Annotated in this window: 39 protein-coding genes (1 of these 39 running past the window's edge); 34 read left to right on the forward strand and 5 right to left on the reverse strand. The window is 62.2% G+C overall.

All coding sequences use genetic code 11. From position 1 onward, the window contains the following. The 8 genes from VFV96_12195 to VFV96_12230 form a co-directional block, all read left to right on the forward strand. On the forward strand, nucleotides 1-659 hold a 659-nt coding region (locus VFV96_12195), incomplete at its 5' end, for a hypothetical protein (GenBank protein ID HEU5071157.1). 86 nt (nucleotides 660-745) lie between these two features. After that, on the forward strand, nucleotides 746-1,591 hold the full coding sequence (locus VFV96_12200) for a prepilin-type N-terminal cleavage/methylation domain-containing protein (GenBank protein ID HEU5071158.1): 846 nt from the start codon (nucleotides 746-748) through the stop codon (nucleotides 1,589-1,591). A 104-nt stretch (nucleotides 1,592-1,695) separates the two neighbouring features. Next, on the forward strand, nucleotides 1,696-6,036 hold the full coding sequence (locus VFV96_12205; GenBank protein HEU5071159.1) for a family 78 glycoside hydrolase catalytic domain: 4,341 nt from the start codon (nucleotides 1,696-1,698) through the stop codon (nucleotides 6,034-6,036). A 31-nt stretch (nucleotides 6,037-6,067) separates the two neighbouring features. Then, entirely contained in the window at nucleotides 6,068-7,786 is a 1,719-nt protein-coding gene (locus VFV96_12210; GenBank protein ID HEU5071160.1) for a hypothetical protein, read from the forward strand. Between the two features lie 5 nt (nucleotides 7,787-7,791). Further along, on the forward strand, nucleotides 7,792-10,980 hold the full coding sequence (locus tag VFV96_12215) for a glycosyl hydrolase (GenBank protein ID HEU5071161.1): 3,189 nt from the start codon (nucleotides 7,792-7,794) through the stop codon (nucleotides 10,978-10,980). Nucleotides 10,981-11,002: 22 nt separating this feature from the next. Continuing rightward, the gene (locus tag VFV96_12220; GenBank protein HEU5071162.1) at nucleotides 11,003-14,614 is read left to right on the forward strand and encodes a glycosyl hydrolase; all 3,612 of its coding nucleotides are present in this window, start codon (nucleotides 11,003-11,005) and stop codon (nucleotides 14,612-14,614) included. Then, entirely contained in the window at nucleotides 14,611-16,107 is a 1,497-nt protein-coding gene (locus VFV96_12225) for an ATP-binding protein (GenBank protein HEU5071163.1), read from the forward strand. Before VFV96_12220 ends, VFV96_12225 begins: the two co-directional genes overlap by 4 nt. Further along, nucleotides 16,070-16,804 carry a response regulator transcription factor gene (locus VFV96_12230; protein HEU5071164.1) on the forward strand — a complete coding sequence of 245 codons (735 nt, stop codon included), beginning with the start codon at nucleotides 16,070-16,072 and terminating at the stop codon, nucleotides 16,802-16,804. The genes VFV96_12225 and VFV96_12230 overlap by 38 nt, the downstream gene beginning before the upstream one ends. On the opposite strand, the gene VFV96_12235 is transcribed toward VFV96_12230, so the two are convergent. Both VFV96_12235 and VFV96_12240 read right to left on the reverse strand, forming a co-directional pair. Next, on the reverse strand, nucleotides 16,767-19,607 hold the full coding sequence (locus VFV96_12235) for a glucosidase (protein ID HEU5071165.1): 2,841 nt from the start codon (nucleotides 19,605-19,607) through the stop codon (nucleotides 16,767-16,769). The genes VFV96_12230 and VFV96_12235 overlap by 38 nt on opposite strands. Nucleotides 19,608-19,707: 100 nt before the next feature. Further along, nucleotides 19,708-20,526, reverse strand: coding sequence for an SDR family oxidoreductase (locus tag VFV96_12240; GenBank protein ID HEU5071166.1), 819 nt, complete (start codon nucleotides 20,524-20,526; stop codon nucleotides 19,708-19,710). A gap of 395 nt (nucleotides 20,527-20,921) precedes the next feature. Between VFV96_12240 and VFV96_12245 the strand changes: the two genes are divergently transcribed. From VFV96_12245 to VFV96_12295, 11 genes are all read left to right on the forward strand, one after another. Beyond that, nucleotides 20,922-21,611, forward strand: coding sequence for a sigma-70 family RNA polymerase sigma factor (locus VFV96_12245; protein ID HEU5071167.1), 690 nt, complete (start codon nucleotides 20,922-20,924; stop codon nucleotides 21,609-21,611). After that, nucleotides 21,608-21,904: a zf-HC2 domain-containing protein gene (locus tag VFV96_12250; protein ID HEU5071168.1), complete on the forward strand. Its 297-nt coding sequence runs from the start codon at nucleotides 21,608-21,610 to the stop codon at nucleotides 21,902-21,904. The genes VFV96_12245 and VFV96_12250 overlap by 4 nt, the downstream gene beginning before the upstream one ends. A gap of 136 nt (nucleotides 21,905-22,040) precedes the next feature. Further along, complete coding sequence (locus tag VFV96_12255) at nucleotides 22,041-22,346, forward strand: hypothetical protein (GenBank protein ID HEU5071169.1); 306 nt, start codon at nucleotides 22,041-22,043, stop codon at nucleotides 22,344-22,346. 396 nt (nucleotides 22,347-22,742) lie between these two features. After that, nucleotides 22,743-23,129, forward strand: a complete 387-nt coding sequence (locus VFV96_12260) for a hypothetical protein (protein HEU5071170.1) — start codon at nucleotides 22,743-22,745, stop codon at nucleotides 23,127-23,129. An 87-nt stretch (nucleotides 23,130-23,216) separates the two neighbouring features. Beyond that, nucleotides 23,217-23,675, forward strand: a complete 459-nt coding sequence (locus tag VFV96_12265; GenBank protein HEU5071171.1) for a 1-acyl-sn-glycerol-3-phosphate acyltransferase — start codon at nucleotides 23,217-23,219, stop codon at nucleotides 23,673-23,675. Then, nucleotides 23,672-24,367, forward strand: a complete 696-nt coding sequence (locus VFV96_12270; GenBank protein HEU5071172.1) for a phosphopantothenoylcysteine decarboxylase — start codon at nucleotides 23,672-23,674, stop codon at nucleotides 24,365-24,367. The genes VFV96_12265 and VFV96_12270 overlap by 4 nt, the downstream gene beginning before the upstream one ends. 208 nt (nucleotides 24,368-24,575) lie before the next feature. After that, nucleotides 24,576-24,986 carry a hypothetical protein gene (locus VFV96_12275; protein HEU5071173.1) on the forward strand — a complete coding sequence of 137 codons (411 nt, stop codon included), beginning with the start codon at nucleotides 24,576-24,578 and terminating at the stop codon, nucleotides 24,984-24,986. 237 nt (nucleotides 24,987-25,223) lie between these two features. Beyond that, nucleotides 25,224-26,120, forward strand: a complete 897-nt coding sequence (locus VFV96_12280) for a DUF6600 domain-containing protein (GenBank protein HEU5071174.1) — start codon at nucleotides 25,224-25,226, stop codon at nucleotides 26,118-26,120. 256 nt (nucleotides 26,121-26,376) lie between these two features. After that, a complete protein-coding gene (locus VFV96_12285; protein HEU5071175.1) occupies nucleotides 26,377-26,820 on the forward strand; it encodes a hypothetical protein in 444 nt (147 codons plus the stop codon). Between the two features lie 199 nt (nucleotides 26,821-27,019). Next, nucleotides 27,020-28,360: a sigma-54 dependent transcriptional regulator gene (locus tag VFV96_12290; protein HEU5071176.1), complete on the forward strand. Its 1,341-nt coding sequence runs from the start codon at nucleotides 27,020-27,022 to the stop codon at nucleotides 28,358-28,360. A 24-nt stretch (nucleotides 28,361-28,384) separates the two neighbouring features. Continuing rightward, nucleotides 28,385-30,235 (forward strand): ATP-binding protein, encoded by a 1,851-nt coding sequence (locus tag VFV96_12295; protein HEU5071177.1) that lies wholly within the window; start codon nucleotides 28,385-28,387, stop codon nucleotides 30,233-30,235. On the opposite strand, the gene VFV96_12300 is transcribed toward VFV96_12295, so the two are convergent. Continuing rightward, entirely contained in the window at nucleotides 30,207-30,686 is a 480-nt protein-coding gene (locus tag VFV96_12300) for a PH domain-containing protein (protein ID HEU5071178.1), read from the reverse strand. The genes VFV96_12295 and VFV96_12300 overlap by 29 nt on opposite strands. A 54-nt stretch (nucleotides 30,687-30,740) precedes the next feature. Then, nucleotides 30,741-32,135, reverse strand: coding sequence for a UDP-N-acetylmuramate:L-alanyl-gamma-D-glutamyl-meso-diaminopimelate ligase (mpl, locus tag VFV96_12305; protein ID HEU5071179.1), 1,395 nt, complete (start codon nucleotides 32,133-32,135; stop codon nucleotides 30,741-30,743). Between the two features lie 123 nt (nucleotides 32,136-32,258). Here mpl and VFV96_12310 point away from each other — a divergent pair, with 123 nt between their 5' ends. The 8 genes from VFV96_12310 to VFV96_12345 all read left to right on the forward strand — a co-directional run bounded on the left by VFV96_12310 (nucleotide 32,259) and on the right by VFV96_12345 (nucleotide 38,854). Continuing rightward, the gene (locus VFV96_12310) at nucleotides 32,259-33,368 is read left to right on the forward strand and encodes a glycosyltransferase (GenBank protein ID HEU5071180.1); all 1,110 of its coding nucleotides are present in this window, start codon (nucleotides 32,259-32,261) and stop codon (nucleotides 33,366-33,368) included. Next, a complete protein-coding gene (locus tag VFV96_12315) occupies nucleotides 33,365-33,532 on the forward strand; it encodes a hypothetical protein (GenBank protein ID HEU5071181.1) in 168 nt (55 codons plus the stop codon). Before VFV96_12310 ends, VFV96_12315 begins: the two co-directional genes overlap by 4 nt. Then, nucleotides 33,529-34,179, forward strand: coding sequence for an acetyltransferase (locus VFV96_12320; protein ID HEU5071182.1), 651 nt, complete (start codon nucleotides 33,529-33,531; stop codon nucleotides 34,177-34,179). Before VFV96_12315 ends, VFV96_12320 begins: the two co-directional genes overlap by 4 nt. 8 nt (nucleotides 34,180-34,187) lie before the next feature. Next, on the forward strand, nucleotides 34,188-35,081 hold the full coding sequence (locus VFV96_12325; GenBank protein HEU5071183.1) for a 3-keto-5-aminohexanoate cleavage protein: 894 nt from the start codon (nucleotides 34,188-34,190) through the stop codon (nucleotides 35,079-35,081). A gap of 9 nt (nucleotides 35,082-35,090) precedes the next feature. After that, nucleotides 35,091-36,623 (forward strand): xylulokinase, encoded by a 1,533-nt coding sequence (gene xylB / locus VFV96_12330; GenBank protein ID HEU5071184.1) that lies wholly within the window; start codon nucleotides 35,091-35,093, stop codon nucleotides 36,621-36,623. Continuing rightward, a complete protein-coding gene (locus VFV96_12335) occupies nucleotides 36,620-36,829 on the forward strand; it encodes a SlyX family protein (GenBank protein ID HEU5071185.1) in 210 nt (69 codons plus the stop codon). The genes xylB and VFV96_12335 overlap by 4 nt, the downstream gene beginning before the upstream one ends. 268 nt (nucleotides 36,830-37,097) lie before the next feature. Then, on the forward strand, nucleotides 37,098-37,475 hold the full coding sequence (locus tag VFV96_12340) for a hypothetical protein (GenBank protein HEU5071186.1): 378 nt from the start codon (nucleotides 37,098-37,100) through the stop codon (nucleotides 37,473-37,475). Between the two features lie 194 nt (nucleotides 37,476-37,669). Continuing rightward, nucleotides 37,670-38,854 carry a chitobiase/beta-hexosaminidase C-terminal domain-containing protein gene (locus VFV96_12345; protein HEU5071187.1) on the forward strand — a complete coding sequence of 395 codons (1,185 nt, stop codon included), beginning with the start codon at nucleotides 37,670-37,672 and terminating at the stop codon, nucleotides 38,852-38,854. Here VFV96_12345 and VFV96_12350 read toward each other — a convergent pair. Next, nucleotides 38,841-39,944 (reverse strand): beta-propeller fold lactonase family protein, encoded by a 1,104-nt coding sequence (locus VFV96_12350; GenBank protein ID HEU5071188.1) that lies wholly within the window; start codon nucleotides 39,942-39,944, stop codon nucleotides 38,841-38,843. The two genes, VFV96_12345 and VFV96_12350, sit on opposite strands and share 14 nt — an antisense overlap. A 197-nt stretch (nucleotides 39,945-40,141) precedes the next feature. Between VFV96_12350 and VFV96_12355 the strand changes: the two genes are divergently transcribed. The 7 genes from VFV96_12355 to VFV96_12385 all read left to right on the forward strand — a co-directional run. Further along, nucleotides 40,142-46,528, forward strand: coding sequence for a PA14 domain-containing protein (locus VFV96_12355; GenBank protein HEU5071189.1), 6,387 nt, complete (start codon nucleotides 40,142-40,144; stop codon nucleotides 46,526-46,528). A gap of 434 nt (nucleotides 46,529-46,962) precedes the next feature. After that, nucleotides 46,963-48,135 (forward strand): hypothetical protein, encoded by a 1,173-nt coding sequence (locus VFV96_12360; GenBank protein HEU5071190.1) that lies wholly within the window; start codon nucleotides 46,963-46,965, stop codon nucleotides 48,133-48,135. Between the two features lie 47 nt (nucleotides 48,136-48,182). Next, nucleotides 48,183-52,505 carry a hypothetical protein gene (locus VFV96_12365; GenBank protein HEU5071191.1) on the forward strand — a complete coding sequence of 1,441 codons (4,323 nt, stop codon included), beginning with the start codon at nucleotides 48,183-48,185 and terminating at the stop codon, nucleotides 52,503-52,505. Nucleotides 52,506-53,374: 869 nt separating this feature from the next. Continuing rightward, nucleotides 53,375-54,373, forward strand: a complete 999-nt coding sequence (corA, locus tag VFV96_12370; protein ID HEU5071192.1) for a magnesium/cobalt transporter CorA — start codon at nucleotides 53,375-53,377, stop codon at nucleotides 54,371-54,373. Nucleotides 54,374-54,377: 4 nt separating this feature from the next. Next, nucleotides 54,378-55,601 (forward strand): ATP-binding protein, encoded by a 1,224-nt coding sequence (locus VFV96_12375; protein HEU5071193.1) that lies wholly within the window; start codon nucleotides 54,378-54,380, stop codon nucleotides 55,599-55,601. Between the two features lie 13 nt (nucleotides 55,602-55,614). Further along, nucleotides 55,615-56,982 (forward strand): sigma-54 dependent transcriptional regulator, encoded by a 1,368-nt coding sequence (locus VFV96_12380; GenBank protein HEU5071194.1) that lies wholly within the window; start codon nucleotides 55,615-55,617, stop codon nucleotides 56,980-56,982. A gap of 3 nt (nucleotides 56,983-56,985) precedes the next feature. Further along, nucleotides 56,986-57,671 carry the 5' end (the start) of a glycosyltransferase family 39 protein gene (locus VFV96_12385; protein ID HEU5071195.1) on the forward strand. The gene runs 1,153 nt beyond the window's last position, so only the first 686 of its 1,839 coding nucleotides appear in the window; the start codon lies at nucleotides 56,986-56,988; its stop codon lies off the right edge, out of view.

Raw genomic sequence — 57,671 nt, forward strand, 5'->3', positions numbered from 1 at the left:
CGGCGCTCACGGATGGCACGCTCGGGCCGACCGGGCTGGGCACGACCAACTTCGCCACCTGCGGCGGCGCTTTCGGGGCCGGGTCTTCCGTGATTTACGCAGCGGCGAGCGGCTGGGATTTGACGAACATCGTTGTTTACAGCGGTTGGGGGAATTACGACCGCGACGGCCAGTTCTACGACATCACCTATTCGACCCTGGCGGCGCCGACCACCTTCGTCCCGCTGGTGAGCGTGGATTACAACCCGCTGGCCGGTTTCGGGCCGTCGGTGAATCGCGTGGCTATTTCGCCCACCAACGGCGCGACCACGCTGGCCACGAACGTGTATGCGGTGAAGTTCGACTTCACGCGCCAGGGCACGCAGGACAACGGCTATTCCGGCTACAGCGAAATCGTCTTGCAGGGAACGAGCCTGGCGCCGGCCCAGCCGCCAACCCTCAGCAGCACCGCGCCGGGTGACGGCACGCTGGTGTTGACGGGTGCGGGCGGCACACCGGGACGCGCCTATTCGGTGTTGAGCACGACCAACCTGCTGGCGCCGCTCGACAGTTGGACGGTCAGCACGACGGGCGTGCTGGACGGCACCGGTTCCTTTTCCAACACCATCCCGGTCAACGCCGGTGAGCCGGAGCGATTCTTCCGCATTCGCGTTCCGTGAGGGGAGGTGGGGCACAGTTGGATTCAGTCGGGCTGCCGCCCGTCCCGGACCGGGGTTCCGGGGCGGGCGGCGTTTGTGGATGGCTTATGAAATGCAGACCGGTTTGTTCCCGCGCGTTTACCTTGATTGAGTTGCTGGTGGTCATCGCCATCATCGCCATCCTGGCGGCGTTGCTGTTGCCGGCGTTGTCCCGGGCCAAGGAGCGCGCCACCGGCATCAACTGCCTCAGCAATCTGCGGCAACTGACGCTGGCGGCCTTGCTCTATGGCGGGGATTTCAGCGACGCGATTCCGCCCAACCGCGGGCAGACGCTGGATTCCTGGGTGCCCGGGGGCAATGCGACCTATGATGTCGATTCGCTGCCCGGCGCCACCAATGTCGCGAACCTCCGTGCCGCGTTGCTCTATCCCTACAACCGCTCCGATGGCATCTACCGTTGTCCGGGTGACAAGAATCTGGTCGAAGGCACCAGCCTGCCGCGCGTGCGGGATTACTCGCTGAATGGCATGATGGGCGACAACGCCGGATTCGGCGTGGATGTGCATCCCAATATTTCCGAACACAAACGGTTCACGGACGTCGTCATTCCCAGCCCGGCGGGCGCTTCGTTCTTCATCGACGAGCAGGCCAGTGCGAGCACGTTGAAATCCAAAACGAGCGTGGACGATGGCTACTTTGCCGTGGATTCGGGCAGCGGTTCCAAAACGACCTACAACAGCCAGATCTGGCGCAACGTCCCGGCCAGCCGGCATGGCGACTGCGGGCAATTGTCCTACGCCGACGGGCACGCCGCCAAAATGAGGTGGCTCGTGCCAGGCACGCACGCCTTGCAAGGCCAGGACGCCAGTTCCGCCGTGTTCAACAACGCGGACCGCAAGCAACTTTGGCTGAGCACCTATGCCTCCGGATCGGTGCCGGGGGTGCCATGGTGACGGCCGCCCACAGGGGCCTGGCGTTGGTGGGGCGTGGCGGCCGTCGGCGGGCCGGCGAAGTCCTGCGTTCTTCGTTCAATTCATTTTTCGGACCATCTCGTTTCATGAAATTGGCAATACATCGCGTCCGGGCGGTGGCAATGGGGGTTGCGCTGACGGTCGGCGTGGGTGGCGGGCTGGCGCAAGGCGCGTTGCTCCCCGTGAACCTGCGGTGCGCGGACCGCGTGAATCCGCTGGGCATTGGCGACGCGGCACCGCGGCTGTCGTGGCAGTTGCAGGGCGATGACGCGGCGCGCGGCGAGGTGCAGAGCGCGTATCAAATCCAGGTTGGCTCGACGCCCGGCGCGGCGGATTTGTGGGACAGCGGCAAGGTGCTCAGCCGTCAAACGGTGGACGTCGGGTATGCGGGGCTGCCATTGACGAGCGGCCAGGCCTGTTACTGGCGGGTGCGAACCTACGACGGCGGCGACCAGGTTTCGGCATGGAGCGCGCCCGCGCAGTGGTCGATGGGATTGTTGCAACGCACCGACTGGAGCGCGCAGTGGATCGGTTACGACGCGGCCTACAACCTCACGCCGGCGCAGGCCACGAACAACGCCCTGTTCAACACCGCCGGGCTCGGCTGGATTCGCTGTCCCGGACAGGTGGCCCAGGGTGGAATTCACCAGTCGGCCTTGCGCCGGCCAGTGGTAATGCCGGCCGGCCAGAGCATCACCAACGCCGTCCTGGCGCTGTATGCGGACAACGAGTGCCGGGCGTTTGTGAACGGGGTGGCGGCCACGAATGAGGCGCTGCGCTGGGAAGCCACCGCGCGGATCAATGTGACGTCACTGCTGCACACGGGCACCAACCTGCTTGCGCTTTCCACCACCAACAGCGACGCCCAGCAGCCGGCCAGCGTGATTGGCCGGCTTGTCGTGCAGTTCGCGTCCGGCAGTGTGACCAACCTCCCGGTGGACACGTCGTGGAAGGCCGCCCAGTGGCCGGCGGGGAACTGGACGCAGCCGGGCTACGACGACGCCAGCTGGGTCACGCCCGAAAGCACCGGCACGCCATGGGGCCTGCCGGCGTTGAATGACCTGGCCCGCGTGCCCGCGCCGTATCTGCGGAAGGAATTCACAGTTGGCCCGGCCGTCCGGCGCGCGATGGTTTATGTCACCGCGCTCGGCACCTACGAATTGCATCTCAACGGCCAGAAAGTGGGCAACGACGTGCTGACGCCGGGTTGGACGCAGTTCTCGAAGCGGGTTTACTACCAGACCTACGATGTCACCACGATGGTTGGTGCGGGCACGAATGTCATCGGCGCCATTCTCGGCGACGGCTGGTATGCGGGCGATGTGGGTTACAAGGGCAGCCGGCTCAATTACGGCGGCCTGCCCCGGCTGCTGGTGCAACTCGTCATCGAACTGGCGGACGGCACGACGCAAACGGTGGTCAGCGACGGCTCGTGGAAGGCGCGTTACGGGCCGATACAATTTGCCGACCTGTTGATCGGTTCGGATTACGACGCGCGGCGCGAGCTGCCCGGCTGGGACGCGGCGCCGTTCGATGACCACGACTGGGCGCCGGTGTTGACCGGGCTCAAAGCCACCACCGGCGGCTATGCGGACGTGACCACCAACGTCGCCGGCCTGGTGGTGAACAACCAGCTCAACTTCGTGGTTGGCAACGACGCGCTCGGCGGCGATCCGGCTTACGGCATCGTCAAGACGTTGGAAATGGATTTCTCGCTGGGTGGCACGAATCAGACGGCGTTCTTCGGCGAAAACGAAACGGTGAACCTGGGCGGCGCTGGCCTGCCATTGACGATTGGGCGGGCGTTCTATGGCAACCCCGCGGCTTTTCCGGGGCTGGGCGGGATGCGGTTGCAGGCGGCGGTCACCGAGCCGGCCCGGGTGATGGAAACGCTGCCGGCCATTCAACTCACCGAACCCAAGCCGGGTCGTTACACCTTCGATTTGGGCCAGAACATGGTGGGCTGGGTGCGGTTGAACATGAGCGGTCTGCCAGGCGACCGAATCACGGTGCGCCACGGCGAAATGCTGAATCCCGACGGCACGGTTTACACGGCCAACCTGCGCGGCGCCAACGCGACGGATTGCTACACCTTCGGCACAAATGGCGCCGTGGTTTACGAGCCGCGTTTCACGTTCCACGGCTTTCGCTACGTGGAAGTGCGCGGCCTCTCCGTCCCGCCCCAGTTCAACACCGTGACCGGCGTGGTGGTGCATTCGGACCTGCCGCGGACGGGGCACTTCCAATGTTCAGACCCCCTGGTGAATCAACTCTTCAGCAACATCATCTGGGGGCAGAAGGGCAATTACCTCGAAGTGCCCACGGATTGTCCGCAACGGGATGAACGCCTTGGCTGGAGCGGCGATACGGAATTTTTCGTGCCCACCGCGGCCTACAACTTCGACGTGCAGTCGTTTTTCCGCCGGCACATGACGACGTTCTGCGAGGATTCCCAGCAGGCGGACGGCTCCTTCGCCAACGTGGCGCCGGACGTCGGTGCGGGCAGCGGCGCGGCGGCGTGGGGCGACGCCGCGTGGATTTGCCCCTACGTTATGTATCAGGACTACGGCGACACCAACATCATCGCGGATCACTACGCAGCCTGGCAGAAATACGGCGCGTTCTTGGCCGCGCACGCCACGAACCACGTAATTGCGAGCCTGCCCGGCGACTTCGGGGACTGGGTGAATCTCGGCGGCGGCGCGTCGAGCCGGGTGATTGACACGGCGTTTTACGCCTACTACGCGCAGGCGATGTCCGAGATGGCTGCTGTTCTCGGTCGGAACGCGGACGCGGCCAGCTACGCGACGCTGCACAGCAACATCGCCGCGGCATTCGCGGACTTCTTCAAGGCGGATGGTTCGTTCACGGACGACAGCAGCCAGACCGGCTACGCGCTCGCCTTCACGCTCGGGCTGGTGCCGGGCAATTTGCGCAGCGCGGCGGCGCAACGATTCGCGGACAGCATCGCGCAATTCGACGGTCATCTCGCCACCGGTTTCATTGGCACACCGCGCCTGCTGCCGGCGTTGCACGCTGCGGGCCGCGACGACCTTGCCTATCAATTGCTGCTCCAGAAAACCTATCCCTCGTGGCTGTATCAGGTGACGCTGGGCGCGACCACCATGTGGGAACGGTGGGACGGGTGGACCCCGGGCGGCGGGTTTCAAACCGTCGGGATGAATTCATTCAACCACTATGCCTTCGGCGCTGTGGGCGAGTATTTATACGGCGTTGTGGGTGGCATCAAACCGGCCCGGCCCGGTTATGAATCCATCCGCATTCAACCCGTGCCGGGCGTGGGATTGACGTGGGCGGACGCCCGTTACGATTCGATCCGCGGTCCGATTGCCACCACGTGGACCAATCGCGACGACCGCTTTGACCTCGCCGTGTCCATCCCGCCGAACACCACGGCGGAGGTCTGGGTGCCCACGACCAATGCCGCCGCAATCACCGAGAGCGGCGGGCCGGCGGCGAGTGCGCCGGGCGTGACGTTTACGGGCGTCTCCAACAATTGCGCCGTGTTTCAGGTCGGCTCCGGTCATTACCTGTGGTCTTCGCCGCTGCCCACCGCGCAACCGACGGGACCGGAGATTCTCATTGCCACCACCAATCAGACGGGCAGCGGCACGGGCACGTTTTACCCGAACTGGGGCTGGGTGACCAACGGCAGTCTGATTGCCGGACAGGCGCCGGCGACGGCGCAGGGCAATTTCAGCGAGGAAGCGAACGGGCGGAGTGTCAATGCGCTCACCGCGGGCGGCAGCCTGGCGTTGACGCAGATCACCGGCAATCCCGGCTATCCCATCACGACCAGCACGAACTACGTGACCTGCGGCAACGGGAACGGCGCCGGCTCCGTGCTCATCTACGCGCTCACGAATGCGCCGGCGGGTTATGACGTGACCAACATCACGGTCTATGGCGGTTGGGCGGATGCCGGGCGCGACCAGCAGGCTTACGGCGTTTACTGCTCGACGGTCGCGGCGCCGGCCACGTTCACCAAGCTGACGAGCGTCAACTTCAACCCGCCCAATCCGGCCAACGTGCAATCGGCCACGCGGGTCAGCATTTCGTCCGCCGCGGGTGTGCTGGCCACCAACGTGGCGGCGGTGAAGTTTGATTTCACCAGTCCCGCCTCCGAGAACGGCTTTTGCGGCTACGGCGCCATTGCCATCTTTGGCAAACCCAGCGTGATTCCGCGCCCGGCCATGAGCGCATCAGTGCCGGGGGAGTTGAACCGCTTCGTCATGGATGTCACCGGCCTCTTTCCAGGCTGGAGCTACACGCTCCAGAGCACGACCAATCTGATCGCGCCCGCGTGGCTGGCGGAAACCAACTTCATTGCCACGCAGCCTGCGGTCAGCTTTACCTTTTCCACGCTGAATCCCGCGCAAAAGTTTTTTCGCGTTGTGGGAAATTGATGGAAAAGCATTCTTGGTGCGTCTTTCAACCGTGAGCAACAACCCGCATCACCACCCGACCCGACCGGTGGTCATCCGTCCGTGCGTCCGGTGGGCGTTTGCCTTGCTGGCGGGGATTTGCGGATCCCTGGTCGCCGTCCACCCGGCCCCGGCGAACGCGGCCGAACCGCGCATCGTCAATATTTACAACTTCATTCGCAATTCGGACTTTCGTCTGCCTGACTCCGAGGCGGTGCTCTTCGACTGCACGCGGCGCCAGATCGAGCTGTTGAAACGTTCCGGATTGCCGGCGACGTGGGCGTTGCAATACGACGCCTTGATGAACCCCCGCTACCAGCAGTTGCTCAAGACGGAACTGGGCACCAATGATGAGATCGCCGCCTGGTGGGAAATTCCGCAAGCGCTGGCCGAGAAGGCCGGCCTGCCCTGGCGCGGGCAGCACGCGTGGGATCCGGTGGCGAACGTGGGATTCTCGCCGGGTTACCCGCCGGAAGCACGGCGCCGGCTCGTGGATGTTTACATGGCGGACTTCAAAGCCGTCTTCGGCTGCTATCCCCGCACGGTGGGCTCGTGGTATATCGACGAAATCACCCTGGCTTACCTGGCCGAACGCTACGGCATCGTGGCGTCGTGCAACTGCAAGGATCAAATCGGCACCGACTTTTACACGCTGTGGGGCGGCTATTGGAACCAGGCTTACTATCCCAGCCGGCTCAACGCCTACATGCCGGCCCAGACCCGGGCGGGGCAGATCAATGTGCCCATCTTTCGGATGCTGGGCAGTGATCCGATTTATCAGCACGGCACCACGCCTGGTTTGCAATCGTTGGAACCGGTTTACCCCGAATCCGGCGGCTCGCCCCGCTGGGTGGCCTGGTTCATGAACAACCTCGTGCATCAACCATCGCTCGCGTTCGGCTACGCCCAAGCCGGTCAGGAGAACTCGTTTGGCTGGGACGCGATGAAGACGGGGTTGACCCATCAGGTGGAAATGTTCGCGGCGGCGGCCAGGGCTGGCAGCATTCGGGTGGAAACCCTCGCGCAAACCGGGCGCTGGTTCCGCGAACATTATCCGCTCACGCCGGCGACGTCCGTGGTGGCCCTGGACGATTGGAAAAACCAAAACCGCAGGACGGTCTGGTATGACAGCCGGTTTTATCGGCTGAACCTCCTCTGGGAGAGCAACGCGTTTTTCATCCGCGACCTGCATTGCTTCGACGAATCGGTCGTTTCGCCCACGCACCGAACGGCGCTCATGGCGACGTCGCTGGCTTACGAGACGTTGCCGGTCATGGATTGGGCCGTCTGGTCCCGGCAGAGCCCGAAGCCGGTCGGCGCGTGGCCGGTTTTTTTGTCGGCCGATGAGGTTGTTACGCCGATGACGCCCGTGGGCGAGCCGGTCGTCAAGGAACGCGGCGCAACCACGTTGAGCCTCGAGCAACCTCTGGCCGGCGGTGGAACGTTGTCCATCGTCTGCGCCGAAACCAGCCTCACGTTCGACGCGGTGAGCGGGTCGGGCCGGCCGGCGCGCTGGGCGTTGCAACTCGTCGGCGGAGAGGGGTTGAAATCCGTGGTGAAACAGGTCACAACGAACGCGGTCACCTGCGACTTTGCCGGAACGAATTATCGGATCGGGTTGGCGCCGGGGATGGGCAGCTGCCGTTCGCTCGACGATGGCGTCCTCCGGATGGCCGCAAACCCGGCGGGCAAACTGGTCATCAACCTCAACGTCCACGAGCCTCAACGCTGATAAGAATGATAACAAAAGCCTTGCTGGTCTTGCTCCTGTCGCTCGGCGTCGGGCTTTCGCGGGCGGCCGATCTCGCCAAACCCTTTGCCCATCCGCCCGCCTCCGCCCGGCCGTGGGTGTATTGGTTTTGGAACAATGGCAACATTACCAAGGCCGGCATCACCGCCGACCTGGAGGCCATGCAGCGCGTGGGCATCGGCGGGGTCATCATCATGGACGTGGTGGAACGCTTTGCGCCGCCGCCCGGCCCGGCGGATTACCTGAACGCCGAGTGGCAGGAGTTGTTCTGCTTTGCCGTTGCCGAGGCGCACCGGCTGGGCCTGGAAATCAACCTTACCAACGGGCCGGGCTGGTGCGGCAGCAGCGGACCGTGGATCACGCCTGAGCTGTCCATGCAGATGCTCGTCGTTACGAATGTCGCGGTGACGGGGCCATTGCGATTTGCCACCGTCCTGCCGCGTCCAGCCATGGGCAGCGTCCGGCCGCACGATGGTTTCAACAGCACGGTGAAATATGATGATTATTATCGCGACATTGCCGTGCTGGCGTATCCCGCGACCACGAATGCGTTCCTGCCTCCGGAAGCGGTTTTGAACCTGACCACGAACCTGGACCGCGAGGGCAACTTGAACTGGGAGGTGCCGGCCGGGGCATGGGTCATCGCGCGGATCGGGCACACCACGACGGGCTCCTCCACCCGCCCACCGGTCAAGGGTGGCAATGGCCTCGAATGCGACAAACTAAGCCGCGCGGCGATGGATGTCCATTTCACGAACCTGCTGGGAAAGCTCATCACGGAAATCGGCCCGCTGGCCGGGCGGACGTTGGTGGCGACACACATTGACAGTTGGGAGGTGGGCGCGCAGAACTGGACGGCCCAATTGCGGGAGGAGTTTTTGAAGCGGCGCGGCTATGATCCGCTTCCCTATTTGCCGGATGTGATTCACGCCAATGATCACGTCGTGATCGGCGCCCCGGCCATCGCCCGGCGTTTTCGCTGGGACTACGACCAGACGATTGCGGAATTGCTCGCGGAAAATTATGTCGGCCGGCTGGCCGAACTGGCGCACCAGCATGGCCTGCGGCTCAGCATCGAGGGCTACGATTTGCCCTTTGGTGACGAAGCAACCTACACGGCCGCGGCCGATGAACCGATGAGCGAGTTCTGGGCGACCGGCGGAAATCAGAACGAGGCCAAGGCGCGGCAGATGGCGTCGGTCGCGCACATCATGGGAGAAAAGATCGTCGGCGCGGAGGCGTTTACCTCGGGCGACAACGAGCAGTGGAAGTTTCATCCGGCGACCGTCAAGGCCCTTGGCGATTACGAGTTTTCCCAGGGCATCAACCGGTTTGTCATCCATCGCTACGCGTTTCAGCCGTATCTCGACCGTTACCCTGGTTCCACGATGGGGCCGTGGGGACTGCACTACGAACGCACCCAGACCTGGTGGGAAATGTCCGGGCCCTGGCACGAATACCTGGCCCGCTGCCAGTTCATGTTGCGGCAGGGATGGTTCGTCGCTGATCTGTGCTACCTGCGTCCGCAGTTGCCCAACCAGACTTATTTCACTCCCAATCCGGCCGTTCCGGACGGTTACAAATACGATGAATGCAGCGCCGCGGCGTTGTTGTCCAGGATGCGCGTGAAGGCCGGACGGCTGGTGTTGCCGGACGGCATGAGCTATCGCCTGCTGGTGCTGCCCGCCGGAGTGCGGTCGATGACGCCGGAGCTCGTCAAAAAAATCAAACAACTGGTCGCCGACGGAGCCACTGTGTTCGGTCCGCGTCCGCTCGCTTCGCCCAGCCTTGCCGATTATCCCAAGTGCGATGACGAAGTGACGCAACTGGCGGCGCAGGTCTGGGGTGATTGTGACGGCGAGACCGTGACGGAACATGCCTTTGGCAAAGGCCGGGTCATTTGGGGGCAGCCGTTGAAAACCGTCCTGGAAAAATTGCCGACGCCGGCGGATTTCACGGCGAGCACGAAGCTGAACTGGATTCATCGCGAGGTGGGCGGGCAGCAGGTTTACTTTGTGGCCAATGAACGGGCCATTCCGGTGGAAGCGCGTTGCACGTTCCGGGTAAAGAATCTGCGGCCCGAGTTGTGGGATCCGAAAACCGGAACGATTTCGCCCTTGCCCCTGTTTGCGGAAACGAATGGGACGATTGCCGCAACCTTGCGCTTGGGCGGCAGTGGTTCGACGTTTGTGGTCTTTCGCCAGCGCAGCCGGCCGGCCGATTCCGTGATCGATTTCACCCGCGCCGGGCAGCCTGTGGTGCCGTTGACCCGGGCGTCGGTCATTCGGATTCAGCGCGCCATTTACGGGGTGCCGGGCGACGCGTCACGCACGCGGGATGTGGCGGCCAAATTGCAGGCGCTGGTGGACGGCGGGCAAACGGATTTCCGGGTCACCCAAATGGCCGCGGGCGACGATCCGGCTTACGGCATTGTCAAAACCCTCGAGGCGGATTACACCGTTGACGGCGGCGCGCATCACCTCAGCGCGAAAGATCCCGACGCAATCAGCCTCGCAGCGGTCCAGGCCGTGCCCGAACGGCCGGCGGAACTCGAATCCGATGCCAATGGCACCTTGCGTTTGGCAGCGCGCGAGCCCGGTCAATATGAATGGAAGACTGCGGCCGGAACGGTGCGACGGGTGGACATTGCTGCGGTGCCTGCGCCGCAGGAAATCACCGGACCGTGGGAGGTTCATTTTCCGCCCAAGTGGGGAGCGCCGTCACAAATCACCCTGGAGCGCCTGAGTTCATTGAGCGATTCGCCGATCGCCGGTGTTAAGTATTTTTCCGGCACGGCGACCTACGTGACGACGTTTGACTGGAATCCGGTTGCCGGTCCGGGCCAATCGAAGCCTGAATACTGGCTGGATCTGGGCGGGGTGCAGGTGATGGCGGCATTGCGACTGAATGGGCACGACCTGGGTGTTTTATGGAAACCACCGTTCCGCCGGAACATCACGGATGTGCTGAAACCCGGCCGTAATTCTTTGGAAATCCGGGTGGCGAATCTCTGGCCCAACCGGATGATCGGCGACGCGGCCTTGCCGGCAGCGGAGCGCTTTACGTGGAGTTCGTATGAGCCCTTCACCAAGGATTCGCCGCTGCCGGAGTCCGGTCTGCTCGGCCCGGTAACCATTCACACGATTGAAACCAGCCTGCCGTCCTCGAAGAATTGAACCCGGTTGTCCCCGCATGAATATGAAACGCACCCAACCTCTCCACTTTTCCCTTTTCGTCGCCTCCTTCGGGAGCGTAACGCTCCTTGGCGCATGGCTGCTGGCGCTCGGGGCCAGCTCGTTGTCGGCTGCGCCAGCCGATCCGCTGGAAGCCGGCTTTCGCAATCCGCCCGATGCGGCGAAGCCCCAGACGTGGTGGCATTGGATGAACGGCAATATCACCCGGGCCGGCATCACCGCCGACCTCGAAGCGATGAAGGCCATCGGCCTCGGCGGCGCGACGATTGTGAACGTGGACTGCGGGATTCCGTCCGGGCAGGTGAAATTCATGAGTCCTGAATGGCGCGCAGACTTCAAATTTGCGGTGCAGGAGGCGGACCGGCTTGGGCTCAAGCTGTCCGTGGAAAACTGCGCCGGCTGGTCCAGCAGCGGCGGTCCGTGGAACACGGTGACCAACGCCATGCAGCGCCTGACGGCCAGCGAAACCAATGTCAGCGGGCCCGGCGAGTTCGCCGCCGTGCTCCCGCAACCGCCGGTGACGCTGGGCTATTATCGCGACATCACGGTGCTCGCGTTCAAGACGCCGCCGGAAGTGCCGGCCGAGCCCGCGAATGCCGCGCCTGCGGGCGAGCGGATTGTCATCCAGCGCGCCGTGTTTGAGACGAAGGCCGGCGGGGCGGCGGCGGACGTGACGGCGAAGATCAACCGCCTGATTCAACGTGGCCAAAGGTCGGTGGTCGTCGGCCCGGATGAATTCGGCGATCCGGCCTACGGACAGGTCAAGCAACTGCGCCTCGAATTCACGCACAACGGCCAGCCCGGCACGTTGACCGTGGACGAAGGCGAGACGCTGCGGTTGCCGGTTCAAGGGGCGGCGCTGGCGGCGGTGCGATCGGGGGCCAAGACGGATGTGGACCGCACCTTTGCCAAGCCACCGCCCGCATCCGCCGCCACCGCGGGTGCAATCATTCCGCGTGACGGCATCTTGGATTTGACGGCGAACCTGGGCGCGGACGGCCGTCTGCAATGGCGCGTTCCGGCCGGGCAGTGGACGATTCTGCGCCTCGGGCATACGCCGACCGGCAAGAACAATCACCCGGCGCCCGCGGAGGGCACGGGTTTGGAATGCGACAAGTTCAGCCAGGCGGCGTTGGACGCGCATTGGGCCGGCTTCATGGAGAAGATTCTCAGTGACGTCGGCCCGCTGGCCGGCCGGACGCTCGACACCTCGTTGATCGACAGCTACGAAGTCGGCGACCAGGACTGGACCGGAACGTTTCGCGAGGAATTCATCCGGCGGCGCGGCTACGATCCCTTGAAGTTCCTGCCCGTGTTTACCCGGCGCGTGGTGGACAATCCGGCCGTGACGGCGCGGTTTCTCTGGGACATGCGCCGCACCATCGCCGATTTGTTTGCGGAGAATTACTTTGGGCACTTTGCCGAACTCTGCCGCCAGCACGGGCTGCTGAATGCCGTCGAGCCTTACACGGGGCCGTTCGAGTCGTTGCAATGCGGCGCGCCGGCGGACGTGGTGATGGGTGAATTCTGGAGCGGCTCGTCGGGGCATCCGTCGGTCAAACTGGCCGCCTCCATCGCGCACATTTACGGCAAAACCATCGTCGGCGCCGAATCGTTCACGGCCAGCCCCGAGCACGGGCGCTGGCAAAATGATCCGTATGGGCTCAAGCCGCTCGGCGATTTGATGTTCTGCCAGGGCCTGAACCGCTACATCTTTCATCGCTACGCGCATCAGCCGTGGCTGGACCGCTGGCCCGGCATGACAATGGGGCAGTGGGGCTTTCACTTCGAGCGCACCGAAACGTGGTGGAACCAGGGCAAGCCGTGGATCGATTACATCTCGCACTGCCAGTTTCTCCTGCAACAGGGCCGCGCGGTCGCCGACGTGGCGTATTTCACCGGTGAAAGCGCACCGGTCGAAATGCGGGAAGGCAAGCCGCCGCTGCCCGCGGGCTACGATTATGACGCCGTGAACGCGGCGGTGTTGCAACAGGGCGCCACCGTCCGCAAAGGCCGTGTCACGCTTGCGAGCGGCGCCAGCCATGCCGTGCTCGTCCTGCCGCCTGACGACATCAACCTGACGCCGCAAATGCTGGCGTGTCTCCGCAAACTCGTGCGCGCCGGGGCGACCGTGGTGGGCCCGCGGCCGCAACATTCACCGAGTCTCGCCGGCTATCCGCAATGTGATGCGGAGGTGAAGCAACTCGTCAATGAGTTGTGGGGCGCGTGCGACGGCACCAAGGTGCAGGAGAACCGTTGTGGCAAAGGACGCGTCATTTGGGGCCAATCGCTCGACCAGATCCTGGCGGCACAAAAGCTGGGCCCGGATTTTAGTCACGGCCCGGGCGAGCCCGCCGCACGACTGGCTTACGCGCATCGGACCACGGGCAAGGCCGACATTTATTTTGTCTCCAATCAGCAGCGGCGATTTGCGACGGTCGAGTGCTCATTCCGTGTGAGCGGCCGGACACCGGAGCTCTGGCATCCGGACACCGCTGTGATTGAACCCGCGCCAGTCTGGACGAGCCACGACGGACGCACCTCGGTCCGGTTGGACCTGGATCCGGCCGGGTCGGTGTTCGTGGTGTTCCGGTCCGCGGCGAAGAAAAGTCCGCATCTGATTGCCGCGCAGGGCGAGTTCGCGGACCACCCCGGCGCCCGGCCGGTTCTGAAAATCCAGCGCGCGATTTATGGCGCAACGGACGGTGCGGGCGAAATGGACGTCACAGCCAAATTCAACGGTCATTTGGTGGACGGCCAGGTGGAACTCGCCGTGGGCAACGACACCTTTGGCCGTGATCCGGCCAAGGATCACCGGAAGGAACTGCGCGTGGATTATACGCTGGATCAGCAGCCGGGTCACGCGACCGTGGCTGAAGGCGAAACGCTCACGCTGCCGCCGGGTGCGGTCATTGATCCGGCGCCGCGCTGGACCATTCGCACCCGGGCGGACGGCTCGGCGGCAATCACCGCGTGGAGCAACGGCCGGGTGAAGTTGCAGCCGGCGCGCGGTCGCGAGCGCACCGTGGAGGTCGGCGGTTTGCCGGACGCGCAACCAGTCGCCGGTGAATGGCAACTGAGCTTCCCGCCGCATTGGGGCGCGCCGCCGTCCCTGACCCTGGAGAAGTTGATGTCGTGGACGGATTCCACGAACGCCGGCGTGCGTTATTTCTCCGGCACGGCGACCTACGAAAAGGAGCTGACGATTGCCGCCGATCAGTTTGGTGCGAACCGCGAATTGTGGCTCGACCTGGGTGCGGTGAAAAACTTTGCCGAAGTTTCGCTCAACGGACAGGACCTGGGGGTGTTGTGGAAGCCACCGTTCCGGGTGAACCTTACGTCCGTCGCCAAGCCGGGCCGGAACACGCTGGTCGTCAAGGTAACCAATCTCTGGCCAAACCGGATCATCGGCGATGAGCAGTTGCCCGCGGACTGCGAATGGGATGGCAAACAACTCAAGGCCTGGCCGCAGTGGCTGCTCGACGGCAAGCCCAGTCCGACGGGCCGGCTCACCTTCACCACGTGGCATCACTACACCAAGGATTCGCCGTTGCTCGAATCGGGGCTGCTCGGCCCCGTCACCTTGCAGTCGGCCGAGACGGTGGCGCTGCCTTGAAATCGCAAACGCCAGTCGAAGGCTGCCGCCGCGCGGCGCGGGAACGCATGCCGGCAGGCCTGGCTGTGTGGCTCGCGCTGATGCTGGGGCTGGCTGCCGTGCACGGACAGGACCACGGTTTGACCAACGTCCCGGCGACGCTGATGTCCTCCGAAACCTTCAGCAACACACTGGGCTCGTGGATTTGGGCGGACACCCGCGCCGACGGCCAGGTGTGCCGGTTTTGGCGGACCTTCACCGTTCCGGAGGGAACCCGTGTTCGCAAGGCCCGCCTGCGCATGACCGCGGACAATGAATTCATCCTGAGCCTCGACGGACGGGAGATGGGTCGCGGGGCCGAGTGGCGCGAGATTTATGACTTCGATCTCACGCCGCTGATTTCGCCGGGACGGCATGTGCTGGCCGTGCGGGCGCGGAATTCCTTCTCGTTCGCCGGGATGATCTTTGGACTGCGCGTTGACCTCGCGGATGGGCGGGTGATCGAGGTCAAATCGGATCCGACGTGGCGCATTGTGCCGGACGACTCGCGGCATTGGGAAACCGCGATCAGTGCCTTGCCGGACTGGCCCGCGGCCAGGGTGGTGGCGGCGTTCGGCGGTGATCCGTGGTCGCAAATGCCCGTCAACGTGAACGTCATGCCGGTGCTGCAACCCATTCATTTGTCCTTCTGGCAGACGGGCTGGTTTCAGGTCACGCTGCTGGCGGTTTGCGGCCTGGTCATGTTGCTCAGCCTCTGGTTGATGACGCAGCTCGCGTTGCACAAGCAGGAGCAGCTGCTCTTGCGCCGCGAACGTGCCCGCATCGCCCGCGACATTCACGATGATCTCGGTTCGCGGATGACGCAACTGGTGCTGCATGGGGAGGTGGCGTTGAGTGAACTGACGCCCGAAACCGCGGCCGGCGGGCAGTTGGAACGCATCTGCCAAGACGCGCGCGGCGTGCTTTCGACGCTCGATGAAATCCTCTGGGCCGTGAATCCGCGCCGCGACACGTTGAACGATTTCACCGCCTACGTGTGCAGCTACGCGGAGGAATTCCTCCGGCCGACGGCGATCCAGTGCCGGTTCGACGTGGACTCGGAAACGACGTCCGTGGTGCTGGACCTGCCGGTTCGTCGGGCGCTGCTCATGGCCATCAAGGAAACCCTGAACAATGCCGTAAAGCATTCGGGCGCCACGGAATTGCAGCTGCAGATCCAGCGGCGCGGGCGGAAGCTCGCGGTCGTGGTGACGGACAACGGCCAGGGCTTTGATCCGACGGCGGTCACGGCCCGGCGCAATGGCCTGACGAACATGGCCCAGCGGCTGCGCGAACTGGGCGGCACGTGTGTCGTCACCAGCCGGCCGGGGCAGGGTTGCCGCGTCGAGTTTGCCCTTGCCCTGAAACCCTCGCGTTGGCGACCGTTCACGAACTGGTGGCCGGCGAAATCCCCGGCCATAACCCGGTCATCCGCCCATGAAACCACGCAAACCAACGAATCCGCCGGGCACTAACGGCGCCACGGCTCCGGCTCCGCCTGCGGTGGGCCGGACCGCATTGAAGGTCGCGCTGGTCGAGGACCAGCCGAAGGTGCGCGAAAGCTGGAGCCGGCTCATCAATTCCTTTCCGGATTTCGCCTGCATCTGCACGTGCGCCACCGGCGAGGAAGCGTTGCGGGTGGTGCCCGAGACGCGGCCGGACGTGATTCTCATGGATATTTTTCTGCCGCGCATGTCGGGCATTGAATGCACCGTGCGGATGAAGGAGCTGCTGCCTGACACGCAAATCGTGATTTTGACGGCGATGGACGACCAGGAACTGGTTTTCATGGCGCTGGAGGCCGGGGCGGATGGCTACCTGTTGAAGCGCACGCGGCCGGCGGGTTTGCGGGCCGCGCTGCTCGATGTGCTGGGCGGCGGCGCACCGATGACCAGCCAGATTGCGCGGCGCGTCATCGAATCGTTTCGCCGCAAGTCCAAGGAGCCGGATGAGGGCACGCATTTGTCGGTGCGCGAGGAGCAAATCCTGCGGCTGCTGGCGCAGGGCTATTCGAACAAGCTGATTGCCGACAAGCTGGAGATCAGCGTCGATACGGTGTGCAGCCATCTCAAGCACGTCTTCGACAAGCTGCATGTGAACTCGCGCACCGAGGCGGTGGTGCGCTACATGGCGTTCAAGAACTCGCGCCAGAGTTCCGAAGGGGGCGGCTGACGCCGGGACCGGCCGGCTGATTTCCCACGGGCGGCTTCTTTCCGCGACGCACCGCGCCCGCATCAACCCGGCGCGGTTGCAGCAGCTTGGCAACGAGACCGGTCCAGCCCGTCTGGTGGGAGGCACCCAAACCACACCCTGTATCGCCGTGGAAATACTCGTGGAACAGCACGTAGTCGCGGAAATGCGGATCGGTGGCGAGTTTGGGATGTTGTTTCAACACGGGCCGCTGGCCGTCTGCGCCTTTCAAGAACAGTTTTGTCAACCGCTGCGTCAGTTCCACCGCAACTTCATTGATGGTGATGAACCGGCCGGAACCAGTCGGGCACTCGACCTTGAAATCATCGCCATAGTAGTGGTGGAATTTTTGCAGCGATTCGATGATGAGAAAGTTCATCGGCATCCAGACCGGGCCGCGCCAGTTGGAATTGCCGCCGAAGAGGCCGGACCGGGCTTCGGCCGGCCAGTAGCTGACGCTCAAGGTGTGTCCATCCGTGCGGAATTCATAGGGCTGCTCCAGATGCACGCGGGAGAGCGCCCGCGCGCCGTGGTCCGACAGGAATTCCGTCTCGTCCAGCAGGCGGCGCAGCAGGCATTTCATGCGGTGGCCGCGCAGGAGTGAAAGCAGTTTGCGGTCGCAGTCGCCGCATTCGTGCCAGCGCGAAACGAGTTTTGCGAGCTCGGGGCGATGGTTGAGATACCAGTCCATCCGGGCCGCAAATGCGGGCACCTGCCGCATTTGCGCGGGCTCGAGCGTCTCGACGGCGAAGAGGGGAATCAGCCCGACCAGCGAGCGCACTTTCAGCGGGATCTCCCGGCCGTCGGGCAGGCGCAGTTCGTCGTAGTAGAACTCATCCTGCTCGTCCCACAAGCCCAGGCCGTCCTCCTCCGTGTTGATGGCCGCGGCAATGCCCAGGAAGTGCTCGAAAAACTTCGTGGCGATGTCTTCGTAGGTCTTGTTGTGCTGGGCCAGTTCAAGTGCGATGCGCAGCAGGTTCAGGCAATACATCGCCATCCACGCGGTGCCGTCGGCCTGGTTGATGAACCCGCCGGTGGGCACGGGCGCGCTGCGGTCGAACACGCCGATGTTGTCGAGCCCGAGGAAGCCGCCCTGAAAAATGTTGCGGCCCTGCGCGTCCTTGCGGTTCACCCACCACGTGAAATTGAGCAGGAGCTTGTGATAGACACGCTCGAGAAAATGCAGGTCGCCCGGATCGGCGGGATTCGTGGCGCGCCGTTGTTTGCGGTCGATCTGAAACACGCGCCAGGTGGCCCACGCATGCACCGGCGGATTCACATCGCTGAAGGACCATTCGTAGGCGGGGAACTGGCCGTTCGGGTGCATATACCATTCGCGCGTCAGCAGCACGAGCTGGTGCTTGGCAAACCCGGCATCAACGAGCGCAAGCGAAATGGTGTGGAACGCGAGATCCCACGCCGCATACCACGGATACTCCCACTTGTCCGGCATGGAAATGATGTCGGCGTTGTTGAGGTGGGTCCATTCGTGGTTGCGGCCGAGCTTGCGTTCGGGCGGCGGCGGCGGCTCGGTCGGGTCGCCGCGCAGCCACTCGGGCACGTCGTAGTAATAGAACTGCTTCGACCAGATCATGCCGGCAAAGGCCTGGCGCTGCACGTTGCGGGCGTCGGCGTCGGTGATTTCGTGCTGGAGCGCGGCATAGAATTCATCGGCTTCGCTGCGGCGCTGGGTGAAGATGGCGTCAAAGTCGGCAAATGCTTTGGTGGCCGCCGCCATGAGTCGGCTCCGACTGGATGGAGCGGACTCATGTCCGTTGCTGCGGGTTAAACGCAGTCGCACGCTGACGGAACCACTGGCCGGAGCGGTGAGTTGATAATGTGCGGCGGCTTTCGTTCCTGATTGCTGCGGGTTCACGGCGGCTCTGTTGCCGTGGACGACGTAGTCGTGAAAAGCGTCCTTGAAGAAACCCGGTGCGTCCGGCCGGCCATAATGCCGGCGCGGGTTGGTTTCGTTTTCGGTGAAGAGCAAAGTCGGTGAACACCCGTCCTCGCCCGGGCCCTCTCCTCCGGGAAGAGGGAGGCCGTTACTCACTCTGTCGGCGAAAAACTGATGCTCTCCGAGTTCAGGGTGCTGGGCGACGATGACGCCGTCCTTGGCCTGCAATGACGGCCTGGCGCTGTTATTCTGCCACGACCAGGTGTTACGGAACCAGAGTTGCGGCAGGAGATGAATTGTCGCGGTTTCGGGTCCGCGATTCTGGATGGTCGCGCGCATCAGGATGTCGTCCGGCCCCGCCTTGGCGTATTCAACGAACACGTCGAAGTAGCGGTCGTCGTCAAAGAGGCCGGTGTCGAGCAGTTCGAATTCCGGCAGGCGGGGGTCGCTTTTGCGGCGATGGTTCTCCTCGACCAGCCGACGGTAGGGAAATTCCCGCTGGGGATACTTGTAGAGCAGCTTCAGGTGGGAATGCGTGGGCGTGGCGTCGAGGTAATAATACAACTCCTTCACGTCCTCTCCGTGGTTGCCTTCGTGGTTGGTCAGGCCGAACAGGCGTTCCTTGAGAATCGGGTCCTTCTCATTCCACAAGGCAAGCGAGAGACAGAGGCGGGCCTGCTTGTCGCTGAAGCCTGCCAGACCATCCTCACCCCAGCGGTAAGCGCGACTGCGGGCGTGATCATGTGGGAAATAGTCCCACGCTTCGCCGTTGGCAGAATAATCCTCCCGCACGGTGCCCCATTGGCGTTCGGCAAGGTAGGGCCCCCAGAGGCGCCAGGCTTCGGCGCCGTTTTGGGCGGCCGCGAGACGAAGTTGTTCGGCAGTCATGGTGGTGTGGAATCGTCAGCGCATTGAACCGTTGCAGGGTTGCATCGTTTGGATGCGAGTCAATCCGGAGGCGGATTGAATGGGGCCGCGAAGGGCCCGCTCAGCCGCCCGTCTCAAAGCCGGGATACAGTGTCATCCCGCCGTCCACGAAGATGCTCGCGCCGTGGATGTAGTCGGAATCGTCGCTGGCGAGCCAGACGCAGGCCCGGCCGATGTCATCGGGCTCGCCAATGCGCTTGTAGGGAATCAGTTTCATCAACTCGCGATACGCCTCGGGCGTGCCCCAGGCCTCCATGTTGATGGGGGTGCGCACGGCGCCGGGGCAGACACTGTTCACGCGGATACGGTGCGGGGCGACTTCCTGCGCGATGCTTTTCATCATGAGCATCACGCCACCTTTGCTCGCGGCGTAATTCACATGGCCGGCCCACGGAATGACTTCGTGAACGCTCGACATGCAGATGATTTTACCGGCGGCGCAACTGACTTCCTTGCGGATGCCCCGGCGCTTGAACTCGCGCACGGCCTCGCGGGCGCACAGAAACTGCCCGGTGAGATTCACGTCAAGCACGAGCTGCCAGTCCGCGAGCGTCATCTGGTCGATGGGCGCGTCCTTTTGCAGACCGGCGTTGTTGACGAGGATGTCAATCGTGCCGAATTCCTGGATCATCTTCTTGAACATCGCCTGAACCTGATCCTCCCGGCGCACGTCCGCCTGGTGGGCGAAGGCCGTGCCGCCGTGCCGCTTGATTTCGTCCACCACTGCGGCGGCGGCTTCCGGACGTGACACGAAATTCACGACGACGTCGGCGCCAGCGTGGGCGAGGGCGAGGGCAACCGCCTGGCCGATGCCGGAATTGGCGCCGGTGACCAGAGCCTTCTGGCCGCGCAGCACCTTGTTGATCGGTGTGGCGGGCATGACGGCTTCGGGCAGTTTTGCCGCCCGCAGATGTTCCTGCATCAGCTCCAAGTGTGCGGGCGACAGGGGATTGGTGACGCTGGTTGCGGTTTTTGAGTCGGTGGAATGGGTGTTCATGAGTTCATTTTACTTCGTTTTTATGAACGGCCAAGGTTGGTCGCCCCGGCCGCCGGAGCCGATGAGACGCGGAACCGCATGCGGGAGAAGGCATGGCGGTCATCCCCTTGGGCGGCGTGCCGCCACAGAAATCCAGACCGTCGGGCGGCGGCGGTGTTCAATTTTTGCGATTTTGCCTGCGCAAATGAAAAAAGCTGTAAGGTTTCTCCGGGTTCACCGACTCAGGCACGCGGGTGCACTGGCAATGGTCCGTGCGGTTCGTTCATCAAAATTTGTTTATGTCCAACCATGAACTGGCGGCTGCGACCGGCGGCGATACGGAGTCCGCGGCCGAATCACAGGCATCGCCCGTGCGGGCGGAAGCGGCGGAGACCGGGGCGAGCCCGTCGGATCCAGAACAATGGGTTGAGGCTTACGGTGACTACCTGTTCCGTTATGCTCTGGCGCGTTTGCGCGACCCGGCGCGGGCGGAGGATGTGGTGCAGGAAACTTTTCTCGCGGCGTGGAAGGGCCGGAAGAAGTTTGCGGGCCGCGCCGCGGAGAAGAGCTGGCTGGTGGGCATCCTGAAGAACAAGATTTTCGACCACTACCGCAAGGCCAGCCGCGAAACGTCTTTCACCGACCTCGAATTCTACCACGACGAGGAGGGCGACCGCTTCATTCCGGACGGGTTGTTCAAGGATGGCTGGGTGCACGAGCTCGGTCCGTTGGAGTGGTCCACGGAACCCGGTGCGACGCTCGACCGCGAAGTGTTTTGGCAGACGTTTCATGATTGCGCGAACAAGCTGCCTAAGAATGTCGCCACGGTGTTCAGCCTGCGCGAAGTGGATGGCGTGGAAAGCCGGGAAATCTGCGAGCTGCTCAACATCTCGGAGGGCAACCTCTGGGTCATGCTGCACCGGGCGCGCATGGCCTTGCGCCGCTGTCTGGAAATGAACTGGTTTGGCAAATCGGCGCCACGCAAATGAAACTCGGATCATCAATCAAGGAGCGCTGCATCCTGTGGGTCTGGCGGCACACGCCCAACTGTGCGGAGATGTCCCGCCTGGCCTCGCAGCGGCTCGACCGGCCGCTGCCGTGGCGAACACGGTTGCAGATGAGGTTGCATTTTGTGATTTGCGTGTGGTGCCGGCGCTACTTCAAGCAACTGGACTTCCTGCACCGGCAGGCGCCCCGGTCGGAGGCGTATCTCGTGGTGGCGACGCGCCGCGGCCTCAGCCCCGCAGCCAAACAGCGCATCGTGCAGCAACTGCGGAAATAGGTGGCGGTTGTGTAAGGCCGGTCCCGATTCACGCGACGAATCCGAACGGGCCGCTGTCGTGGCCGAATCCGCGCTGCCGTTGACCGCATTTGATCCGAATGATAACTGAATCATGCCCAAGCGGGGCTTGCCAATTGTGAAGCATTGGATTCGCTCGTGGGTGGGGAACCTGTCCCTGAGCTGCCGCCGGGCGGTCCACCTGCAATCCGAGGCGATGGATCATTCGCTGGCGTGGCGCCAGCGGCTCGGCTTGTGGCTGCATTTGCGCCTGTGCCGCTGGTGTCGCCGGTATGGCGCGCAGCTGCGATTCATCCGCGAAACGAGCCGCGCGCCGGCGAAGGCAAATCGGAACGCGTTTGCGCCGCACGCGCGGCTGTCTCCCGAAGCCCGCGAACGCCTGCACCGCCGGCTGACGGAGGCCCAAAAGGCCGATGACCAGTAAGGTTTGCCTGGGGCCGGCGACTTGCTCACACTCCGGGCGGCGGTCGCCTTCCGGGCCCGCGGACGGGGTGGCAGACAGGGGTTGCATGAATAATCCTTTGGATACAGTGCGCTTGCTGGTGAGCCTGCCGGCGCATTATCAAGCCCGGCTGGCGCGGGACATGGATGACATCCGGACGGCGCAGGCCTTGCGCAATCAGGTTTCTAACGTGGATAACGTGGAACTCAGCGAGGGGTTGGCGGCCTCGCACTTGACGGTCGGGATGAGGACCCGTTCGATGCGGTGTGCGACCCCTGATCGGTGAATACGTTCCCATGGGCGAGGTCGTGGGCACTTATCGTTTACAGACCGGCATCAGTGCGGCGCGGCAGCGGGGCTACTACTGCGAACAGGAATTTGTTTGAGCCAATGCGGGCGGAGATCGTCGAGTTGGGCCGGGCGTGCGTGCACAAGCATCATCGAAACTTGCTCGTCTTGGGCGCCCTCTGGAAAGGGATTGCCGATTACGCGCGGCGGGCGGGCGCCCGTTATCTGATGGGGTGCAGTTCACTGACGCCCCAGGATCCGGCGGTGGGGGCGTCCGCCTGCGCGGAGCTTTGCCGCCGTCATCTGGCGCCGCCGCCGTGGCGCACCGCACCCTTGGCCGATTGCGAATGTCCGCTGCACCAGCTGGCGGCCAATGCGCCCAAGGTTCCTAAGTTGCTGCGGGCCTACCTGAGTTTGGGCGCCAAGATTTGCGGTCCCCCGGCCCTGGACCGGCATTTCAAAACCATCGATTTTTGACGCTGCTGGACCTTGCGCAACTGCCGGAAGCGGCCCGGCTCCGGTTTCTAGGCTAGAGCGAGCGGCACATGAAATCATTGTGGGCGCATCCGTTGCGGGTGGCGGGCCGGTTGTTGTGGCTGGTTCGTCCGGCTGGCCGGCACTGTGTTTGTGCACCGTGAAAGCCGCACTCACGTGGGCCAAGTGGCGGATGCCATGCAGGCCGCCGTGGTTCAAGGGACGTTGGTGGTCCTGTTTCCCGAGGGCACCAGTTCCAACGGCCAAACCGTCCTGCCTTTTCGCTCCTCTTTGCTGGAGCCGGCCACGCGGCTTGCCCAACCGGTGACGGCGGCGTGGATTGGTTATGAACTGGCCGATGGCGACGTCGGCGAAGAAGTGTGTTATTGGAAGGACATGACGCTCCTGCCGCACTTGATCAATCTGCTCGGCAAACACCAGGTGCGGGCGCGGTTGCGCTTTCGGCGCGTGCCGGCGCCGGCGGTGGAGCGCAAGGAACTCGCGCGCCAGTTGCACGCCGAAGTCGTCCGGCTGAAGGAATCCCCATGAAAGTGATTGTCACGTGCGGCCCCAGTTACGAGCCCATTGATGAGGTGCGGCGGCTGACCAATTTTTCCAGCGGCGAACTGGGCGTGTTGTTGAGCCGCGAACTGGCCCGCGCTGGTTGTGAGGTGCTCTGTTTCAAAGGCAGCGGCGCCACCGCCACCGGGCCGGAATCTCCGTGCCGGGTGAGCGCCTTCAACACCAACGATGATCTGCTCGCACTTCTGTCACAAGCCGCGGCGGGCGGCGACATCGCAGCTGTGTTTCAGGCAGCCGCGCTGTGCGATTACCGGGTCAAGCAGGTGCTGGACGAGCAGGGGACGGATTGCGCCGCGCCGAAGATCGCCAGCCGTGCCGGGGCGTTGACGCTGCAACTCGAGCCCTCCACGAAAGTGATCGCGCAGTTGCGCCGGTTGTTTCCGCAGAGCCTGCTCGTCGGATGGAAATATGAACTGGCGGGCACCCGGGAGGAGGCTCTTGCGCGGGCGCACCGCCAGATCGCCGAGGCGCGCGTGGATGCCTGCGTGGTGAACGGCCGCGCCTTCGGCCCCGGTTTCGGTATCTGCCGTCCGGGCCGCCCGCTCGCCGTGTGCGCGGATAAATCGCAACTGGTCGTGCACCTGGCGGACTGGTTGCTCGCCGTGTTCTCCCGCGCGGCTACCGAAGCGGGAACGACGGGCCGTGCGGCCGGGGGTTAAAGGCTCCCACACCCAACGGCGGGACTCCGCAGCAATCAATGGCCGGCCGCGCCGTTTTCCGGGGACCGTGCTGGCAACTCCTTCCGGCCCGGCCTTGCCTGCCGTTGGTCCAATGTCGGGCCAACAAAAAACAGTTGCCATCAGGATGGGATTATCAGATAGTTCTGTCGTGACAGAAATAGCTGTCATAAATAGAGAAAGGCTGATTATGACCCTGATTGTATGGACTCACCTGGCGTATTTGAGCATCAGCGTTGCGTTGACCGTCTGGGTGGCGCGGACGCTGCATCGGAACGGGCGCGTGTTCCTCGTGGAATGCTTCCGGGGTAACACCGAGCTCGCCGATTCGGTCAATCATCTCCTGCTCGTCGGCTTCTATCTGATCAACGTGGGCTACGTGACGCTGGCGTTGAAATACGGCGTGCGGGCGGCCGATGCGCAGGAGGCGTTGGAAACGCTGAGCACTAAGGTCGGGCTGGTCCTGCTGGTGCTCGGTGGGATGCATTTCTTTAATCTGGCCCTCTTCGCGCGGTTGCGTCGGCGTGGGACCGCGCACGCGGGCGTGCCCGGCGGAATCACGCCGCCCTATCTGCCGGTGAACAAAATGACCGGCGTCTAAAAATTGCCAGCTTGGACTAATGCGCCGCGCGGAGGGACTCCGCGCGGCGCATTGAGTTTTGGAATACTGCACCGTGCAAGCCGGGCGATTGGGGGTTCGTGCATTTTGCACGCCAGCATGTGCGGGCCAATTTACCGACAAGATGGAATTTACTGATTTGCAATCACTTGTTCTTCGACCCCCGAACTGGCCCCGATTTAGCTATGAACTATTTCAACCAAACGGAAAGGGAGCCTCATGAAAGTGATTTCCCGGAATTTGCTGGTGGCCGCATGTGGATTGCTGATGGGTGGAGCGCCCATGGCGCGGGCCGAACTCGAAGTTTCCGCCAATGTCAGCATTCACGCGGTCGCTGATTTTGACGCGCCACTGACGGCACGCGGCACGTGGATCACCGTCGGCACCTACGGTCGGTGCTGGCGCCCGGCGGGTGTGGCAGTTTCCTGGCGCCCCTACTGTGAGGGGCACTGGGTATGGACGGATTGCGGCTGGTATTGGGAAAGCGATGAGCCCTGGGCGTGGGCCTGTTACCACTATGGCTACTGGGTTTACGATTCGGCCCATGGCTGGGTTTGGCTGCCGGGCGTGGAGTGGGGGCCGGCCTGGGTTTCCTGGCGGGTGGGCGGCGGCTACATCGGCTGGGCGCCGCTGCCGCCGCCGCGGGTTAAAGTGGTTGATGCGCGCTTCGTATTCGTCAAGGGCGCGCACTTCGCCGAACCCATTCGGTCCACCACCATCGTTGTGAGCAGTCCGCAAATCATTCGCGAAACCCGCGTCATCAACAATATCAAGCATCAGGAAAAGGTCATTGGCGATCGCGGGGCCCGGCGCGTGGTGGTGAACGAAGGTCCGGGACTGTCCGTGGTGGAAAAGGCCACCGGCCGGAAGTTTGAACGGGTGGCCATTCAGGAGGCGGCGCGACAAACGCCCGTGCCGTCGGCCGTTTCCCATGCGCCGCACGCACAGCCACCAAGGCAGCCAGAGCGAACCGGAAAGCCCGAGGCGCCACATCAATCCGATGTCGCCGCACCGGACCATCCGCCGGCTGCGCCGCATCGTCACGAACCGTCCAACGCCGGTCAGCGCGGCCATGTCTGGGGTCCCAGCCATGATCATGGGAAAGGGCGGAAATGAATTCGCGCAGCCGACGGGAGGGCGCCGTTCGTCTGACCCTGCCCGTTGCATGGCGGCACGAAGCCCGTGTGGCCATTGCCATTCGCCGTTCGTCCGTCGCCAGCCCGTCGTGGGCGGCGTGGCGGGGGCTGGATTTCCGGGAGCGGCAGCACGAAGAGCACGGATGCGATGCGTCCGCGGGAATTGACGGACTTTGGCGCAAAACGATTCAGGAAACAGCGGTGATTCAACTCAAACCCATACAGGAAAGGAAAACATGAAAACGAGATACACGGTTCTGTTTTGTTCGGCGATGATTGCCCTGGTCGGCTGCAATTCCAGCGAGACCACGGGAGAGACGCCAACCACCAACGCGCCGGCGGCGACCAATGCGCAGCCGGACAAACCCGCCGCGGGTGCGGCTGCGGCCATCATGGAGGGTAAGACCGAATTTGTGGCCAGCGCCGAGGCGCAGCTCAATACGCTGCGCGGCCAGATCGACGACCTGGCCCAGCGGTCGCAAAGTTTGACGGGCGAAGTCAAGGCGCAGGCGGATGCGGCGCTGGCCACCTTGAAAACGCAACAGTCCGCGGCCCAGGCAAAGTTTGACGCGCTCAAGCAGGCCGGTGCCGGGAGCTGGGCGGATTTGAAGGCCGGGTTGGCGACGGCCCTCGCTGACTTGCAAAAGGCCTGCGACAACGCGAAGGCCAAGTTCAGTTGAGCCATTCGGTGGCGAACGGCGCGAACCGGATGGCCGGTTGGTTGGGTTGGTTGGGGAAGGACACTTGGGCCGCGCCGGCAATGGCGCGGCCCAAGTCGTTGTCGGCCACTTATTCCAGCGTCACGTCCATTGGAGTCTGGCGTGTCCCTTGTTCGTTCGCTACCATGGTGGAATGGAATCGTCCAAAGCGAACCGCCCCATGCGCGTGTTGATCATCGATGACGAAGGCAACATTCGTCGCACGACAGCCGTCGTGTTTGAAGCGATGGGACATGAGGTCGTGGGTGTCGCGCGCGGCGCGGCGGCGCTGGATCAGCTGGATGCCGGCTCGTTTAACATCGCCTTTCTGGATCTCAAACTCGGTGCCGAGAACGGCCTGGACCTGCTGCCGGAATTGCTCAAACGTGATCCCAGCCTGGACGTCGTCGTGTTCACGGCTTACGCCTCGATCGAGACGGCGGTCGAGGCCATGCGGCGCGGCGCGGCTGATTACATTCCCAAGCCGTTCACGCCGGAGCAGATTCGGCGCGTCTTCGAACGCATCACCAAGGCGCGCAAGCTCGCGAGCCGCGTGGCCGAACTGGAATCCCGCCTGTCGGTGGAGGCGCCGACCATCCTGCTGAACACGGCCGTGCCGGCAGTGCAAAAGGCACAGGAACTGGTGTTCAAGGCCGCGCCCACCCCGGCGACGATTCTGCTCCTCGGCGAGAGCGGCACCGGCAAATCCGTGCTCGCCCGGGCGATTCACGAGCGCAGTCCGCAAAAGGAAAACGCCTTCGTGACGGTCAACTGTCCGAGCCTGTCGCGTGATCTGCTCGAAAGTGAGTTGTTTGGCCACATCAAGGGTGCGTTTACTGGCGCCACGGCGGATGCGGCGGGCAAGGTGGCGGCGGCCGATGGCGGCACGCTTTTCCTCGACGAGATCGGCGACCTCCCGTTGGAAATCCAGCCCAAGCTGCTCCGGTTGTTGCAGGAAAAGGAATACGAACGCGTGGGCGAGGCGAAAACACGACGGGCCAACGTGCGTGTGGTGGCGGCGACGAATCACGATTTGGAGCAGTCGGTCAAGGAAGGCCGGTTTCGCGAGGACCTGTATTACCGGCTGAACGTCATCGCGGTGGTGATGCCGCCGTTGCGTGAGCGCCTGCTGGATTTGCAGGGCATTGCCGACAATTACCTCCAGTTCTTTGCCCGGCAGTGCGGGAAAAATCTCCAGGGCTTTTCCGGCGATGCCCAGCGCGCCTTGCTCCACTACCACTGGCCGGGAAACCTGCGTGAACTCCGCAATGTTGTCGAGCGGGCGGTCATTCTGGCCGGCGGCAACCGGGTTGAGCGGGACGATTTGCCCGACAAACTCGAACAGCCGCGGGCCGGGGCGGGCCGTGAGGTGCATGTGGGCGAACGGGTGTCACTGGAGGAACTCGAACAGGAGCACATCAACCGCGTGTTGCAGCAGGCGTCCACCATGGAGGAGGCCGCCCAGATTCTCGGCATCAATCCGGCCACCCTTTACCGGAAGCGGAAGAAGCTCGTTCAGTAAGCCGGCGCGCCGGCGGCCTGGGTTATGTTGCGCACGCGCTTGTTTTTGGGTCTTGTGCCGTTCGTGGTGCTGCTGCTCGCCACGGGCGTGTATGCCATCATCCTGTTCTCGCGCCTCGTGCACCGGGTGGACGCCACCGTCAGCGGCAACTACCGCAGCATCCTGGTGGCGCAGTCGATGCGCCTCGAATTGACGGCCATCGAGCGGGAGGCCTGGACGTCGAACACCGGCACCAACGCCGCCACGCCCGCCTTTTTGCAGTTGCAGAAGCAGTTTGAGGACAACCTGTCCCTTCTGACGAACGGCATGAGCCAGCCTGCGGAGCAGGAACTCACTCAAAGGCTGGCCACCAACTATGCCGCCTTCAGGCGGGCGATGATTGTGTTCAATGCCGCGGGCGGTGCGGAGAACCGCCAGCGCACCTACCAGACGGGCGTCACGCCCAGCGTGCTCGCGCTGGACCACACGCTGGAAAAAATCCGCGACCTCAACGATCAGGCCATTCTTGCCACGCGGGAGAGCATTCAGCAGATCATGCGGGACATCACGCGGCCGATGTTGATCGGCATGGTGGTCACGCTGGCCATCGCGCTCTATGCCTACTATCGCCTGAGCCGGTCCCTGCTGCTGCCGATCGAATCGTTGACCCGCGCCACCCGGGAACTGAGCCAGGGAAACTGGCACCAGCCCGTGCCGGTCGAATCCCGCGATGAACTGGGCCAGCTGGCCATTGCCTTCAACACCATGGCCGCCCAGCTTCAGGAATACCGTCAGAGCACCAGCGCGGAAATCGTCCGCCTGCACCGCACCATGGAGACGACGCTGGCCTCGTTTCCCGATCCCATTTTCGTGCTCAACCACAAGGCGCGCATCGAGCTGAAGAACCCGGCGGCGGATGAATTTGCCGCCGGTTTGGGTCTCACGGAACGGCTTCCGGGTGAGTTGCAGCGGATTGCCGCAACCGCGCTGGCCCGTGGCGAAAACTTCCTCCCGCACACCTTCGACGACGTGGTCAGTTATCACCCGCCGGCCGGCGAAAAGTTTTACCTGCCCCGCGTGCTCGTCATGCGGGACAAGAACAATGCGACCTTTGGTGTTGCTGTGGTGTTGTATGACGTGACGCGTTTCCGCCTCCTGGATGCGGCCAAGACCAATCTCGTGGCCACCGTCAGCCACGAACTGAAGACCCCGCTCACCAGCCTGCGCATGGCCCTGCACATTCTCCTCGAAAAAACCATCGGCCGCATCAACGCCCGGCAGGACGAGATGTTGCGCGGCGCCCGCGACGATGCCGAGCGGCTGCTGAACATTTTGAACGACCTGCTGGACCTGGCACGATTGGAGGCGGGCAACGCGGAGCTGCGCAAGGAACCGGTCATGCCGGGCGAACTGCTGGAACACGTTGCGCGGGAGGCGGCGGATCAGGCGGCGGGCGGCCGCGTGCGGGTCCACTGGTCGGCCGAATCGAACCTGCCGGCCGTGCATGTGGACCGGCAGCGCATCAGCCACGTCTTTGGCAACCTGGTCAACAACGCCATCAAACACTCGCCGGCCGGGGCGGACGTGAGGCTCCACGCGGCGTCCGGCGAAGAGGGCGGCGTGCAATTCACCGTGACCGACCGTGGCCCTGGCGTGCCCGAGGAATTTCAGAGCCGCATCTTTGACCGCTTTTTCCGTGTGCCCGGTCAGGACAAAACCGGAGCCGGTCTCGGATTGTCCATCGCCCGGGAAATCACGGTGGCCCACGGCGGTCGTATTGGTGTGCGCAGCGAGCCGGGGCAGGGGAGCCAGTTCTTCGTCATTCTACCCGCTGCGAATGCGGCCGAAGCTGCGGCGGGCAACCACCTCATTGATGGCCCCGCTGGGCCAGGATGAGTTCGCGCAACGCGTGCGGATTCGGCACCCCTTCGATGCGCTCCGCGGCATCCACGGTTGCGGATGTGGAAATGGTGAGGTCACCCATGCCCACGAGCCGCGCGAGAAATCCCTGGTCAATGTCAATCGCCCGAATGTCCCGCACGAGGAATTCGCGGTAGCACTTTGTAATCAAGCCGCGCTCCACCGTCACGCGCCCCGGATAAATGCGCAGCACCACGGACGCCCGGCGGGCCCACGCCACCAGCGGCGGCACAATCAGCCAGAAAAAGAACAGGTGCCAGAAGAAGCGCCACCACGACGGCTGCGCCTGCGCGAGCAGTTCATGGCCGGCGGCGGCCTTCGAGGTGCCGGCTCCAGTCTGGGCCGCCACCGGGTAACCGCACGCGGGGCACATCGGCGCAAGGGAGGAAACCGGATTCGTGCATTCCGGACATTTGATCAGAGCCATGAGGGCATCCTTGCGCCACGGCGACCGCTTGGCAAGCGGCGGGTTCCCGCGCGCTCACCGGCGGCCAAGCGTGGCGAGCAGCTTTTCGTGGATGTTCCCGAACCCGCCGTTGCTGAAGACACACACGACTTCACCGCCCTGCGCGTGGCGCGCGAGGTGTGCCACGATGGCGTCCGCGTCCGGCAGATAGCTGGCATCCTTGCCGCCCGTGCGCAGGTCTTCCATCAGGCGCTCGGGGTCCAGGCGTTCTGCGACGGGCAACTGCTCCAGGCGCGCGACCTGGGCGACCACCACGGCATTCGCATCCACAAAGGAGCCGGCCAGCTCCGTTTGGAACACATTCCGGCGCGTGGTGTTGCTGCGTGGTTCGAAAACGGCCCAGATTTTCTCGTGCGGATACTTGATGCGCAACGCCCGCAACGTTTCGCGAATGGCGGTCGGATGATGTCCGAAGTCGTCAATCACAGTCACGCCGCCCGCGACGCCACGCACTTCGAGCCGGCGGCGGATGCCCTTGAACGTGTCGAAGCCCGCCTGAATCTGTTTGTTGGTCAGCCCGCAGTGCTTGGCGGCGGCGACCACGGCGAGGGCGTTGCGCACGTTCAGTTCGCCGACGAGGTTGAGGTGGAACTTGAAACCCGGGATTTCGAACTCGCTCGCCGTGGGCCCGAGCCGGAGGTTGAACGCCTGAATCGCATTCGGTTCGCCGAGGCCGAAGCGTTTGATCGGGCAGAAGGTGATGTTCAACAGCGGCGCCAGTTGCGGGTCGTCCCCGTTCGCCAGCAGCAGACCGTTGCGCGGCACGAGCCGGATGAACTGGCTAAATGCGTGCTGCACCGCGGCGACATCCGAGAAAATGTCCGCGTGATCGAATTCAAGGTTGTTCAGGATGGCGACTTCGGGCAGGTAATGCACAAACTTGCTGCGCTTGTCGAAGAACGCGGTGTCGTATTCGTCCCCCTCGATGATGAACCATTCGCTGTCGGTGAACCGCGCGCCCTGGCCCAGGTTGGTCGGGATGCCGCCGATCAGGTAGCTCGGGTTCAGGCCGGCGTGCTCGAAGACCCACGTCAACAGGCTGGTGGTCGTGGTTTTGCCGTGCGTGCCGGCGACCACCAGGGAGCGTTTGCCGCGGATGAAATACTCCTTCAGCAGCTCGGGCAACGAGCAGTAACGCAGCCGCTGCGCGAGCACCGCCTCGGCTTCGGGATTGCCGCGTGAAATGGCGTTGCCGACGACGACGAGGTCGGGTTTGTGCGCGAGATTCGCCTCGGTGTAGCCGTTGAACACTTCGATCTGCCGTTGGGCCAGAAAGGTGGACATCGGGGGATACACGTTCTGGTCCGAGCCGGTGACGACGTAGCCTTTTTCCTGCAAGGCGGCTGCGGCGGATGCCATTGCGGTGCCGCAAATGCCGATGAAATGAACTGAGCGAATCTCCGAAATCATGTGGGGCGAAGATAGGGCAACGCGGCAGGCGGAAAAGCAGGAAGTGGGCAAAACAGGTGGTGCGGGCGTGGAATTTCATTTGACCGGCGTTCGTCCCGCGCCTAGTCAAGGCGCTCGCAAATCATGAGTCGCCAGGTGTGCATTCTGCTGCCGCGGACGGGGCTGTATCCCGGTTTGGGAAAAATGCTCGCGGACGCCTTTGGAGAACTGGGCTGGCAGCCCACCGTGCGCCACCGCGCCGACGCGGAGGTGCTGCGCCACGATCTCCTGCTGCTGGCGGGTTTTTGCCGCTACATTGAGGGCTTGCCCGCGGTGCTCGCGCAGCGGCGGGGCCGGTCGCCCGTCACGCTGCTCTGGCAGTTGGAACCGCTGCCGCCGGAGCAGTTGAGCCTGCTCGGCGAACAGGTCGGCCGGCGCCTTGCCGCGCTGGACTGGGGCCGGTTGCCGCGCCCGGCACGGAAGCTCCTCGGCAACCTCATTCCCTTCCGCACGCAGTTGCTGCGGACCCTGCGCCGGTGGCAGGCCCGGGAATACACGCGCGCTGTCCGGCAGGCGCCGGACCAGGAGGGCTGGATCCAATACGACGTGGAAAATTTTTTCAACGCGGCGGGCGATTGGGAATGGATCCGGCGGGCGCAGGCGCAGGGCTGGCTGGACCATTGTTTTGCCACCGTGCAGCCACGGGTGCGTTTTCTCCGGAGCCGCGGAGTGCCGGCCGGGCTGGCACCGTTTGGCTATCATCCGGATTGGGGTCGCGACCAGCAGTTGCCCCGGGACATTGACGTGTTGTTTCTGGGCGCGCTGGGGCGAGGGCCGCGCCACGAGAAGCTGCGTCATTTGCGGGATGCGCTGGCGGCGCGGGGCCGCACCCTGACGTTTGTGTCCGGGGTCCAGGGCGCCGTCCGGGAAGCGTGGTTGAACCGCGCGCGGATCGTGCTGTGCCTGCTGCGGACGCCGCACGACCTGCCGGCGATGCGCGTGATGCTCGGCCTTGCGTGCGGCGCGCTGGTCGTGTGCGAACCGTGCGCGGACACGGGGGCGTTCGTGGCGGGGGAGCACTTCGTGATGACGTCCTTGGAGGAAATGCCCGCCGTGATAGACCGTTATCTGACGCACGAAGCGGAGCGGCGGGCCGTTGCCGCGGCGGGTCACCGTTTCGTGACCACGGAATTGACCCTGCCGCAAGTTCTCCGCAGGATGCTGGCCGTGGCGAATCTCAGAAGTTCCCCATGATACCAACATTTCGTCCCAGTCTGGGCGCCGAAGAACAGCGCGCCGTCGAGTCCGTGTTTGCCAGCCGCTGGCTGGGCATGGGACCGGTGACGGAGCGATTGGCAGCCGTCGTGTTCCGAACCTCATCGGACAACGTCGCCGTTTCCACGCTCACCCCCGCATGATGAATACCGGAAAACCCCTGCTCATTCTTGGCACCGGCCCGTTTGCCGTGGAAATTGCCGACCTCGCCTCCGAAATCCCCGGCGTGACGGTTGCCGGTTTCGTGGAAAACCTGGATCGTGCCCGTTGCGCGCAGCCGCTGGATGGCCGGCCGGTGTATTGGATCGATGAACTTGGTCCGCGCGTGGTCACGCACCAGTTTGTGTGCGGGCTGGGCACCACGCACCGCGGCCGGTTTACCGCGCAGGTGGCCGCGCTCGGCGGCGAATTCGCCACCCTGGTGCATCCCAGCGCCCGGGTCTCCACGCGCAGCACGCTGGGCCCGGGAACGATTCTCAACGTCGGCGTCATCATTGCGTCGCACACCCGGTTGGGCGCGCACGTTTCGGTGAACCGCGGCGCCACCATCGGCCACCACACGCAGATTGATGATTTTGTCACCGTCGGCCCGGGTGTGAATCTGGCGGGCAGTTGTCACGTCGGCCGGGCGGTGTATGTGGGCATCGGCGCCACCATCATCGACCACAAGGTCATCGGCGCGCAGTCCGTCGTGGGGGCCGGCGCGGTGGTGACCGAGGACGTGCCGGAACGCGTGCTCGTGGTGGGCGTGCCGGCCAAAATTGTGAAGCGAGACATCGCAGGCAAATAATCCGCGCCATGAAACTGGACAAGCTCATCATCAACGCCGCGCTCACCGGCATGGTGCCGCAGAAGCGGGACAACCCGCACACGCCCATTGCCCCCGCGGAAATCATCGCCGATGCCCGGCGCTGTCACGCCGCGGGCGCGAGCATCATTCACGTCCACGCCCGCGACGCCTCGGGCCGGCCCGACTGGCACAAGGAGGCGTATGCCGAAATCATCACCGGCATTCGTGCCGCGTGCCCGGGCCTCCTGATTTCCGCCACCACGAGCGGGCGCACGGACAATTCGTTTGCCTGCCGGTCGGACGTGCTCGACCTGACGGGCGACGCGAAGCCGGACTTTGCCTCGCTGACCCTCGGCTCGCTGAACTTTCCGAACCAGGCATCGGTCAATGAGCCCAGGATGATTCAGGCCCTGGCTGAAAAAATGCAGCAGCGCGGCATTATTCCCGAACTCGAGCTGTTCGAGCTGGGCATGGCCGACTACGCGCGCCGGCTGATTCAACTTGGGCGGTTGCAGCCGCCGTTCTACGCCAACGTGCTGCTTGGCTCCCTGGGCACGCTGGCGGCCACGCCGGACAATCTTGTCACGCTCGTGCGCGCGCTGCCGACCGGCACCACGTGGTCCGCCGCGGGCATCGGCCGCTTCCAATTTTACGTCAACAGCATGGCCATCACCATGGGCGGTCACGTGCGGGTCGGGCTGGAGGACAACCTCTGGTTTGACGCCGCCCGCACGGAGCTGGCGACGAATGTGAAGTTGATCGAGCGCCTGGTGAAGCTGGCCCAATGCGCGGGGCGCGACATCGCCTCGCCGGCGGAGGCCCGCGCGTTGATTGGCCTGCCGGCCCCGGCGGAAGCCACCACCCTTCGCTTCGACGTGACAACTCCGCCCGTCCGCTGCTAATCAATCGCCATGCGCGAACTCCTCATCGGCATTGACAGCGGCACGCAGTCCACCAAGGCCCTGGTCGTGGACGCGAACACAGGCAGGGTGCTCGGCGCGGGCGCGGCGAAATACGATTTACTGCCCGGCCTCCCGCCCGGCGCGAAGGAACAGCACCCGGAGACGTGGCGCCGCGCCACGGCCGCCGCAGTCAAGGCTGCGTTAAAGGCGGCCAAAGCCCGCCCCGCCGAAGTCAAGGCCATGGGTGTCAGCGGCCAGCAGCACGGCTTTGTGCCGCTCGATGCCGCGGGCGAAGTCATCCGCCCGGCCAAACTCTGGTGCGACACCGCCACGAGCGCCGAGTGCGATGCAATCACCGCGCGGCTCGGCGGGCCGAAGAAAACCATCGCGGCGCTGGGCAACGTCGTGTTGCCCGGTTTCACCGCCTCGAAAATTCTCTGGCTGAAACGGCGCGAGCCGAAAAACTTCACCCGGCTCGCCACCGTGCTCCTGCCGCATGACTACCTGAACTTCTGGCTGACCGGCGAACGCGTGATGGAGTATGGCGACGCCAGCGGCACCGCGCTGTTCGATGTGCGCCGCCGCCAATGGTGCGCCGCCGCGCTGCAGGCAATTGACGCAAGCCTCGTTGATAAACTGCCACCCTTGATTTCCAGCGATCAGCCCGCGGGCCTGCTGCGTCCGGCCACGGCGCGCGAACTGGGGCTGAACCCCGGCGTGCTGGTCAGCGCCGGGGGCGGCGACAACATGATGGGCGCCATCGGCACCGGCAACACCCGGCCCGGCATCGTCACCGCCAGCTTCGGCACGAGCGGAACGATTTACGCCTGCGCGGACCGGCCGGTGGTCGATCCGGCCGGGGAAATCGCGGCGTTTTGCGATTCCACGAACCGCTGGCTGCCGTTGCTGTGCACCATGAACGTGACCGTGGCGACGGAGATGGTGCGGAAGGATTTTGGGCTCGACCACGCGGCGTTGGAGAAAATGGCGGCGAAAGCGCCGGCCGGCTGCGACGGCTTGTTCCTCCTGCCGTATCTCGAAGGCGAGCGCACGCCGAACGTGCCCGACGGCACAGGCGTGTATCTCGGTGTCAACCCGCGCACCTTCACGGCGCCTCACTTCGCCCGGGCCACGATGGAAGGCGTAACACTGGGGATGAATTACGGCCTGCGCCGGCTGGCGCAACTCGGCGTCAAGGCGAAGCAAATTCGCGCCACGGGCGGCGGTGCGAACTCCCGGTTCTGGCGCCAGATCATGGCGGACGTCTTCAACGCGCCGGTCGTCACCTTGAAAGTTGGCGAAGGCGCGGCCTACGGGGCGGCGTTGCAGGCGTTGTGGTGCTGGAAACTCCAATCCGGCGAACGCGTGCAGATCGAGGAGATTACGGATGCGTTCGTCACGTTGAACCGCGCGGAAACAACGCAACCGAAGGCGGCGAATGTCCGGTGCTACGCGGCCTTGCAGGCGCTGCAGGATGAAGCGTCGCTCTCCCTGCGGGGTGTGTTTGGGCGGCAGCGGCAGTTTACCTGGAAGCGCGCATGAACGACGAAACCGCCGAACGCTTTGCCCGCCTCGAATCGCACCTTGCCCACCTGGAACATCAGGTGGAGCAGTTGAACGAGGTGGTGATTGAACAGGGCAAGACCCTCGACCGCCTGGTGAAGCAGATGCAGGTGCAATCGCGGGCGTTGGAGACGGCTGAGCTCGAACGCGCCAAGGCGAACAATCCCAAGCCGCCGCATTACTAGCGTAGGCAAGTCATGGTAAGGGCCGACGTTTTCGTAGCCAAGACCCGGCACAGAATCTATCTTGCGGTCAGATTGCATGAACCTGGCTGGACTCACGTTAATCTTCGCATTGGCCTTGCCGGCGTTGGCGCAGACCAACTCGGCGGTGGAAACGGATTCCTCCCACGCCGCCGCGCCGACACATCAAACGCATGACGCTGCGGTCCTTCGCGCGGAGCAAATCCGGGCGGATTGCATTGCCGGTCGTCGTTGCATCTGCGGCAAGATTATGAAAATTCTACCCGAAGGACTGGTGGTGGAGAGTGGTTACACCAATCTTTTGCGTGAGCCGTTGACGCGTTCCTGGCTCGTGCCGGGCACGGTGACCACCAGCCGCCCGGAAAAGTTGGTGGAAAGCGGCATTCCCGGAACGCCCTGCGTCGGCACGGTGTTGCTGACGGACTATCCCAAATCACGAAAGCTGAAGCCGAAGGCATACGATTACGTGATTATTGAAGGTTACCCCACCGGGCAGCATACCTATCATTCCGTGGGCACGGTGCAGAAGACGGTGCGGCGATTTTCCGCGCAACTTGCCACGGCGGTTGCCTGGCATCTGGCCGAAGGCAGCACCAACGCTTCGCCCTCGAGTGCAGGATCAAAGTGACGCGCGCCTTTCGAATTGTTGGAGCAAAGTTTCTGCCCCGTCTGGCTACCATTGCGGGAATGGGCGTGCTCGCAACTCGCGCCGTCCACCCATGTCTGGCTGACGCCGTTGCCCCCCGCTCGTGGGAGGTTCAACCCCGGTCACGCCCGTTTCTCGCCATGCCGGCCACGGCCGCCTCAACCTTGCCGGCACTGTTGTCTCAAACTGGAGCGTTCAAGGATGTCCGGCATCTTGTCCCGGCCGATGGATTACTCCCGTATGAGCTCATCGTCCCATTCTGGTCGGACGGTGCGGAGAAAGCGCGCTGGGTTTCCGTGCCTGCCGGCGCGACGATAAAATTTTCGCCGACGGGCGAATGGAGCTTTCCGAAAGGAACGGTCTTTGTAAAGACGTTCACTTTCATTACCAACGAACTGCAGCCCGAGTCGATTCGCCGGCTGGAGACGCGGTTGCTGGTGTGCGATGCGGATGGCGGCGTTTACGGGGCCGTTTACAAATGGCGCCCCGACAACAGTGACGCTGAGTTGCTGGAAACGAATTTGATGGAAACGATCACCATTATAACCGCGACCGGCGTGCGAACCCAGTCGTGGTATTACCCCAGCCGCAAGGATTGCCTGACCTGCCACACGGACAACGCCGGGCATGTCCTGGGGGTAAAAACCCGGCAGTTGAACCGGGAGTATGCCTACCCTGCCGGGGTCACTGAAAATGAACTGCTGAGGTGGAGCCGGCTTGGCCTGTTCGATACCAACCTGCACAAAGCCGACGTAAAAGCGTTGCCGACGCTGGCCCGTCCCGATGACCTGGCCCGCAGCCTGGAAGATCGCGCGCGTTCCTACCTCGATGCGAATTGCGCCAATTGCCATCGGCCGAAGGGCACCGTTGCCTATTTCGACGCGCGCTACGACACGCCATTGGCAAAGCAGGGCCTGATTGACGGTCCGGTGCTGATTGACGAACGCATCGACAGCGCGCGGGTCATGGCGCCGAACGACATCTGGCGTTCCATTCTTTACCTGCGGGCGAACACGACCGAAGCCTTCAAGATGCCGCCGCTGGCCCGCAACGCGATCGATGAAAAGGGCATGGCCTTGCTGCGACAATGGATCGAAAGCCTTCCGGGGCCGCCGGTGCTGCCGCCGCCGGAAATCTCGCCGGCCGGCGGCAGTCTGACGAACGCCGTGGAGGTCACATTGAGCAGCGTGCCGGGTGCGACCATCCGTTACACAATCGACGGCACGGTGCCGACGAAGTCGGATTTGCTCTATGACAAACCCATTCGCCTGACCGGGCCAACCATTCTGCGCGCCCGGGCGTTCAAGACGGGCTTCACCAAGAGCATTACCACCCAGCAGTTCTTTCTCACCGGCCAGTAGCCGTTTGACTCACTTCGCGCCCGGCAACCACGACGATACCCCACGGACTGCCGGGTGATTTGACGCGCGTAATTTCCTGGTCAGTTGAAAGGTCCACCACCGAGACATCGTCCGATGGGCCGTTGGCGGCGAACAAATATTTGTTGTCCGGTGACAGGGCGATGCCCCACGGACGCTTTCCAACGGGGATCGTGTGCAGCACCTCGAACGTATTGGCATCAACCACACACACCGTGCCGCCCCGCCCGGTGCTGACATAAATCTTCTTCCCATCGGATGAAACCACGACGCATTGCGGACGCGCGTGCGGCGGCAAGGTGATTACCCGGGCGAGTTTTTGCGCCGCGGTGTCGATGACGTTCAACTCGCCTACGGATTCAGATGGAATGAACGCGCGCGAGCCGTCCGGCAGGAACGCCACGCTGCGGGGACGTGGATGAACGTTGAGGTGACCGATGACCTTGAACGTCTGCGCGTCGATGGCGAACACATCGCCCGCCGTCTCGCAGGTGACGTAGAAAAATTTCCCGTCCGGACTGGCGCCGACGCCTTCCGGCTCACGGCTCACCGGGATGAACGTGACCACCTTGCCGGTGGCGGCATCAAGCACGGTGGCGGCACTCACGTCTTCGTTGGCAATGTAGATGCGCGAACCGTCCGGGCTGAGACAGAATTGTTCGGGGTCGGAGCCGGCGGGAATTTTACGCAGGAATTTTTTCTGCCCGGCGTCCACGAGGGCGATGCCGTCGGCTGATTTGTCCGCCTTGGCCTCCTTGTCATCATCATCGTGGCCTTTTTCGAAAATGGGGTTGCCATTCGCATCCAATTTCGGCGGGGGTTCGATGGGAGTGCCGCTTAACGCGACATAAACCGTCTTTCCATCCGGACTGGCATGGATGCCCCGTGGCCGCTTGCCCACGGGAATGGTGGTGGCGACCTTGAAATCCGCTCCGTCGATGACCGTCAGAGTGCCGGCCTTTTCATTGGAAACAAAAACCGAATAGGCGCCGGCACAGTGCGCGGATGGGCTCCAGAAAAACGCGCTGCCGGCCAGCGCGGCGATCCATGCTGAGTAAAGGGAAATTCTCATGTTGGAAATCGAAGTCAGTTTTTGCGCGAACGTGATAATGCCGGGGCATTTGAAACGAGAGTGAAAACAGGAAAAATTGGGGTGTCCATGGTTCGCGCTTAAGCATAAAGTAAGAACACATCATTTCCGCCGCAAGCTGTTCGTGGATAAACGACCGTGGCTGGACAAAAGTGATGGGAGACCTTGCTCAACAGTAAATGAAAAACCATTTGGGCTTCATCATCAGGGGGTTCGCGGTCATCAGCGTCGTTCTCGCAACCCTGTCCCAGCTTTGCCCTGAAGCCAAAGCCCAGACGCTGCGGTTGCGTTTTGCCTTCGAAGACAGCGGCTCGACCACGACCGATTCCGCGGCGGGAGTTACGTTGAAGCTGGTCAACGGCAGCACGGCGACGGATTTGCACGGGACTGCCGGATCCGGCGTGGCCGGGATTGGCAAAGCCTTGGACTTTTTCTCCGGGACTTACAACAACGCAGCGTCGCCGATCGCTTTTGCGACCAACAACGGAGCACTGAACTTTGGGCCGATTTCCAATTTTACCCTGACCCAGTGGATCAAACCTGGCGTGGTTTCCCAGTATCCGCGCTTCTTTGAAATTGGACCCAATACGTTCACGGTCGAGACGGCGGCGAATTCGTTTGCCTACCTGCTGAACAATGGACCCGGCTTTCAAGTCTTCCTGAACGGGGTTCAGCAGTTGACCACGGGAACGGTTCCCGGCTTGTCCGCGGGAAGTTGGAGCTTTATTGCGATTACTTACGATGGCAGCACGCTGAATCTGTATGCTGGTTCGGAGACCAGTCCCGTGGCGCTTGTCACGAGCGCATCGGTTTCAGGGCAGACCATCAATCTGGGCAGCTCCGGCACCGTTTTTTTGGGCAATCGGTTGAGTGACCAGCTTCGGGCATTCCAAGGATTGCTGGATGACACACGGTTTTATACGGATGCGGCGGATGTGAACTTTCTGGAAAGCGTGCGGCTGTCTGCTTTGAGCGACCCGTATGCGGGGCCGACGACAATTTCACCATCGGCAACAGCCATTCTTGGCAGCAATGTAACCATCAGTGCCATCGCCGATGGCACTCCGCCGATTACTTTTCGGTGGTTCTTCACCAACACGAACGGCGTCACCAGCCTGGTTTCCGGCGCCACCACGAGCACGTTTACGCTCACCAATGTGCAATATGCCAATGCCGGAAATTATTTTTTGGTGGTCTCCAACAACCCGGGCGGCACCCCAAAGGTCTTCACCAACACACCTGCTGCCTTGACGGTGACGGCGGAGGTGCCGCCGGTCGTGCTGGTGGATTTCGGCATCAATGCGCCGACGCCGGGGATTAACGACGCTTTTCAGTTCAGCACGGCCGGCCAGGCAAACCAGCCGGATGGACTTAATTACTATACCGACAACCAGGTCAGTTACGGCTCGGGCGAACCCGGACAGACATTTTTTACGCCCGACGGCTCGGCCGGTTTCCTTTTGACCTCGCTGGCCTTTAAAACCGGGGGCGGCACCAGTTCGGGGACCGGCACCCCGCAGGGGTATTTGCTGCACATTTATTCGGTGAGCAATGGCGCCGCCACCGTGCTCGCCACTTATAGTGCGACGAACTTCACTTTTTCGGATGGTGACTGGTTGCAGTGGACCAACCTCGACTTGTCGCTCATGCCCAATTCGACTTATGGCTATTCCTTCGGAAAAGTCTCCGCGGCAGTTGGGGGTTGGGATCAGCTGGGCAATGCCAGTGGCAATCCTTATCCGAATGGTGAACTGGGCATTTTCCCGGTGGCTGGCGGCAACATCACCTTTGCCAGCAGCCATGACTACGATGGCGTTTTTGATGTGGGATTGACTTCGCTCGGACCTCCGTCGCCAGCGACGGTCGCAAACAAGCCCGCTACGACCATCCAAGGGACGGCCGCAACCTTGAACGGAACCATTGTTGCGAGCGGAGGCAGCCTTCCGTATGTCACGATCTACTATGGCGCGACCGACGGCGGGACGAATGCCGCCGCCTGGTCCAACGATGTCGCTCTGGGCGCACAGTTGGGGGACTTTTCGACGATGGTGACCGGCCTGACGACCAACACGACGTATTACTACACCGCCCAGGCTTCCAACACGGCCGGCATTTCGTGGGCCGCGCCGGCCTCCAGCTTTACCACGGCGGCGACGGTGAACCCACCCACCGTAACCAACCTGCCAGCAATGCTCGTCGGCGCGACCACAGTCACCTTGAACGGTCAGGTGCTGGATACGGGCAATGAGTGGCCGATCATCACGATTTATTACGGGACCACCGATGGCGGCGCCAATCCGGCCGCTTGGTCCAATCACATTTCCCTGCCGGCGCAGGGAGGAGTTTTCAATTTGCAGGTGGCCGGGCTGTCAGAAGGCGCGACTTATTACTTTGCCGCTTACGCGTCCAACTCGGCTGGATCCTCATGGGGTGGTCCATCGCAGTCGTTCACCACGCTGGCAGTCAAACACATCCCGGTGCTGACGTATCATTACGACAACACCCGCCAGGGATTGAACGCCAACGAAACCCTGCTGACTCCGGCCAATGTGAACACCGCCAGCTTCGGAAAACTGTTCACCTATCCGGTGGATGGCTATGTGTATGCCCAGCCGCTGATCATGACCAATCTGACCATTCCCGGCAAAGGCACGCACAACGTGCTGTTCGTCCTCACCATGCACGACACGGTTTATGCCTTTGACGCCGACAGCAATGGCGGGGCCGATGGGGGCTTATTGTGGAAAACCAACGTCGGCATTTCGGCCGTCTCGCCTTCCACCGAATACGGTCTGCGTTACCACGCTCAAGGCAATACGGACGTGGTGCCGGAGGAGGGAATGGTGGGCACGCCGGTCATTGACGCGGCAACGGGCACGCTTTACCTGGATGCCTTCACGCGGGAAGTCGTGCCGGGCGTTTCCACCAACTACTATCATCGTATTCACGCACTGGATGTGACGACCGGCAACGAGCGGCCCTACGGCCCGGTGGTCGTCGCCGGTTCCGTGCCGGGCACCGGCGTGAATGGCAGTGGCGGCGTATCCGGAGCCGGCACCGGCGCCACGATTACGGACGGCGGCCCCACCGTAACGTTTTCGGCCATTCAACATTGCGCCCGCCCGGCGCTGACGCTGGCCGGTGGCGTTTTGTATGTGGCTTACGGCAGCCACGATGACACCGATCCATATCACGGGTGGGTTTTTGGCTACAACCCCGCCAATCTTGCTTTGGTGAGCATCTACTGCACCTCGCCCAACGCAACACTGGCGGCGTTTGGTTCCCATGCAGGCGAAGGTGCGATTTGGATGGCAGGCAACGGCCTTTGCGCGGATGCCAGCAACAATCTCTATTTCATGACTGGCAACGGGGCGTTCAGCCAGAACACCAACGGTGGCGATTACGGCGACAGTTTCGTCAAGCTTTCCACAACCGCGAACCAGCTCAGCGCAACCGATTATTTCACGCCCTACAACCAGGCCTCTTTGCAGAGCAGCGACGCGGATTTGGGGTCGGGTGGCGCCATGCTGCTGCCGGACGCAGCCGGCAGTGCGGCCCATCCGCACTTGATCGTGGGGGCCGGCAAGCAGGGAAAGATTTATCTCGTGGATCGCGACAACATGGGACATTACCAGGCGGGCAGCGACAGTCAGATTGTGCAGTCCATCGGCGGCGCCGTGGGCGGGTGCTGGTGTTCGCCCGCCTACTTCAACAACTGGATTTATTATCAAGGCAACGGTGATGTGATGAAGGCGTTCTTTATCACCAATGGGAGCATCGCCACCACGCCGGTTTCAAAATCCACCACCAGTTTTGGTTTTCCCGGCCAGACGCCAACCATCTCCGCGGACGGCTCGAGCAACGGCATCGCGTGGGTCATTGATGCCAGCGCGTATCTGAGCAGCGGCCCGGCAGTGTTGCATGCCTACAACGCAACCAACCTTGCCGACGAACTGTATAACTCCAGCCAGAATCCTTCGCGCGACTATCCGGGCGCAGGCGTGAAAATGGTTCCACCTGTTATTGCCGGCGGCAAGGTGTATGTCGGCGCACAATACGCCGTATCCGTCTTTGGCAACGCCGTTTTTCTGACCGCTCCGACCATCTCCCCCAACGGCGGCCCCTTTACCAATTCGGTGATGGTGACGCTGTCGGACGCCACGGCGGGCGCGTCCATCTTTTATACGCTGGACGGCACAACCCCCACCACGGATTCGACGCCATACACCGGGCCATTCGCACTGACGAGCAATGCTTTGGTGCAGGCCATTGCCGCCGCGCCCGGCGCGGTGAACAGCGCCGTCACCAGCGCATCGTTCAACAACACCGCCGCCAGTGGCACTGGCACCGGCTTGCAGGCCGAATATTTTGCCAATCACACCAGCGCCGCTCCGTTCACCGGTTCGCCAGCGCTCGTGCAGACGAATGCGACCGTCAACTTTAACTGGGGCACAATCGGTCCGGCTCCCAGTGTGGGCGCGACCAATTTCACCGTGCGCTGGACCGGCTGCGTGCAACCTCGGTTCTCTGAAAGTTACACCTTCACCACCACGGCGGACGATGGCGTGCGCCTGTATGTAAACGGGCAGTTGTTGATTGATGACTGGACCGACAAGGCCAGCGCCACGACGAGGAGCAATTCCATCGCGCTCGCGGCGCAGCAGCTTTACAACATCGAACTGGATTATTACCAGAAGACCAACAACGCCTCGGTGACGCTTTCCTGGAACAGTCCTTCGACGCCGAACGGTGTTGTTCCGCAGACCCAGTTGTATCCTTATTCGAACCCGGCTCCGGCCGTTGTCCTGACCGCACCAGCCGACGGTTCGGGTTATACCGCGCCAGCCAGCGTGACCATTTCTGCCGATGCGGACGCGCCATACAACCCGGTCAGCGTCGTCAGCTTTTACGCCAACGGTGCGTATTTGGGCAGCGTCAGCAATGCGCCCTACACCCTCACCACGACTGGATTGGCGGCCGCCAGTTACGCCTTAACCGCCGTGGCGGTGGACGGCAGCGGCTTGAGCAGCACGTCTGCCGTGGTGAACGTTTCTGTGGGCGCCGGCAGCGGCCAGCCTTATGGACTCACCACCCGCCTGCCAATGAACGCTTTCCTGAACATGCCGACGACAGCGGCGGGATCGATGCCGGCGCTGCTGTCACAGGTGGGCATTTTCAGCAACACGCCCGGCATGACGCCGGTGACGGCATTGATTCCTTATACTCCCAATACGCCACTCTGGTCGGACGGTGCACTGAAGACGCGTTACTTCGCCGTGCCCAACGACGGCGGAACCATCACACCGGATGAGCAAATTGATTTTGCGCCGACCGGTTCGTGGTCTTTCCCGGCCGGGACGGTATTTGTGAAAACCTTTGAACTGAATACCGACACCACGAATCCCAATGTCAAACGCCGGCTCGAAACCCGCCTGCTGGTGCGCGACATCAACGGCCAGGTTTACGGTGTGACCTACAAATGGCGTGCCGACAACAGTGATGCCGACCTGCTCCCCGGCAGCTTGAACGAGGACATCCTCATTACCAACGCCACCGGCGTGACCACGCAAACGTGGTATTATCCAAGCCGGGCGGACTGTCTCACCTGCCACACGCCGGTGGCCAATTACGTGCTGGGAGTGAATACCCGTCAGTTGAACGGCGATGAGACGTATCCATCAACCGGGGTGACCGACAATCAGTTGCGCACCTTGAACCGGCTCGGCCTGTTCAACGCCGCGTTTGATGAGGCGATCATCACGAACTTTGCCAGAATGGCCGCCCTGACCAACCTTTCGGCCTCGCTCGAGACCCGGGTGCGTTCCTATCTCGACGCCAACTGCGTGCAATGTCATCAGCCCGGAGGAATCGGGCCGACGTTTGACGCGCGCTTCGACCTGCCGCTGGCCAGTCAAAACATCATCAACGGCGGACTGGATTCGGACGGCTTCGCCATGGTGGTGCCCAAAGACATCTGGCGCTCGGAAATCCATCAGCGGATGGACACGACCAACAACACCATCAAGATGCCGCCGCTCGCGCGCAATTTGATTGATACCAATGCCGTGCAGGTCCTCACCGACTGGATCAACAGTCTGCCGGGGGTTCCCGCGCTGGCCCCGCCCGTCCTCACGCCCAACGGCGGCAACTTCGTGGCTTCGGTGAATGTTGCGGCGCAACAACCGGACACCAATGCGGTGATTTACTACACGCTGGATGGCTCGAAGCCGACGACGAACTCGCTGCTTTACACCGGGCCGTTCACCTTGCTGGACAGCGCCACGGTCTCGGCCAGTTCCTTCCGCACCGGTTACGTCAACAGCGTCACGACCAGCGCGCTGTTCACGGTTGAACCGCTGCATTTTGTTGCGGAAGAACTCACGAACAATATGTTCCGTTTGACCTTCAGTGGCACGGCGGGCGGCAATTACGTGCTTGAAGCGAGCACGAATCTTGTCACTTGGACGCCCATTGCCACCAACATGCCGGACACGAACGTGTTCGATTTGTTCGATCCAGGAGCGACCAATTATCCTTACCGGTTCTATCGGGTGCGGCGCCAGTAAACCTGTCCACCCGCTTGTCCGTTGGCGCAGGCGGGCGTTGGAGACGTTTGCAATCGAGCGCACCAAGGCAAACAATCCCCAAGCCGCCGCATTATTGATGGCGCGCCGCAGACTTCGGTCGAAAAACAAACCAGGACCAGCTTATGGAAGGTTCGCCGGCCGTTCTGTGGGTAGCTTGTGTTCTGTTCACGGCGGTCGCATTCAATTGTTCTGAAGCTTCCTACAACTTGGCTTGACACGGACAAAAAGTGGCGCATTGATAGCCCACATCAAGCCTCAGGTGGCAGCCGGCCCAACTTCCGGCTTATTTCCAACTTGGGCTATGACCGTCAAAATCAGAACGGGAACGGCAACCCGATGTTGCATGCAAGCAACAGTAAGCTCGACGTGGGTGGGGGGGACCCCCGCCAACTACTTCAGTGTAGGGAGACCCCATGAAAAATACCCTCGTATTAGTTGTGGCTTTGTCGCTCGCGGCCACTGCCTGGAGTTATGCAGATGGCACAATTCAAAGTGCCAATTCTTGGGCTGGCAGTCGGGTCGTAAGGTATATGCCAGCGGATCTTGGAGCCGACTACCGCGTCTGGAACAAGGTAATCGCCAGAACCAACTCATTGGGAAGCGTCACCTATTCCACCAATCAAGCCTACGTCGAACTGGCGACTGGCTTGAACTATCAGGATGCGCAAGGCCAATGGCAGGAATCGAAGGCGGAATTTCAATTGGTGCCCGGCTGGGCGGTGGCCAACACGGGGCGGCACAAAATTGGCCTTGCATACAACCTGAACACCAAGGGTTCGGTCGCCATCACCATGCCGGATGGACACAACATGTGGGGCCAGGTGCTGGCATTAAGCTACGTTGATCCCGCAACCGGGCAGTCGGTGTTACTGGGGGAGGTGAAAGACTGTGTGGGCACATTGGTGGCGTCCAACCAGGTGCTCTATGCGGATGCGTTTACTGATGTAAAGGCGGACGTTCGTTACACCTATACCAAGGCCGGGATTGAGCAGGACATCGTGCTGCGAGAACAATTGCCTGATCCATCACTCATCGGCATGAACCCCGCAACTACCCGCCTTGCGGTCGTCACTGAATTTATCAATCCGCCTTCAGCCAGTGTTACGGAAGATGCCGCATCTTCAAATTCAACCGACACGAACAGCTTGCCCGACGAAAGAATCAACCTGGGTGTCATGCGTTTTGGGGAAGGACGAGCCTTCGAGACGGGGCAACAATCGGTGCGTCGTCAGCGGGTTGGCAAAAAGTGGGCAACCATGAACGGCCGGACCTTTCTGTTCGAGGAAGTGCCGCTGTCGGTCATCAAAGCCTCCGTGAATCAACTGCCCAAACAAGCCAGTGCGCGGCCCTCGGCAAAGGTCAAGTCGCTGGCCCAAATGGAGATTCCGAGCCAACGGGTGGCGCATACAGAACGCAGAAAAATGCAAATGGCGAAGATCGAGGATGAGGGGACTTCCAGCGGATTCGTGTTGGACTACGTTTTGCTCAACTCGTCCACTTACAATTACACATTCAGAGGAAATACCACTTACTTCGTATCTGGGTCTGTTTACATAGACGGCGTGACGGTCGAGGGGGGGCAGTAGTCAAATTTGATTCTGATTCCCTCCACATTGAGGACGGAATCAATTTCATGACAACGCCCTACCGTCCTGCCGTTTTCACCACAAAAAACGACAACTCAATCGGCGAGCCCATCGACGGCAGCACCGGAGACCCTGTTAATGATTATGTCTACGGCGGGTTGGTCATTGAAGGTTATTTCAGCGAGGATCCGGTTATTAAATATGCCCGATTCCTTCACTTCATAGTCTCTCCCGGAATTGACGTTGAAGGGGGCAGCACCATTACGGTGAAGCACTGCGAGTTTGAGGATTGTAGCCAAGCCATCTATGTGCCCTCTACGTCATATTACCCATTGCCGGTATCGGTTCAGAACTGCCTGTTCAGCGGATGCGGAACTGCGGTTTACCACAACGGTTATGCCCAAGTCATCGGAGTAAACCTGACGATTGACAATTGCAGCCAAGTGGTGGACCAGTCTTGGCCGGAAACATATCTTACGAACTGTGTGCTGACAGATGTTTCGGACGTCAGCGCCATAGCCGGCACGGCATACACCGTCGTGACCAACGCATCGGGGGTTTATCAAACTGCAGGGGCGGGCAATTATTATCTCGCCAACGGCAGTTCCTATCGCGATTGGGGAACGACAAATATCGATCCCGCATTGGTGGCAGAAATCGCACAGATGACAACCTACCCGCCCACAGTCTATGCCAATACCAACTTTGCGTCCTCGACCACCCTCAGTCCCCACGTCGAGTGCGATACAAATTCGATGGATATTGGCTACCATTATGCCGTGCTCGATTATGCGCTTTCAGCGGCGACAAATTCGAGCACCTTGACGCTGACCAATGGCGTGGTCGTGGGCCTCTTTGGCACCAACGGTATCACGATGGCGGGCGGTGCCTCATTGGAAAGCGTTGGAACTCCATTGGCACTTAACCGCTTGGTTCATTGTCAGTTGGTTCAAGAACAGAGCCCCACCGGTGTGCCTGGTGCCATGGTTTGGTTGAGTGGGACAGGGACAACTGTTGATCTGCGTTCAACCGTGTTGGGGGCCGTCTCGCCGGTTTATTATGTCTACGGCTCCTACCTTCCGAATAATGTGTCATTGCGCGATTGTGAGCTTTATGGAGGGAGCGTAGCTCTCTCGGTTTATGGCGGCGGCACGGTTAGTGTGCGGAACAACCTGTTTCGCAGAGTCAACACGGGAGCCTATTACGCCGGAAACTTGGATATGGACCAAAACCTGTTTTGGGGTGGGTCTGTGGCATTTCAAGACTGGCCTTCCACGTATGGCGTATATGACAATGCATTTGACGGAACCGACCTCTCCAATCTGGGCTTGCTGAGCGGACAGCATCACAACGCCTTTATCAATACAAGTGGTTATTCCAGCACGAACAATGGCAATCTGACCTTGTCAAATTTCACCTATTCAGCCGGCGCTTTAGGAGACTTTTATCAGTCTGCAAACAGCCCACTGCACAACGCAGGCAGCACCAATGCGGGTGTTTTGGGCTTCTACCATTACACGACGACCACCAATCAGGTGAAGGAAACCAACTCGGTGGTGGACATCGGTTACCATTACGTTTCGCTGGATACCGCCACCGGCCTGCCGATTGACTCGGATCTCGATGGCATTCCGGATTATCTCGACCCGGATTCAGACGGCGATTCCCTGCCCGACGATTGGGAGATTCACTGGTTTGGAAACCTCGACGCGACCGCATCGGACGATCCGGATGGCGACTGGCTCACGAATTACGAGGAATACCTCGCGGGCAGCAATCCGTCCGATGTGATGGTGGTCGCTTGGGGCATCGCGAATGGGGGAGCGCTCGCCGTGCCGACTAACGCACAAAACGTGGTGTCTGTGGACGGCAATTTTGAGGGGAGCCTGGCACTGCGCGCGGATGGTTCGGTGGTCGGTTGGGGGACAGGTGCTGCATCACTGCCGAATTGGACCAACATAGTCCAATTGTCGGCCGATTGGGATCAAGTGGCGGTCGTGGAATCCGACGGCATCGTTTCTGTGCTGAACACAAACGATGACCTCCCCCCGGGCGATTTGACCAATGCCGTGCAGGTTGCAGCAGGTGACGGGTTCTGTGTTGCATTGCGTGCGAGTGGCACCGTTACTGCGTGGGGGGCGAACGATGCCGGGCAATGTGATGTGCCAGCAGGGCTGGCGAGCGCGAAGGCTGTCGCGGCCGGCTGGAGCCACGCAGTGGCATTGCTTCAGGACGGCAGCGTGGCCGTATGGGGGGACAATGGTTATGGGCAGACGAACAAGCCCTCGGGACTAACTAATATCACCGCTGTCGCGGCCGGCGGTTTGCATTCACTTGCGCTCAGAGCCGACGGAACGGTTATTGCATGGGGCACCGGTTGGACCAACAGTGGATCGTTGTTCAATTTTGGGCAGGCGATGGTTCCGTCCGGCCTGTCCAATGTGGTCTCCATTTCCGCTGGCGGTTATCATAGTGCAGCTCTTCGGTCTGACGGAACGGTGGTAGTCTGGGGCGATCTGGGCAGTATCGCCATTCCTGATGTTCAGGGACATATCGTCGCGATCGGATCGGGCGACATGCATATCCTGGCTTTGCGGGGTGGCCGGTTGACGCCGTTGATCGTCAGTCAGCCAACGGACCAATTTGCGCCAGCAGGCTATACGGTGGAGTTTACAGCCGTGGGCACGGGGCTGGCGGGCGTTCACTATCAATGGCAGTTTAATGGCACAAACATCGCAGGCGCAACCAATGGGACCCTAACCTTGCTCAACGTCTCTTCCAACGATGAAGGCAGCTATCGGGCCATTGTCTCGACGGGCGCGGGGTCGGTGCTGACATCCGATGCCACCTTCACGCTGGTGCGGCCCCCGGTCATCGCGAGCACCGCCCCGGCCAATCCGGGTGAGGTATGGATCACCAATTTCTTCACGCTGAATGTTGCGGCTACGGCGGCGGGCCAGTCGCAATTTCCCCTGAGCTACCAGTGGCAGTTCAATGGCACCAACCTCGCCTCCGGAACCTCATCCAATTATTACGTCTATTTCTCACCGACCAATGAAGGTGAATTCACCGTCGGCGTCAGCAACGCGGCGGGGTCCACCAACGCCGGTCCGTGGCGGATTCACCTGCTGCAACCCGGCGGGGTGGCGGCTTGGGGCGCCAATGATTATGGCGAATGTGATAGCCCGTATAATCTGACAAATGCTATTTCGATTGCGGCGGGCGAACTCCACTCGGTGGCCGTGCGCGAGGACGGCAGCGTGGTGCAATGGGGGTATCACTGGGCCGACGTTCCCGCCGATTTGACCAACGCCGTGCAAGTCGCCGCCGGTTATGAGCACAGCCTCGCGTTACGCGCCGATGGCACCGTGACCGCCTGGGGCGATGCCGGCGCGCCGAACTGGGTACCCACCAATCTGTCCGGCGTCAAAGCCGTTTCGGCCGGGGAATATCACAACCTCGCGCTGCTGACCAATGGCAGCGTGGTCGCCTGGGGCACGTCGCTTTGGGGCGTCACGAACGTCCCCGCCAACCTGACCAACGTGACGGCGATCTCCGCCGGGACGCAGCACAATCTGGCGTTGAAGGCGGACGGGACGGTGGTGGCGTGGGGCTGGAACGACGTGGGGCAGACGAACGTGCCCGCCGGCTTGAGCAACGTGATCGCGATTGCGGCCGGCGGAATGCACAGCCTGGCGCTCAAATCGGATGGCACCGTGGTGGGCTGGGGCTACGGCAACGACGGCCAATGCACCCCACCTGCCGATCTCACCAACGCGATGGCCATTGCGGCGGGCTGGCGGCACAGTGTGGCGCTGCGCGAGGATGGCACCGTGGTCGGCTGGGGCAGCGACAGCGCCGGGCAATGCGACGTGCCGGCGACCCTGCACACCGTGAAACTCATTGCGGCGGGCGGCGACCACACGCTGGCGGCGGTGTTTTCGCCGTATCTGCGTTACCCGGGCAAAGCAGAATCGTTGGTGGACAACCTGCTGCACATGCTGACCAGCCGAACTAACGGCAATGGGAATGCCTACTTCGATTTGCCGCCGTATGATGTTGCAGGCCGTTTGCACGATTCGTGGGGAGGAACCAACTCGCCGACCATGCAGACAAACTTTTGGTTGCGAGACGTGACCAATATTTACACCTGCTCGGTGGCGGCGCTGCAACCAATTTGGCAAAGCTTAACGAACACAAACACGGCACACTATGTTTGCACAGCGATCTCGCCTCGCCATGCCATTACCGCAGGCCACGTAGGAAGCTTTTTCCAGCCCGGCCAGTTTCGGGGATTGAGACTACACAAAGCGCCAAAGCATTCACGTTTTTTGTGCAAACCCGCCGGATTGCTTGGTGATACAAAGTAGAAAGAGGAGAGCATGAAGCCTAAATACCGGATTAGTCGGATCGTTTCTTTACTTGGGGTAGTCATCTGCTTTGGCATTTCATGCGGGAAGGACGATGCTGATCGGGCTGATTACAAGAGCAAGCACGCGATAAATAACATGGTGCCCACTGCAAAGGTCCGGCTTGCAGGTGAAGAGCCCGTTCAAACCCAAACCACAGTCGAGGGATGGTCATGTGTCCTGTCGATTGAAAACCGGATAACAAATACCAGCCAATCATCCCCGGTGTGCCGAATAATCGTCAAAAACGAGTCCACAAATACACTCACGTGCTGGAGCGGATTATACTGTGAGACATATTCAAGAATCCAATTGACGGACGCCAATGGAGTGACGGTCGAGTTCACCTCAAGTGGGGGGCAAATTGGAACCAGAACCAGTGAGGATCAAATTAAGGCAATGGTAAAAAAGCGGTTTCAGGATTGGATGGAAGGCCAGTCCAGAACAGCGGGGTTTATCTCAGTTCCTCCAGGTCAAAATTATGGGGTGGGATTCAGTCTTCCGGAATTGTTCGCAGTTTCAAAATCAGGAGTTTACGTGCTTAAGGTGCAAACGTGCCTGATCCAGAAGGTGGGAGGTCAAAGCTCCGATCCAAACCTTAAAATCGTATGGTTTCCCCAAATGACTGCCAAATTGGACATGGTCGTGAAGTAAACGGCTCGTAAACCGAACGGGCAACCCTCCGGCTTTGCTGGAGGACTCACTAAGTTTGCCTGCTCCGGGAGTCGTTGCTTGCCCGTGATTTTGTGTCCGGTCGAGCCACGTCAGGCGGCAGCCTGACCTTCAAGAAGGCGTGACAAGTTGGCGCGCCCGGCTTAAACCGGTCGGGCATGATTCGTTCCCTCGCCTTCACCACGCAAGGCCGGCTCCATAGCCGGGATGTCGAGGTGTTTCTCATGCCCACGCTGCTGAACGACACCAACCTTTTCCTCTGGGTGGACCTCGAAAACCCCACGGCCGAGGAAACCAAAATGGTGCTCGAGGACATTTTTCACTTCCACCCGCTCGCCATCGAGGATTGCGTCATGGTCAGCCCGGCGCCCAAGGTCGAGGAGTATCTGCCGAAGGAGGGCGACAGTTTCGCGCCGCACCTGTTCATGGTCATTCATGCCGTGGATTACAGCCGGAAGGACGGCGTGTTTGACACGAACGAGCTGAATTTCTTTCTCGGGAAGAACTTTCTCGTCACCTACCACGAACGGCCGGTGCGCAGCGTGACGGCGGTGGAGGACCTGGCGGTCAAAGGCACGGTGCACATCGCCAAGGCGCCCGACCGGGTGGCGCACCGGATTCTGGATTCCATCGTGGAAAACTACAAACCGGCCTTGGACGAGTTGTCCCTGGAAATTGGCGAGTTGGAGCAGGCGGCCCTGCAGGATCCGGGCACGGAAACGTTGAACCGGATTTTGCAGGAGAAGAAGGAGGTCATGCACCTGCGGCAGATTGTCGGGCCGCAACGCGAGGTGCTGGCGCGCTTTGCCCGGGGCGAATTCACGCTCGTGCGCGCCCACATGGTGCCTTACTTCCGGGACGTGTATGACGGGCTGTCGCACATTGCGGACACGGCGCAAAACTACGCCGATTCGCTGACGGGCATCCTGCAAATCTACCTGAACATGTCCTCCAACCAGACGGGCGAAGTGGTCAAGCTGCTCACGCTCATCACGGTCATCACCACGCCGCTGATGATGATCGGCACGTGGTATGGCATGAACTTCAAACACATGCCGGAACTGGACCTGGAGCACGGTTATCTGATTGCCGGTGGCGTGATGCTGGTGACCACGCTGCTGACCTACTGGTATTTCAAGAAGCGAAAGTGGTTCTGAGCCGATGGCGCTGCCCAAGACAAGTTTCCTCGACAAGGTGCTCGGCCGCATCGGGCGGCTCGACAGCGAAGGCCTGCAGACCGTCGTCCAGCGGCTCGCGCGCGAGCGCAGCTTCCTCGAGACGCTGTTCAACACCATCGAGGACGGCGTGCTGGTGGTGGATGAAGCGGGCCGCATCCTGTATTTCAATGAGGCGGTCACGCGGCTCATCGGCTTGAAGGCCGGTGCGGAAGGCGAGCCCATCACCAACTACCTCGCGGAACTCGACTGGCGGCGCATTGCGCGGTTCGACAGCGAAGGCGGCCGGCACGTCATCCGCCACGAATTCGAGGTGAGCTATCCGCGGCCGCGTTTCCTGCGGCTTTACGCGGCGCCGCTGGACGGCGAAGCAACGGGCAGCTCCGGCGTGGCGTTGATTTTGCACGATGCCACCGAAGCCCGGCAGCAAACCTTTGAAGCCATCGAAAGCGAGCGCATCCAGGCGTTGACGCTGCTGGCGGCCAGCGTGGCACATGAACTGGGCAACCCGCTCAACGCGCTGCACATTCACCTGCAACTCATGGAGCGCGAATTGAAAAAGCTCACCCCGGCCGCCGGCGCCGGCGGCCGGCTGGCGGCGGGCGCGGGCGACGTTGCGGAATCGGTGCGCAAGCTTTCCCAGTTCCTGGGCGTGGCCAAGGGCGAGATCAACCGCCTCGATTACATCATCACGCAGTTCTTGCAGGCCATCCGGCCCACGCCCGCGCAGCTCAAGCCCGGCCAGCTCAACGACGTGGTGGCCAAATCGCTCGACCTGCTCCGGCCGGAACTCGAAAACCGCGACATCGCCGTCAAGGAGAAGCTGGCCCGGCGGCTGCCGGACGCGCCGATTGACGCCGTGCAGCTGCAGCAGGCGCTGGTCAACCTCATCAAGAACGCCATGCAGGCCATGACCCGGGGCGGCACGCTGACGCTGGCCACGGGCGAGGGCTCGGAGGGCGTCTGGCTCAGCATCACGGACACCGGCTGCGGCATTGGCGACGAGCAGATGAAGCACATTTTCGAGCCGTTTTACACGACGAAGAAAAAGGGCACCGGACTGGGTTTGATGATCGTGCAACGCATTGTCCGCGCCCACAACGGCCGCATCGAACTGGACAGCCGCGCCGGCCGCGGAACGATGTTCCGCATCTGGCTGCCGTTGCATGAACCCAAACCGCGGCTGCTGGCCGCGCCGAACGCCCCTTGAAACCCGCCTTGCCATGCTGAAGCCGACCCTGCTGATTGTGGATGACGAAAAGCCGACGCGCGAAGGGCTGCGTGCGGCGCTCGAGGAGCGCTTCGACGTTTACCTCGCCGAGGACGCGAAGGCCGCGCTGGACCTGCTCGAACGCGAGAGCTTTGACGTGATGCTCACCGACTTTCGCATGCCGAACGAGGACGGCTTGAAGCTGATTGCCCGCGCGAAATCCCTGCCCAAGCCGCCCGTTTGCATCTTGATGACCGCCTACGGCTCGGAGGAAATCGCGGTTGAGGCGATGAAACGCGGCGCGGATGATTACATCGCCAAGGGCCGGATGCAGATTGACGAGCTGGAAATGCGCATCGCGCGTTCGTTGCGGCGGCAAAATCTCGAAGTGGAGAACCTCGCACTGCGCCAGCAGCTCGACGCCAAGTTCGGCCTCGAAAACATCATCGGCGAATCGCCGGCCATGACCGAGGTGCTCGAGGTGGTGCAGCAGGTGGCGCCCACGCGGGCCACGGTGCTGCTGCTGGGCGAAAGCGGCACCGGCAAGGAACTCATCGCGAAGGCCGTTCACCAGCTCAGCCCGCGCGCGCGGCAGCCGCTGGTTACGGTGCACTGTGCGGCGCTCTCGCCCACCTTGCTGGAAAGCGAACTGTTCGGGCACGAGAAGGGCGCCTTCACGGGCGCGCACGAACGGCGCATCGGCCGGTTCGAACAGGCGCAGGGCGGCACGTTGTTTCTCGACGAAATCGGTGAAATCGACGCGACCATTCAGATCAAGCTGTTGCGGTTTCTCGGCGAACGCACCTTCGAGCGCGTCGGCTCCAACAAGACGTTGACGGCCGACGTGCGGCTCGTGGCGGCGACGAACAGGAATCTCGAAGAGCTGGTGAAGACGGGCACGTTTCGCGAAGACCTGTTCTTCCGGTTGCGCGTCGTGGAAATCAATCTGCCGTCCCTGCGCGAACGGACCGGGGATATTCCGTTGCTGGCGCGGGCGTTCCTGCGCGAGTTTGCGCAGGAGAACAACAAGCCGGTCACGGACTTCACGGCGGACGCGCTGGAGGCGTTGATGGCGTATCGCTGGCCGGGCAACGTGCGGGAACTACGCACGGCCATTGAACACGCCGTGGTGTTGTCGCGCACGGAGAAGATTTCGCTGCGCGACCTCCCGCCGTCGGTGCGCAATTACACGCCGGACGCAGCCGGGCCGGCGCCGGATTTGACCGGGGAAAACCTCACGGTCAAGGACGCGGAAAAAAAGTTGCTGATTCGTGCCTTGAAGGAAACCGGAGGCAACCGCACACTCGCGGCCAAGAGGATCGGCATGAGCCGCCGCACGTTGCATCGGAAATTGCATCTGTATCATCTGGAAGACCTTTGACTTATGCCCTTTTTGCAGGATGTGATTCATCAGTTGGAGGTGGGCGGCGGGAAGCGTTACGTCCGCGCGTTGCTCGGCGTGCTCGCGGTGGCGATGCTGCTGGTTGGTTACAACTGGCGCTGTTTCCGCAATTTTACGACTCAGGAGGCGATGGATTCGGCGCAACTGGCCCGCAACCTCAGCACCGGGCAGGGCTACACCACGAAGTTTATCCGCCCGTTCAGCATGTTTCTCGTGAAGCGCGCCAATCAGGCCGGGCTCGACAAACTTACTCCGGACCAGCGGGCGGATTTGTGCGAGGTGAAGGGGATGCATCCCGACATTGCCAATCCGCCGCTTTATCCGCTGGTGCTGGCGGGCGTGATGAAAGTGGTGCCGCCCACGGTGGACGCGGCGAAGGAACGGCCATTCTGGTGGAGCGGCGGGCGGTTTGCCCGGTATCAGCCCGACTTCGCGATCGCGGTGTTCAACGAACTGTTATTGCTGGTCGCGGCCGTGTTGGTGTTCTTCCTCGCGCGGCGGTTGTTTGACAATTATGTGGCGTGGTTGTCCGGCGTGTTGGTGCTGCTGGCCAACGTGCTGTGGCGGTTCAGCATCGCCGGCCTGTCCACGATGTTGCTGCTGCTGCTGTTTCTGGGCCTGGTGTGGGCGCTCGTGCGTTTTGAAGCGGCAGCCCGCGAGCCGGCGCC

It is taken from the genome of Verrucomicrobiia bacterium (assembly GCA_035765895.1).
Lineage (GTDB): Bacteria > Verrucomicrobiota > Verrucomicrobiia > Limisphaerales > DSYF01 > DSYF01.

Excerpts from the sequence above, each read along its gene's own strand:
- VFV96_12240 (HEU5071166.1), bottom strand. The coding sequence starts at position 20,526 with ATGCCCGCCACACCGATCAACAAGGTGCTGCGCGGCCAGAAGGCTCTG.
- VFV96_12335 (HEU5071185.1), top strand. The coding sequence starts at position 36,620 with ATGAACGACGAAACCGCCGAACGCTTTGCCCGCCTCGAATCGCACCTT.
- VFV96_12230 (HEU5071164.1), top strand. The coding sequence starts at position 16,070 with ATGAAACCACGCAAACCAACGAATCCGCCGGGCACTAACGGCGCCACG.
- VFV96_12270 (HEU5071172.1), top strand. The coding sequence starts at position 23,672 with ATGAAAGTGATTGTCACGTGCGGCCCCAGTTACGAGCCCATTGATGAG.
- VFV96_12290 (HEU5071176.1), top strand. The coding sequence starts at position 27,020 with ATGCGCGTGTTGATCATCGATGACGAAGGCAACATTCGTCGCACGACA.
- VFV96_12205 (HEU5071159.1), top strand. The coding sequence starts at position 1,696 with ATGAAATTGGCAATACATCGCGTCCGGGCGGTGGCAATGGGGGTTGCG.
- VFV96_12250 (HEU5071168.1), top strand. The coding sequence starts at position 21,608 with ATGAAACTCGGATCATCAATCAAGGAGCGCTGCATCCTGTGGGTCTGG.
- xylB (HEU5071184.1), top strand. The coding sequence starts at position 35,091 with ATGCGCGAACTCCTCATCGGCATTGACAGCGGCACGCAGTCCACCAAG.
- VFV96_12280 (HEU5071174.1), top strand. The coding sequence starts at position 25,224 with ATGAAAGTGATTTCCCGGAATTTGCTGGTGGCCGCATGTGGATTGCTG.
- VFV96_12365 (HEU5071191.1), top strand. The coding sequence starts at position 48,183 with ATGACAACGCCCTACCGTCCTGCCGTTTTCACCACAAAAAACGACAAC.
- VFV96_12380 (HEU5071194.1), top strand. The coding sequence starts at position 55,615 with ATGCTGAAGCCGACCCTGCTGATTGTGGATGACGAAAAGCCGACGCGC.
- VFV96_12350 (HEU5071188.1), bottom strand. The coding sequence starts at position 39,944 with ATGAGAATTTCCCTTTACTCAGCATGGATCGCCGCGCTGGCCGGCAGC.
- VFV96_12285 (HEU5071175.1), top strand. The coding sequence starts at position 26,377 with ATGAAAACGAGATACACGGTTCTGTTTTGTTCGGCGATGATTGCCCTG.
- VFV96_12325 (HEU5071183.1), top strand. The coding sequence starts at position 34,188 with ATGAAACTGGACAAGCTCATCATCAACGCCGCGCTCACCGGCATGGTG.
- VFV96_12220 (HEU5071162.1), top strand. The coding sequence starts at position 11,003 with ATGAAACGCACCCAACCTCTCCACTTTTCCCTTTTCGTCGCCTCCTTC.
- VFV96_12315 (HEU5071181.1), top strand. The coding sequence starts at position 33,365 with ATGATACCAACATTTCGTCCCAGTCTGGGCGCCGAAGAACAGCGCGCC.
- VFV96_12235 (HEU5071165.1), bottom strand. The coding sequence starts at position 19,607 with ATGACTGCCGAACAACTTCGTCTCGCGGCCGCCCAAAACGGCGCCGAA.
- VFV96_12300 (HEU5071178.1), bottom strand. The coding sequence starts at position 30,686 with ATGGCTCTGATCAAATGTCCGGAATGCACGAATCCGGTTTCCTCCCTT.
- VFV96_12200 (HEU5071158.1), top strand. The coding sequence starts at position 746 with ATGAAATGCAGACCGGTTTGTTCCCGCGCGTTTACCTTGATTGAGTTG.
- VFV96_12310 (HEU5071180.1), top strand. The coding sequence starts at position 32,259 with ATGAGTCGCCAGGTGTGCATTCTGCTGCCGCGGACGGGGCTGTATCCC.
- VFV96_12275 (HEU5071173.1), top strand. The coding sequence starts at position 24,576 with ATGACCCTGATTGTATGGACTCACCTGGCGTATTTGAGCATCAGCGTT.
- mpl (HEU5071179.1), bottom strand. The coding sequence starts at position 32,135 with ATGATTTCGGAGATTCGCTCAGTTCATTTCATCGGCATTTGCGGCACC.
- VFV96_12340 (HEU5071186.1), top strand. The coding sequence starts at position 37,098 with ATGAAAATTCTACCCGAAGGACTGGTGGTGGAGAGTGGTTACACCAAT.
- VFV96_12355 (HEU5071189.1), top strand. The coding sequence starts at position 40,142 with ATGAAAAACCATTTGGGCTTCATCATCAGGGGGTTCGCGGTCATCAGC.
- VFV96_12295 (HEU5071177.1), top strand. The coding sequence starts at position 28,385 with ATGTTGCGCACGCGCTTGTTTTTGGGTCTTGTGCCGTTCGTGGTGCTG.
- VFV96_12320 (HEU5071182.1), top strand. The coding sequence starts at position 33,529 with ATGATGAATACCGGAAAACCCCTGCTCATTCTTGGCACCGGCCCGTTT.
- VFV96_12215 (HEU5071161.1), top strand. The coding sequence starts at position 7,792 with ATGATAACAAAAGCCTTGCTGGTCTTGCTCCTGTCGCTCGGCGTCGGG.
- VFV96_12375 (HEU5071193.1), top strand. The coding sequence starts at position 54,378 with ATGGCGCTGCCCAAGACAAGTTTCCTCGACAAGGTGCTCGGCCGCATC.
- corA (HEU5071192.1), top strand. The coding sequence starts at position 53,375 with ATGATTCGTTCCCTCGCCTTCACCACGCAAGGCCGGCTCCATAGCCGG.
- VFV96_12360 (HEU5071190.1), top strand. The coding sequence starts at position 46,963 with ATGAAAAATACCCTCGTATTAGTTGTGGCTTTGTCGCTCGCGGCCACT.
- VFV96_12245 (HEU5071167.1), top strand. The coding sequence starts at position 20,922 with ATGTCCAACCATGAACTGGCGGCTGCGACCGGCGGCGATACGGAGTCC.